Source organism: Priestia aryabhattai B8W22, assembly GCF_000956595.1.
GTDB lineage: Bacteria > Bacillota > Bacilli > Bacillales > Bacillaceae_H > Priestia > Priestia aryabhattai.
Genome location: NZ_JYOO01000005.1, coordinates 57,672 through 115,342, shown reverse-complemented (window position 1 = coordinate 115,342; position 57,671 = coordinate 57,672). Strand labels below are relative to the sequence as shown.

Sequence of the window (57,671 nt, the reverse complement as noted above, 5' to 3'; positions counted from 1 at the left end):
TTTTGTTTTTCACGTTTTACACAGAAAGGTATGGGGAATTTTTTCTGTAAAGGAGTGGAGATTTATGACAGCAACTCGAGGTCTAGAAGGGGTAGTCGCTACAACGTCAGCAGTAAGTTCAATTATTGATGACACTTTAACATATCAAGGCTACAATATTGATGATTTAGCGAATTATGCAACATTTGAAGAAGTGGTGTATTTACTATGGCACGGAAAATTACCTAACAAAGAAGAATTATCTGTGTTTTCTAGATTACTAGCAGAAAACGCTAAATTACCCCAAGAAGTCTTAGATCATTTCAAAACTTATCCAATTAAAGATGTTCATCCAATGGCAGCTTTAAGAACAGTCGTATCACTATTGGGGTTGTACGATCCTGAAGCTGATCTAATGGATGAAGAAGCAAATTATCGCAAAGCTGTTCGTTTGCAAGCACAATTACCAACGGTGGTAACGGCTTTTTCAAGAGTCCGTAACGGATTAGAGCCAATTGAACCAAACGAAAACTATAGCATTGCCGCTAACTTTTTATATATGTTAACTGGCGAAGAGCCAACTGATATCCAAGTAGAGGCATTTGATAAGGCACTTGTCTTACACGCTGACCATGAGCTAAATGCTTCAACTTTTACAGCTCGTGTCTGTGTGGCAACATTATCCGATATTTATTCAGGAATTACAGCCGCTATTGGAGCGTTAAAGGGTCCTCTTCACGGGGGAGCGAATGAAGCTGTTATGAAAATGTTGTCTGACATTCAAACAGTTGAAAACGCAGAACCTTATATTCGCGAAAAGCTCGCGAAAAAAGAAAAGATTATGGGATTTGGACATCGTGTGTATCAGCAGGGTGATCCTCGTGCCAAGCACTTGAAAGAAATGTCTGAAAAACTTACCAAACAAGCAGGAGATACAACGCTATACGATATGTCAGTGAAAATTGAAGAGATCGTAACAGGCGAGAAAAAGCTTCCGCCAAACGTTGATTTCTATTCAGCTTCTGTATACCACAGCTTAGGTATTGATCACGATCTATTTACTCCGATCTTTGCCGTAAGCCGCGTATCAGGATGGATTGCTCACATTTTAGAGCAGTATTCAAACAATCGTTTGATTCGTCCAAGAGCTGATTATATCGGTCCTGGAAAACAAACGTACATTCCGCTTGAAGAGCGCAGCTAAACAATGTGACGAAGGTGCTCACGTTCGTTGAGCACTTTTCCATAAGTGAAAGTAGACAAATTTTTTAAGGAGGTCATTCTCATGACAAAAGGTGAACAAATTTCTGTAGCAAACGGCGTGTTAAACGTACCAAATAATCCAATTATTCCATTTATCGAAGGTGACGGAATTGGTCCGGATATCTGGGCAGCAGCTTCCCGCGTATTAGAAGCAGCGGTTGCAAAAGCATACAATGGTGAAAAAGAAATCGTTTGGAAAGAAGTATTAGCAGGTGAAAAAGCATTTAATCAAACTGGCGAATGGTTACCGGAAGAAACGTTAGATGCAATTCGCGAATACATAATTGCAATCAAAGGACCATTAACAACACCAGTAGGCGGTGGAATTCGTTCTCTAAACGTGGCATTGCGTCAAGAATTAGACTTATTCACATGCTTACGTCCTGTTCGCTACTTTGACGGCGTACCTTCTCCAATTAAGCGCCCAGAAGATACAGATATGGTTATCTTCCGTGAAAACACTGAAGATATTTATGCTGGTATTGAATATGCAAAGGGTTCTGAAGAAGTACAAAAACTTGTTTCATTCCTACAAACGGAATTAGGCGTAAATAAAATCCGTTTCCCTGAAACTTCTGGATTAGGTATTAAGCCTATTTCTTCTGAAGGAACAGAGCGTCTTGTGCGTGCAGCAATCAACTATGCAATTGAACAGGGCCGCAAGTCTGTTACGCTTGTACACAAAGGTAACATTATGAAATATACAGAAGGCGCATTTAAAAATTGGGGCTATGAGCTAGCTGAAAAAGAATTCGGCGATAAAGTATTTACTTGGGCTCAATATGACCGCATCGTTGAAAAAGAAGGTGCACAAGCTGCAAACAAAGCTCAAGCAGAAGCGGAAGCAGCAGGGAAAATTATTGTAAAAGATTCAATTGCAGATATCTTCTTACAACAAATTTTAACTCGTCCACGTGAATTTGATGTAGTAGCAACAATGAATTTAAATGGAGATTACATTTCAGATGCATTAGCAGCACAAGTTGGCGGTATCGGAATTGCTCCAGGAGCAAACATCAACTATGAAACTGGACATGCTATCTTTGAAGCCACTCACGGTACAGCACCTAAATATGCTGGTTTAGATAAAGTAAACCCATCTTCTGTATTATTATCAGGTGTGTTAATGCTTGAACACCTTGGCTGGAATGAAGCAGCGGATTTAATCATGAAATCAATGGAAAAAACAATTGCTTCAAAAGTAGTAACATATGATTTCGCACGTTTAATGGACGGTGCAACAGAAGTGAAGTGTTCAGAGTTTGCTGATGAATTAATTAGCAATCTAGGAAAACAAGTAACAGTTTAATAGCTATTCATTTAGGGGAGGAATTATAATGGCAAATATGCGTAAAAAAGTATCTGTTATCGGAGCGGGCTTTACGGGAGCTACAACTGCTTTTTTAATTGGTCAAAAAGAATTAGCTGATGTTGTATTAGTTGATATTCCGCAATTAGAAAATCCAGCTAAAGGTAAAGCGCTGGATATGTTAGAAGCAAGTCCTGTACAAGGCTTTGACGCTAACATTACAGGAACAGCCAACTACGAAGACACAGCTGACTCTGACATTGTCATTATTACAGCTGGTATCGCGCGTAAGCCAGGTATGAGTCGCGATGATTTAGTCACAACAAACCAAAAAATTATGAAGTCTGTTACTCAAGAAGTTGTTAAATACTCGCCAAACTGTCACATTATCGTGTTAACAAACCCGGTAGATGCTATGACGTACACAGTATTTAAAGAATCTGGTTTTCCTAAAAACCGTGTAATCGGTCAATCAGGCGTGTTAGATTCTGCACGTTTCCGTACGTTCGTAGCGCAGGAGTTAAACATTTCAGTGAAAGATATCACAGGCTTTGTACTTGGTGGACATGGCGACGATATGGTACCTCTTGTACGCTACTCATATGCTGGCGGTATTCCTCTTGAAACGCTTATTCCCAAAGCGCGTCTTGAAGCAATTGTTGAAAGAACACGCAAAGGCGGCGGCGAGATCGTAAACTTATTAGGGAACGGAAGTGCGTACTACGCTCCTGCTGCTTCTTTAGTGGAAATGACAGAAGCGATCTTAAAAGATCAGCGTCGTATTTTACCAGCGATTGCTTACCTAGAAGGTGAATATGGTTATAACGGCATCTACTTAGGTGTTCCGACCGTATTAGGAGCTGCAGGAATTGAGCAAGTAATTGAATTAGAACTTACTGATTCTGAAAAAGCTGCGTTAGATCAATCAGCAAAATCAGTCAAAACTGTCATGGGTGTATTAGCTTAATACAATAAAGTAGGTTTGAGTATAGGTTTTTATCAATATTCAAACAATAGTCACAAGGAAAATTCGAGGGAAACCTCGAATTTTTCTTGTATATAAAGAAAAACTATTACTTTATACAAAAGGTGGAATGATGATGGTATTAGGTAAAAAACAAAAAATAGGTCGAAGTATTGAAGATATAAAAGTTGGAGAAAAATTAACGCTAACTGAACGAATTGAAGATAAAGATATCTTATTGTACTTAGGGCTAACAAATGATTCTAACCCTTTATACATTCAGCATGATTACGCATCTCAGACACCTTTTAAGAAACCTATTGTGCCAAGCATTATGATTACCGGTATTATGACAGCAGCCATTTCAAAGTACTTGCCTGGGCCTGGAAGTCATGTTGCAGAACATACGGTTGCCTTCCCCAAAAAAATTCATCATTATAGTACGATTGAATTTTTATTTGAAGTCACAGAGGTAGATGTTTCTTCTAAAACTGTTACGATTGAAGTGGAAGCGGTCAATGAGCAAAAAGAGAAAGTAGTAACGGCCCGGTTTCTTGTGTATCCGCCGTTTAGACTTCCATCAGTAGAGACACATGACTTTGAAAATTTTTAAAACCTCTTAAATATCTATAAATATAGAAGAAACTCTTTAGCCATATTTTCTGAAAATGTTGAAATGTATTGGAGAACCAGGCTAAAACATTGTATGATAAGAGAAGATAAATAGAAAATAATATCATTTGGATGAAGCTGCGGTTTAATTTAACTAGATGGAGGCTTATATCGTTAATATGAGTAAGAAATTATTAGTCGTAGATGATGAACAATCAATTTCAACATTATTACAATATAATTTACAACAAGCTGGCTTTACAGTAGAAACAGCTGAAGACGGGGAAGAAGGATACAACAAGGCACTAGGAGGAAAACCTGATTTAATTGTGTTAGACTTGATGCTTCCTAAGATGGATGGAATTGAAGTTTGTAAAAAGCTTCGTCAGCAAAAAGTGATGACGCCTATTTTAATGTTAACTGCAAAAGACGATGAGTTTGACAAGGTATTAGGGCTAGAACTTGGCGCAGATGACTACATGACGAAACCATTTAGCCCTCGAGAAGTAGTAGCGCGTGTAAAAGCCATTTTACGCAGAACACAAATTATTGCTCAGGAAAATGAACAAGAGGAAGATGGCGAGCGCATCATGATCGGTGATTTAAAAATTCTTCCAGATCATTATGAGGCCTACTTTAATCAAGAGCAGCTTGAGCTTACTCCAAAAGAATTTGAGTTATTATTATATTTGGCAAAGTACAAGGGGCGGGTATTAACTCGTGATCAGCTGCTAAGTGCAGTGTGGAATTATGATTTTGCCGGAGATACACGAATTGTAGATGTGCACATCAGCCATTTGCGTGAGAAAATTGAACACAACACGCGAAAACCTGTTTATATAAAAACGATTAGAGGATTAGGATATAAGCTGGAGGAACCAAAGGTAGATGAATAAATTTCGTTCAAGGCTACTTTTGGCTCTATTAGTACTTATCATTATTGTATTAGTAGGTCTTGGCCTGCTGCTGGGGCAGTTGTTTAAAAACTTTTATTTTCAGACGTTTCAAGAGCGAATGGAAAAAGAAGCAAAGCTTGTGGAAATGTACATTAGCGAAGAAGGCATCACAAGTCCTGCTTTAAAATCTAAAGTTGATCAAATCAGTCATTCGCTAAGTGTACGAACGACTGTCGTTCAAAAAGACGGAAAAATATTAGTTGACTCAAATCCAGGTAGCAAGCAGCAAAGAATCGAAAAAAGTATTGTAATCCAACAAGTATTGAAAAAGCAGTTAAACAGCAAAAAAAGCTTTGATCAAATTAAAGAAGATTACGACTTATATTACTATGGTATCCCGCTTATTATAGAAGGTAAGCAAGAGGGATTTGTTGTTCTGAGTACATCGTTTGATTCATTAAAACAAGTAAATCAGCAAATCTGGGGCCTTCTTATTGGAAGCTTAGGTCTAGCTTTGATTGTGATTTTACTCTTAGGTGTAAAGATTATGGGGCGCTATACCCGTCCTATTGAATCGGCAACCAAGGTGGCTATGGAACTTGCAAAAGGGAATTATAAAGCTCGTACATATGAAGATTATGTAGATGAAACAGGGATGCTGAGTCAGTCTATTAACGCACTTGCTCGTAATCTGCAAGAGTCTATCACTAATCAAGAAATGCAGCAGGACAGGCTGCGCACGCTAATTGAAAATATGGGAAGCGGCATGCTTCTTATCGATAGTCGAGGCTATATAAACTTAGTGAATCGAGCTTATAAAGAGCAGTTTCATATACATCCAGACGACTTCCTTTATCACTTGTATTATGAGGTATTTGAGCACAAAGAAATCATTAAACTTGTGGAAAAAATATTTATGACCGAAGTAAAGGTTCGAAAACAAGTGGTTCTGCCTTTAAATATTGAACGAAGATATTTTGATGTTTACGGAGCGCCGATTATTGGCTTAAACGATGAATGGAAAGGAATTGTGCTTGTTTTCCATGATATTACTGAGCTGAAAAAACTAGAACAAGTTCGCCGTGACTTTGTAGCGAATGTGTCTCATGAACTAAAAACTCCTATTACGTCTATAAAAGGATTTAGTGAGACATTACTAGACGGTGCCATGGAAGATCCGCAGCTGCGACAGCAGTTTCTATCTATTATTTTAACGGAAAGTCAGCGCATGGAGAGCTTGATTCAAGATCTTTTGGATTTATCTAAAGTTGAACAGCAAGGTTTTAAACTAAGCATTCATTCGGTAGATTTGAATACCCTTCTCTATGAGGTCATAACAGTGCTATCAAACCGAGCGAATGAAAAAGAAATCACGCTAACGTTAGATACGCTTCCTGAAGAAGCGTGGATTGATGGTGACAGTCAGCGCCTTATGCAAGTGTTCGTTAACTTAATTGGCAATGCGCTCATGTATACAATGTCTGGAGGAACCGTTCACGTTTCGCTTGAAGAGGAAGAAGAAACGATTACGGTTCATGTTCAAGATACAGGTATCGGTATTGATTCTGATGAAATTTCACGTATTTTTGAGCGTTTTTACAGAGTAGATAAAGCAAGAAGCCGTAATTCCGGAGGAACAGGTCTTGGATTAGCAATTGTTAAGCATCTTGTTGAAGCTCATAAAGGGGAAATTGAAGTGAAAAGTGAAGTCAATAAAGGGACAACTTTTTCGGTGAAGCTGCACAAGTATTTGCCGCAGATGTAAAATGTTTACGTTCCTTTTACAATTTATTTAATGTAGCTTAATAATTAATTGATACAATTTTTCATGGAAACCCCTTCATCCAAGGAGCCAATATGTAAGGCGAAAATAGCTTTAACCGTGCTATTTTCGCCGATTCTTTCTGACAATTTCTATCCATTCACATGCTACACCGCCTAAAATAACTAGGCGGTGTTTTTATTTTATGATGTACAAATCTTATGGCCGCATGAAAATAAAACGTTGAATTCAAGAGTACTTTTTGTCCTTAAAGCTTATTGTTTGCTAAAATAAAGGTAAGATAAGAAGAGAGCGAAATGGAGGAACATGAATGACACAAAAACTAGTATTAATTGACGGGAATAGTATTGCCTACCGTGCATTTTTTGCTTTGCCGCTTTTAAACAATGATAAAGGAATACATACAAATGCCATATACGGCTTTACTACAATGCTGACACGTATTTTAGAAGAAGAGAAGCCGACGCATTTACTCGTGGCTTTTGATGCAGGGAAAACAACGTTTCGTCACAAAACATTTACAGAATATAAAGGTGGCAGACAAAAGACGCCTCCTGAACTTTCAGAGCAGTTTCCCTTTATTCGTGAGTTGTTAGATGCATATGGGATTAAGCGCTATGAACTGCCTGATTATGAAGCAGATGATATTATCGGTACACTTTCAAAACAAGCTGAACAAAAAGGAATGGCCGTAAAAGTCATTTCTGGGGATAAAGATTTACTTCAGCTTGTGTCAGAGCATGTAACCGTAGATATTACGAGAAAAGGGATCACAGATGTCGATTCATATACGCCGGCAGCCATTGATGAAAAGTATGGTATTACGGCTGCACAAATCATTGATATGAAAGGCCTTATGGGAGACAGCTCGGATAATATCCCAGGCGTGCCCGGAGTCGGGGAAAAAACAGCCTTAAAGCTATTAAAAGAGTTTGAAACGGTTGAAAACGTATTGCAATCTATCGATCAAGTCAGCGGTAAAAAATTAAAAGAAAAGCTAGAAGATAATCGTGAATCAGCCATCATGAGTAAAAAGCTTGCAACTATTTATTGCGAAGCGCCTCTTAAAGTATCTGTAGAAGATGCAAAATATGACGGGTTTGAATCTTCAAAGGTCATCTCTTTATTTAAAGAGCTTGGGTTTAATTCTCTGCTTGCTAAATTCGGTGAAACAGCAGAAGAGGAAGCAGATTTTGAAGAACTGACGTTTGAGATAGCGGAAGAAATTCACGATGATATGTTAACAAGCGAAGCAGCTCTGATCGTAGAAGGGTATGAAGAAAACTATCATCACAATCAGCTGCTCGGTTTTGGAATCAGCAACAAAAATGGCCACTATTTTATTGATAAAGACACAGCTCTTTCATCTCCTAAATTTAAAGCATGGTTAGAAGACGAACGTGTAAAAAAGACGGTGTTTAATGGAAAACGTACAATTGTATCCTTAAAATGGGCGGGGCATGAAATTAAAGGAATTGAACATGATGTCATGATTGCTTCTTACATCTTGAATCCTGCTGAGGCAAATGATGATCTAGCGACAATTGCAAAATTAAAAGGATATCATCAAGTACAATCAGATGAAGCTGTGTATGGAAAGGGAGCTAAGCGAAGCATTGCAGAAGACGATCAGCTAGCTGAGCATGTTATAAGAAAAGCAGCCGCCGTAGCGTATTTAAAAGAAGTGTTAGAAAAAGAATTGGTTGAGAATGAACAGTTTGAGCTGTTTGAAAAGCTTGAAATGCCTCTTGCCATTGTCCTTGCTGATATGGAATATCAAGGGGTGAAAATTGACCGGGCGCGTTTGGATGAAATGGGCGAAGATCTTCGAGAACAGCTTGAAAAAATTGAAGCGAAAATCTACGAATACGCGGGGCAAGAATTCAATATTAATTCACCAAAGCAGCTAGGAGTTGTTCTTTTTGAAAAAATGCAGCTTCCAGTCATAAAGAAAACAAAAACAGGCTATTCCACATCAGCTGATGTATTAGAGCAATTAGCTAGCGCCCATGATATTATCCCAGAGATTTTACAATACCGTCAGCTAGGAAAATTACAGTCTACGTATATTGAAGGATTAAAAAAGGTTATTCATGAAAGCGATGGGAAAGTTCATACCCGCTTTAATCAAACGTTAACTCAAACGGGAAGATTAAGCTCAGTAGATCCTAACTTGCAAAACATCCCGATTCGTCTTGAAGAAGGTAAAAAAATAAGAGGTGCATTCGTGCCTTCACAGCCTGATTGGTTAATATTTGCGGCAGATTATTCACAAATTGAGCTGCGCGTACTGGCTCATATTGCAGATGATGAAAAGCTAATTGATGCGTTTAAGCATGACTTAGATATTCATACTAAAACAGCGATGGATGTGTTCCATGTCGAAAGAGAAGAAGTAACGTCCAATATGCGCCGTCAGGCTAAAGCAGTTAATTTTGGAATCGTCTACGGCATCAGTGATTACGGTTTATCGCAAAGTTTAGGAATTACAAGAAAAGCAGCGGCTACTTTTATTGAACGCTATTTAAAAAGCTTCCCGGGTGTACAGGAGTATATGGATACGATTGTGCGCGATGCAAAAGAAAAGGGATATGTAACAACGCTCTTGCACCGCCGACGTTACTTGCCTGAAATCACGAGCCGAAACTTTAATCTCCGCAGCTTCGCTGAGCGTACAGCTATGAATACGCCTATTCAAGGGACAGCAGCTGATATTATTAAAAAAGCAATGATTGAAATGGCTAAGCGCTTAAAAGATGAAAATCTTCAGGCTAAGCTACTGCTTCAAGTACACGATGAGCTGATTTTTGAAGCTCCAGAAGAAGAAATTAAAATTTTAGAGAAAATCGTACCAGAAGTAATGGAGCATGCTTTAGAGCTAGAAGTTCCGTTGAAAGTAGATTATTCTTACGGAAAGACTTGGTACGAAGCAAAGTAGTGGAAAAAGGATGTGACAAACGTGCCAGAATTACCAGAAGTTGAAACCGTCAGACGTACGTTGATTGAATTAGCCAGTGGTAAGACCATTGAGCGTGTAACCGTTAAATGGCCTAATATTATCAAACGTCCTGAGCAAGTTGAGCAGTTTTGTGACGCGCTTGTTGGGCAAACCATTCAAGATGTTGAACGCAGAGGTAAGTTTTTGAAAATTGTACTCGATGATTATACGATGGTTTCTCATCTGCGTATGGAAGGAAAATATGCTCTCCATGAAAATGCAGAAGAACCAGATAAGCATGTACACGTCTTTTTTCACTTCACCGATGGAACAGAATTGCGATACCGGGATGTAAGGAAGTTTGGTACCATGCACTTATTTAAAAAGGGAGAGGAAGACCTGTTTCCTCCTCTTATTGGCCTTGGACCTGAACCGTTTGACGAAACATTTAATCCAAGTCAATTAAAAATGCGAATCGGCAAAACCTCTCGAAAAATCAAGCCGGTTTTACTCGATCAAAATGTTGTGGTTGGGCTCGGGAATATTTATGTAGATGAAGCACTATTTCGCGCAGGGATTCACCCTGAACGAGTAGCCAGCCAATTAACAGACGAAGAGTATGAAAAATTGTACGAAGAAATTGTAGCGACTCTTCAAGAAGCGGTGAAACAAGGGGGCAGCACAATTCGCACGTATGTAAACACACAGGGGCAAATAGGCATGTTTCAGCAGCAGCTGTACGTGTACGGAAGAAAAGGCGAATCCTGTAAAATGTGCGGTACCCCAATTGAAAAATTTGTTGTAGGCGGCAGAGGAACACACATCTGCCCAAATTGTCAGCCGGCTAAAAAATAACAATGGATGGGCTCCTTTCATATACTACGTATAGACAGAAAGGAAAGGAGTCCTCTCATCATGATAACATTTTCTTTACTTATTCTTGCTTTTGCCGTAAGTCTTGACAGCTTTAGCGTTGGCCTGACATACGGACTTCGAAAGGTGAAAATCCCGCTGAAATCCATTTTTATTATTTCATGTTGCTCAGCATTTTCTTTAATGTTTTCTATGTTTTTAGGAAAGGTACTTACGCATCTATTTTCAGTGGATGTACTAAATAAAGTAGGCGGAGGTATTCTTGTTCTACTTGGAATGTGGATTTTATACCAGTTTTTTTGTCCGGCAGATTCATCGCGGGTGAAAGAAGAAAAAACATTAGTGAAGATTGAAATTAAGTCGATTGGCTTAGTCATTAACGTATTGAAAAAACCGACGGCAGCAGATTTAGATAATTCAGGTTCCATCACTGGGATTGAAGCATTTATACTTGGAATTGCATTATCTCTTGATGCATTTGGAGCAGGATTTGGAGCAGCTTTATTAGGTTATTCGCCGTATGCTTTAGCAATTGCTGTAGCTCTTATGAGTTCACTTTTTTTAAGTGCTGGCATACAGTTTGGCAAAGTTTTTTCACGTTTATCATGGATGAAAATGTTTTCCTTTTTACCGGGAGTTCTGCTTATTATTTTAGGTATTTTTAGATTTTAAATAAAGCGATAAAGGAGAGGCCAATGTCAATTGTAATTGGATTAACGGGCGGAATTGCTAGTGGAAAAAGCACGGTAACTGGAATGCTGAGAGATATTAATATTCCGGTAATCGATGCTGACCACATTGCAAAAGAAGTCGTCGAACCAGGAAAAGAAGCATACAACAAAATTGTAGAGACGTTCGGCCGTGCCATTCTTCACGAAAATGCGGAGATCAATCGAGCGGCTTTAGGGGAAATTGTGTTTTATCAAGAGGAAGAACGTAAAAAGTTGAATGCAATTGTACATCCTGCGGTAAGAAAAGAAATGCTTTCTCAAAAGGAAAGGTATATCGAGGGAGGATACGATGCTGTGGTATTAGATATTCCGCTGCTGTTTGAAAGTGATTTAACACACTTAGTCGATAAAGTAGTGGTTGTATATGTCGATGAGCCCGTGCAGCTAGAAAGGTTAAAGTCTCGTAATGATCTTTCGACGGAGGATGCCTATGCACGTATCCACGCACAGCTGCCTTTAATTCAAAAAGTAGCCTTAGCCGATGCGGTGATCAATAACAACGGACCTGTAGAGGAAACAAAACAACAGCTTTTAAGTATATTAGCCCTGTGGCTAGACTAAAGAGGCTGGGACAAAAGTATGTTAGCTGAAGGAAAATCCGAACGAGCTTGATTCTTGAGGGAGAATCAAGCTCGTTCGGATTTTTTATTGCGAATATTTAAGGACTGCTAAAAAAGAATGTGTTAAATATCTGTTCTCGCTATATACATATAGTAAAACTTAATTAAAATAATTTATTAAAAAAAATTAATATTATTCACTTTTTAAATATTTATGTTATACTATTCAATATAAAAAGTTAAATAGTATAACACATATGGAGAGGGGTATAGCCATGAAAGCACGTATTGCCATTAATGGTTTTGGGAGAATAGGAAGAATGGTGTTTCGCACAGCGATTATAGAGGAGAATTTAGATATTATTGCAATAAATGCATCTTATCCAGCCGAAACATTAGCACATTTAATCAAGTATGACTCTATACACGGACCATTTAATGGAGATGTTAAATGTGATGATGATGCGCTAATTGTTAACGGTAAAAGAATCCAGCTATTAAATTCACGTGATCCGCTGAATTTGCCTTGGAAAGAGCTTGGGATTGATCTAGTTGTTGAAGCAACGGGGAAATTTAATTCAAGAGAAAAAGCGCAGTTACATATTGAAGCAGGTGCGAAAAAAGTTGTCTTAACGGCACCGGGTAAACAAGAAGATATTACCATTGTGATGGGCGTAAACGAACGAGAGTTTGATGTGAATCAGCATAACATTATCTCTAATGCTTCTTGTACGACAAATTGTCTAGCTCCAGTTGTCAAGGTGTTAGACGAAGCGTTCACAATTGAAAACGGTTTAATGACGACCGTTCACGCATATACAAATGATCAAAAGAATATTGATAACCCGCATAAAGATTTGCGAAGAGCCCGTGCGTGTGCTCAATCAATTATTCCTACAACAACTGGAGCAGCCAAGGCGCTTTCATTAGTTCTTCCTCACTTAAAAGGAAAGCTTCATGGAATGGCGCTGCGCGTTCCTACGCCGAACGTATCGCTTGTCGATTTAGTTGTGGATGTAAGGAAACCTGTGACGATGGAAGATGTTAATTTAGCGTTTATTAAAGCTGCTGAAGGACCATTAAAGAATATTTTAAATTTAACAATGGAACCACTCGTATCAATTGACTTTAATACAAATCCTCATTCAGCTATTGTAGATGGACTATCCACGATCGTAATGGAGGATCATAAAATTAAAGTGTTAGCTTGGTACGATAACGAGTGGGGCTACTCTCAGCGCGTAGTCGATTTGGTAAGATATATTGCTGCAGAAATGCGTAATGGATCAAAAATAAGAGTAAGCTAAGAAAGCTATAGATTGCTTTTTAAAAAAACAGGGAGCTATCGCCCTGTTTTTTTTTGTTTTTATTCAAAAGAATAGGGAAAAGCAATAAGATAAGCATGCAAAGGGGTGTTTCTTTTTCTCAATTTTAATAAAAAATTAATAGTCGTTTAGCAGCTTTTACACACTGTCTCACGAGAATACAGGGGTAATTTGTATAGGTCTATCTGCAGGAACAATCTTTAATAAAATCAAAACACGTATTGCAAAATAAATGTAAACAAAGTATACTATGTTTCGTGAACTTCTTGTGTACCTTTCGGTGATGTGGCTACTTAAAGGGTTAGGACCTCTTTGGACTAACTTTCCCCCGTGGTAGTTAACATGCTATATGGCGAAAGAACTTCATGTTTAACGATTAAAAATTGTTAAAGGGGGAAATATCATTATGGAAACAATGGGTCGTCATGTCATCTCAGAATTATGGGGATGCGATTTCGATAAGTTAAATGATATTGATTATATTGAAAAAACGTTTGTTGATGCAGCTTTAAAATCTGGTGCGGAAGTTCGCGAAGTAGCGTTCCATAAATTTGCACCTCAAGGTGTAAGTGGCGTTGTTATTATTTCAGAATCACATTTAACGATTCACAGCTTCCCAGAGCATGGTTATGCAAGTATCGATGTTTATACTTGTGGTCATTTAGATCCTACAATCGCAGCAGATTATATTGCAGATGCTCTAAGTGCACAGACACGTGAAACAATTGAATTACCACGTGGAATGGGTCCTGTTCAGGTAAAACAAACTAAAGCGAATGCACTTTAATAGTGTCGATTGATTACGTAAGTTAAGAGGTGTATTACACACCTCTTTTTAGTATATAAATTTTTAATACGCAAAAACAAAGGGGATAACAACATGGGGGTAGTACAAGCAGTTAAATCTTTATTTTCTAATCATGTAGAAACAAGCGATCGCCATTCAGATCCGACTCTAAAAACGCACTATTACAAAACAACGGCTGGGAATGCATTTAAGCAAGTTCATGAAATGTTGAAGCACATGCAAGGGATAGAGATAATTGCTGCATATGAAGAGCGAGGAGAAATTAGCTTAAACGTTGTAAAAGGAAGAAAAGCTTTTGTTGTGATTACCATTATTAGCGTACGTCCTCTTGAAACCGCTATCGATTTTTCTGCTACAACAGAGTCAAAAGTGGTGCCAGTTGATTTTGGTTTTAGTAAAGAACTTGTACGTACGCTTTATAAGAGCTTTGATCAAAAACTTATTCCTCTTTCTTCGTAAGTTCCTTATTATTTTTGAATTTCAGGGAATAAAATGGGGAAATTCCTTTTCCTTTACTTGTATTCAAGCCTTGTTTTCTATAAGATGGAATAAAGCAAATCCTTTAATATAGCATCGTGTTTGATAAAGGAAATGATGATGACAATCATAATAAATGGCGAATAGCCGGCTAACATAGATGGAAATTAACTTATATGAGAGAAAATAAAAAGAAAAACAAGGTTTATTATTGGAGCTGAGAATATGAAGTGCCCATCCTGTCATTACAATGGAACGAGAGTGCTGGACTCGCGCCCTGTAGAAGAAGGCCGCTCTATTCGTAGAAGACGTGAATGCGAAGAGTGTCACTATCGTTTTACAACTTTTGAGAAAGTAGAAGAACTTCCGTTAATTGTTGTAAAAAAAGATGGAGCGAGAGAAGAGTTCAGCAAAGACAAAATCCTTCGAGGGTTAATTAAGGCGTGTGAAAAACGCCAAGTAAGCTTAAAGCAACTGGAAGATACCGTACACGATATTGAAACAGAGCTGCGCAGTCAGGGTACATCAGAGGTGCAGTCAGATGTGGTAGGAGAAATGGTGATGGAGCGATTAGCTGCTATCGATGAAGTCTCTTATGTTCGATTTGCTTCGGTATACCGACAATTTAAAGACATCAATGTATTTATTGATGAATTAAAAGATTTAATTAAGAAGGAACGACTGTAAAAGAGCTATTGAAGTATTCTTTAGGCTCTTTTTTTGTCATTTCTATTACTTTAAAAGTAGGTAGGGAACGACATGAAAGAACAACATTGGAAAGAAATGATACCGGTCGATCGTTATGTTGTTCGTTCGAGCGGCATACTGCAGGAATACGACCGAAAGATTTTAACAATGCTCTATCAGCCGTTGGTGGGTACGACGTGTTTTGGTTTGTATATGACGCTATGGAGCGAGCTGGAACAAGATCGTTTATGGGGAAAAGAGTCTACGCATCATCACCTAATGTCAATGATGCAAATTAATTTGAAAGCTATTTACCATGAACGGTTAAAATTAGAAGGCATCGGTTTGTTAAAAACATATATTAAGGAAGAAGATGATGTTCGTGTGTTCATTTATGAGCTCATTCCTCCTCTTACGCCCCATCAGTTCTTTAACGATGGCGTGTTAAATGTATATTTATATAACCGACTAGGAAAATCCATCTTTCAAAAAGTAAAAAATTATTTTTCGGATTCACTCGTGGATGATCAATCGTTCAAAGATGTGACGCATTCATTTAACGATGTATTTAAATCAGTTAAAGCAACGGAGCTGGCTCCAAGTTTTCAGTCTGAAAGCAAGGATGTATTTTCTCCTGATGCTCAAACGGACTTTATAGATTCTTCAAACCGTGCTTCTATTGAGATGAGCCCGGATTCCTTTGATTTTGATTTATTTTTAGCAGGCCTAACAGATTCAATGATTTCGAAAAGGTCCATTACATCTAAAGTAAAACAAGCGATTGAAAAGTTAGCTTTTTTATACGGCATCGATCCTCTTCAAATGAAAAATGTAGTGCTCGATTCGCTAAATGAGAATGATCAAGTTGATATTGAATTACTTAGAAAAGCAGCACAGTCCTTTTACCAATTTGAAAATGGAGAAGCACTTCCAAATCTAAGCGAACAAATTCAGCCTCCTATGCTTCGTACCATGCAGGAAAAGCAGCCTCAGACAAAAGAAGAGCAGCTCATTCAACAGCTTGAAGTCACCTCTCCTCGACAGCTATTGATCGAGTTTTCAGGGGGAGCAGAGCCATCAAAAGCAGATTTGCAAATGATTGAAGAAGTGATGTTTAATCAAAAGCTTTCACCAGGGGTAGTAAATGTTCTGATTTACTATGTTATGCTAAGATCCGATATGAAACTATCTAAGAGCTATGTAGAGAAAATCGCTGGACACTGGGCGCGGAAAAAGGTACAAACTGTTCAAGAAGCGATGAATTTAGCTAAAAATGAACAGAAAGAATATCAAAACTGGACGGAAGCCAAGCAAAATAAAAAAACGGCCGGACGAAAAATTGTGCGTGAAGAAATGGTGCCAAACTGGTTAAAAAATAAAGAGCAGGTAGAGAAAAAAGCAGAGCCAGCATATGATGCAGAGTTTGAAGAACGAAAACGTAAACTAGAAGAAAAGTTAAAAAAGCTTGACCCAAAGCATAAAGAATAAAAAATTGTTATGATAGAAGTGGGGTGAAATAATGAAACCTATTAACGACTCATTAAATCAGTTGATTAATAAAAAAGATTTTAAAGCGCGATTAGAAGCAATTAAAAAAGAATATTATGTCAAACCAAGATGTGAGAGCATTCATCCAAGAGCATCGCTATGAGTTAGATGAGCAAATGGTTGACCGGGGCTTGATGAAGATGCATGAATTTATCGACCAAAGCAAATGCTGCGATAAATGTCCTTCTCTGCAAAGCTGTGTCAATATGGTGAAGGGATATCACCCTCAGCTGGTTGTAAAAGGCCGTAATATTGATGTGCAGTATGAACGCTGCCCTAGAAAAGTCCAAGAAGATGAGCGAAAAGAACAAGAATCTCTTATTCAATGTATGTACATTCCCAAAGAAATTTTGCAAGCAACGATGTCTAAGATTACACTTGAACGTGAACGATTTGAAGCTGTTACTTTAGCAGAAGAGTTTGTTAGTGAATATGAGCCAGGCAAAAAGATGAAGGCACTATACTTGTACGGAGAGTTCGGGGTTGGTAAAACTTTTATCCTTGGAGCGATTGCTAATTCGTTAGCTGAAAAGAAAGTGAAGTCCACAATTTTATACGTCCCAGAGTTTTTGCGTGAGTTAAAAGGTTCATTTCAAGATCAAAGCTTTAATGAGAAAATAGAGTATGTTAAAAAAGTACCGGTTCTTATGCTTGATGATCTCGGAGCTGAATCCGTAACGAGCTGGATGCGAGACGATGTGCTCGGAACCATTTTACAATTCCGCATGCTTGAAAATTTGCCGACATTTTTCAGCTCGAATTTAAATTTTAAAGAGCTTGAACATCATTTGACATATACCCAAAGAGGCGAGAAGGAAGAACTCAAAGCCGCTCGTGTCATGGAGCGAATTAAGTCTCTAGCCACTCCTGTTGAAATAACTGGAGATAATAGAAGAGATAGATGAGCAGGTCGTTTTACATTTCTTGTAACGACTTGCTCATTTTTTTGCATGTTGCCCCATATACATTAATAAAGCGTGTCCAAAGGGGGGCTATGAGGAATGAAAATATTCTTTAAATATGTAGAAGACGCAGTCATTGTATATGAGTCTTTATGCGCGAAGCGAAGCGCTTTATCATATGGTTCACAGTGCTTGAAGCTGGTGAATAATCAGCTTTTAGTCATTGATGAGACATACAATAGAGAGGCCATTTTACAAGACATGGTGATACCGGTATTAACGCACGTAATTTTAAAAAAGAAAGAGAAAAAGATGATGGTAAACATATTAAAAGAACAATTTTTCTATTCAGAAGAGGAAGAGCAAGATTTGCTGCTTCAAATTATGGGGGGGATTATGGAAGGAGAGAGAGGCGAAATTCCGCAAAAAACATTTTCTCTTCCAAGAGAATTACTTATCCGCCAGGCTCTTCAAGACTTCTTCATTCATAATGTAACATTCACTTTTGAGTCTTTTCTCCAATTCCGTTTAAAAGAATATCAAGAGCGGCTGCGCTATTATGCTGAGCTGGCGATTGATGAATATAAGCTTGAACAAGACTATCAAATTCTTATTCATCAGCTGCGTCAAGCAGCTAATGAAAGACAGTCATCTACAGGCGATGTGTATGTAATGCACTTGAATAAAAACAAGTTTGTATTGTACGACCAAAGCAGTAGATATGTTCCGGAACGTGAATGTACAGCCCTAGCAGAGGCCTTTCTATCTGAACAAGAATCAGTATACATAGACTCAACTATTATCGCGCCTTTGCTGAGTTTATCTCCAGCTGCTATTCATCTGTATAGCGACCAGCATGATCATGATTTTGTTTATACCATTCAAAATATTTTTCAAGAAAAAGTTATGTTATACGATAAAAATGAATTTCCGTTTGATCAAAAGCAAAATATAACGTGAAAGGTTGATTTCTATTTTGAAAATGAATATAATAAATGCATATTGAAAAACAGCTATATGTCACAAGTTATGATGAGGACATGAGTGTATATTTACGGTTTATAGAGAGGGAGATCCAGGCTGAAAATCTCCTAACACGGAATATATTCTTACCACCTCTAAACTTCAGTAGTAAACGAGCAGCGTCTCTAGTAATTACTGACGGAATTTCCGTTATAAAACCTCGAGCCGCTTCGGGTTCTTTGGGTTATCCAAGATACGAAGAGGAAACAAGGGTGGTACCGCGTGTATACACAACTCGTCCCTTTTTATAAGGGACGAGTTTTTTGTTTTTACAAAAAGTTTATTAGTTATGTTAAAGGAGTGGAAAGTTGTGTCAGAAGTAATCAAAATGACATTTCCTGATGGAGCTGTTAAAGAGTATCCAAAAGGATCATCAACAGAAGATATTGCGGCTTCTATTAGCCCGGGATTAAAGAAAAAAGCGTTGGCAGGTAAAGTAAACGGCGAGCTGCTGGATTTGCGTACGCCAATCGAACAAGATGGCAGTCTTGAAATCATTACACAAGATGCTCCTGAAGCGCTTGAAATTATGCGTCATAGTACAGCGCATTTAATGGCTCAAGCAATCAAACGTTTATACAAAGATACAAAAGTACAGCTAGGTGTAGGACCGGTTATCGAAAATGGTTTTTACTATGACATCGATATGGAAGAATCAATTACTCCTGAAGATTTAGGTAAAATTGAAAAAGAAATGAAAAAAATCGTTAATGCAAATATTGAAATTGAACGAAAAGAAGTTTCTCGTGAAGAAGCCATTCAACTTTTTAAAGAAGTTGGCGATGAACTAAAACTTGAATTGATTGATGCGATTCCAGCAGGTGAAACGGTTACGATTTACCAACAAGGCGAATTCTTTGATCTTTGCCGAGGCGTGCACGTGCCGTCAACAGGCAAAATTAAAGAATTTAAACTATTAAGCGTAGCAGGTGCTTATTGGCGCGGAGACAGCGACAATCAAATGCTGCAGCGTATTTACGGTACAGCATTTTTTACAAAAGCAGATTTAGACGAGCATCTTCGTCTTCTTGAAGAAGCAAAAGAGCGTGACCACCGTAAACTTGGCAAAGAGTTAAACTTATTTACAAATTCTCAAAAAGTAGGACAAGGTCTGCCTTTATGGCTTCCAAAAGGTGCAACGATTCGCCGTATTATCGAGCGTTATATCGTAGATAAAGAAGTAAGCCTTGGTTATCAGCACGTTTACACGCCAGTGCTTGGAAGTGTAGAACTTTACAAAACGTCTGGTCACTGGGAGCACTACCAAGATGACATGTTCCCTGCAATGGAAATGGATAACGAAGACCTGGTTCTTCGTCCAATGAACTGTCCTCATCACATGATGGTTTACAAACAAGGTATTCACAGCTATCGTGAGCTTCCAATCCGTATTGCTGAACTTGGAACGATGCACCGCTACGAAATGTCAGGAGCATTATCAGGACTTCAGCGCGTTCGAGGCATGACGTTAAATGATGCACATATCTTTGTACGTCCGGATCAAATCAAAGAAGAATTTATTCGTGTGGTTCGCTTAGTTGAAGCGGTTTATAAAGATTTTGGATTTGAAAATTATTCATTCCGTCTCTCTTACCGTGACCCTGAAGATACAGAAAAATACTTCGATGATGATGCAATGTGGGAAAAAGCACAAAGCATGTTAAAAGACGCAATGGATGAACTTGACCTTGATTATTATGAAGCTGAAGGCGAAGCGGCATTCTACGGTCCAAAGCTAGATGTTCAAGTTAAAACAGCTCTTGGCAAAGAAGAGACGCTATCTACGGTTCAATTGGATTTCTTACTTCCTGAACGCTTTGACTTAACGTATGTAGGGGAAGACGGAAAACAACATCGACCTGTTGTTATTCACCGCGGCGTGGTGTCAACAATGGAACGTTTTGTAGCTTTCTTAATCGAAGAATACAAAGGAGCTTTCCCAACGTGGTTAGCACCTGTACAAGTTCAAGTGATTCCGGTATCACCTACGGTTCACCTTGAGTATGCAAAAGAAGTGCAAGAACAGCTTCAACTTGCGGGTATTCGCGTGGAACTTGATTCTCGCGATGAGAAAATTGGCTATAAAATCCGTGAGGCTCAAATGCAAAAAATTCCTTACATGCTTGTTGTAGGGGATAAAGAAGTAGAGGATAAAGCAGTAAACGTACGTAAATATGGTGAGCAGAATTCAGAAACGGTGGATTTCCAAGCCTTTTTACAAAATGTAAAAGCAGAAGCATCTCGTTAATAGAAAAAGCAGAGAATTGAAATTCTCTGCTTTTTTATACAACATTTATAAAAAACTGTTGCATAAATGTTTTTCCTTTGATACAATAACTTTTGTTGTTAAAAAAGAACGAAATCATTGACTTTTGTCTTTGTTGATACTATAATAGCTTAAGTAATTGAATACTTGTTTATACAGAAGAAGAAGCACCCGCTTCTCACCTGAGTGACGCATAGAGCAGTTAGCAGGTACATCGTATCTTAATTAAAACGATAGAAGTGTGGGTGCAGTATGTACTCACACTTTTTTGTGTGAGTTAATAATCGGTCTAAGCAAGCGTATTCGCTCATTAAACCTTGGAGGTGGCTACTTATTAGCAAGGACATGATGGTAAACGAGGGCATTCGAGCTCGCGAAGTTCGTCTAATTGATCAAAATGGTGAACAATTAGGAATTAAATCAAAAAATGAAGCATTAGAAATTGCTTCACGAGTAAATCTTGACTTAGTAATGGTTGCTGCAAATGCGAAACCGCCGGTATGTCGTATTATGGACTACGGTAAATTCCGCTATGAGCAACAACGTAAAGAAAGAGAAGCTCGTAAAAACCAAAAAGTTGTAAACTTAAAAGAAGTTCGTTTAAGTCCAACAATTGATGAACATGATTTTAACACTAAACTTCGTAACGCACGCAAGTTCCTTGAAAAAGGTGACAAAGTGAAAGCGTCTATTCGCTTTAAAGGTCGTGCCATTACTCATAAAGGGATTGGCCAAAAAGTACTTGAACGTTTTTCACAAGCTTGCGAAGATGTAAGTTCAGTTGAATCGGCTCCTAAAATGGAAGGCCGCAGCATGTTCTTAGTCTTGGCACCTAAAAACGAAAAGTAATAGAACGAGGAGGAACACCCCATGCCAAAAATGAAAACACATCGTGGCGCTGCAAAGCGTTTCAAAAAGACTGGAAGCGGTAAATTAAAACGTGCTCGTGCTTACACAAGCCATTTATTCGCTAACAAATCTACAAAACAAAAGCGTAAATTACGTAAAGGTTCTTTAGTAAGCAAAGGTGACTTCAAACGTATCCGTCACTTATTAGATAACATTAAGTAATTTGGGTTGAGATAGAAACAATACAGGAGGTAAACAATTATGCCACGCGTAAAAGGCGGTACAGTAACACGCAAACGTCGTAAAAAAGTTTTAAAATTAGCTAAAGGTTTCTTCGGTTCGAAGCATAGATTATATAAAGTTGCTAATCAGCAAGTTATGAAATCTCACATGTATGCTTATCGTGACCGTCGTCAGAAAAAACGTGACTTCCGTAAATTATGGATCACACGTATTAATGCAGCTGCTCGTATGAACGGTCTTTCTTACAGCCGTTTAATGCACGGTTTAAAATTAGCAGGTATTGAAGTTAACCGCAAAATGCTTGCTGACTTAGCTGTAGCTGATGAAAAAGCATTTGCTGAATTAGCAACTGCTGCTAAAAAAGGCTTAGATAAGTAATGAATATAAAGTCTCGTCATCTTTAGATGATGAGGCTTTTTTGCTATCGGAGGAGATATCATGAATGAACTGCTGCTTACCTATTTTATTGTTATTAATATAGTAGGGATAGGAATGATGTATAGAGATAAACAAAAAGCAAAAAGACATGAGTGGAGAATTGCCGAAAGTACGCTGTGGACGGTAGCTGCTGTCGGAGGAGCCATTGGAGGACTGATTGGTATGTATTGCTATCGTCATAAAACGAAGCACACATCGTTTACAGTAGGCTTTCCTATTCTTGCCGCTCTTGATTTACTTTTCTTTTTTGTTATCAGCTGAGCACAAATGATTTTGTGCTCAGTGTAAAAATTCTCGAACGGGGCTTTTCCAGCGAATAGGAGCATTTGGGTACATGTCGTGTACGTGATTTTCCAGCAGCTTGAAATCTTGTTTTTGCAGTTCATGTAATCGAGATGGATCGGTTAACACCATTGTAATTGATAAAGATTCTGGTTCATTGGGATTGCTGTATTTTTCTCCTTCAAATAAAATACCTTTATACGTTAATAGAAAATTTTTGCGGATATTCGTTTTTTCGTCGACGACAAAAAATTGCTGATGTTCCTGAGCTGCTACAAGCTTCCGCTTTGGACTGCGAAAATGCTGAACCAGCTTTAATAGTGTGTAAGCAACAAGCGCGAAAATGAACACGCGAACGATAACAATAACAAACATAACGCTCCCTCCTTTACAAGGCACAGTTTTCTTACTTTACGTTTCAGTCTCTAAAAAGTTTCATGATTTTTGATATAATTTCTTTATTGGTTTACAAAGAAGAAGATATACATAATTACAGGAGTGATTACATTGAATTTACAACAGCTATTTACCATGCAGCGTCAGCTGGATCAGCATATAGAAGATAAGCATCAGCTTCATAAGGAAGACTTGGTTCCGAGAAAACTTTTAGCTCTGCTTGTTGAAATGGGAGAGCTGGCAAACGAAACGCGCTGCTTCAAATTTTGGAGCGTCAAACCTCCGGCTGAAGATGCTGTTATTTTAGAAGAATTTGTGGACGGCGTACATTTTATTCTGTCTTTAGGGATTGAAAAAGGATACGATGATTTAACTGAGTTACCAAATGCAAAAGCAGGTGATTCAAAAACAGCACAATTTTTACAGTTGTTTGCACAAGTTGCTGCTTTCGAGCAGGATCTGTCGAAAGAAAACTATGTGAACATGTTTGTATCTTACATGACGCTTGGCGATATGTTTGGTTTTTCCGCTGAACATATTGAAGAGGCGTACATCTCAAAAAATGAAGTGAATTTTAAACGCCAAGAACAAGGATACTAGAAATAAAGGGATGGGAAATTTTACTTCAACCTCTTTTTAGCTATAATAGAGGTATACATATGAAAGGGGTAATCCATATGACAAAGTTAGATGAAACATTAATGATGCTTAAAGCACTAACAGATGCAAAAGGAATTCCTGGAAATGAACGTGAACCGCGTGAGGTTATGAAGAAATATATTGCACCTTATGCAGATGAAGTAACGACGGATGGGCTAGGCAGTTTGATTGCGAAAAAGGTGGGCAACGAACAAGGGCCTAAAATTATGGTAGCCGGCCACTTAGATGAAGTAGGTTTTATGGTGACTCAAATTGATGAACGCGGCTTTATTCGTTTTCAAACGGTAGGCGGATGGTGGTCTCAAGTCATGCTTGCTCAACGAGTAACCATCGTTACATCTAAAGGAGAGGTAACGGGGATTATTGGCTCAAAGCCTCCTCATATCCTGCCTCCAGAAGTTCGCAAAAAGCCAGTTGACATTAAAGATATGTTCATCGATATCGGCGCTTCTAGCAGAGAAGAAGTAGCGGAGTGGGGAGTGAAACCTGGTGATCAGGTTGTACCTTATTTCGAATTTACGGTTATGAACAACGAAAAGATGCTGCTAGCGAAAGCCTGGGATAACCGTATAGGCTGTGCAATCGCTATCGATGTATTAAAAGCTTTAAAAAATGAAGCGCATGAAAATGTTGTGTATGGTGTGGGAACAGTGCAAGAAGAAGTTGGACTTCGAGGTGCAAAAACATCCGCTAACTTTATTGAACCGGATATTGCATTTGCTGTTGATGTGGGCATCGCGGGAGATACACCTGGCGTTTCTGATAAAGAAGCTTCTTCTAAAATGGGAGATGGTCCGCAAATCATTTTATATGATGCTTCCATGGTCTCTCATAAAGGACTTCGAGATACAGTGGTAGATGTGGCAGATGAATTAAATATTCCGTATCAATTTGATGCAATCGCTGGAGGCGGTACGGACTCAGGTTCTATTCATATTTCAGCTAACGGGGTGCCAGCACTTTCGATTACAATTGCAACTCGTTATATCCATTCTCATGCAGCGATGCTTCATCGTGATGATTATGAAAATGCAGTTAAATTAATTGCGGAAGTGATTAAACGCTTAGACCGAGAAACGGTTAACGCAATTACGTACAATTAAAAAAAGCTCATTCTCCTAGGAGAATGAGCTTTTTGTTGTACATAGGAAAAGGTTATTTATTTTAAACCGTTTTCAAGCGTTGTCAGAATTTCTTCTTTTTCTGATTCCGGAGACTTTTCCCAAAGCACCTCAAATAAAACACCAAGTCCAGGGAGCATTTTTTCTTCACCGCTTTGAATAGCGTCAGAAATTGTAGCCTCAAGCTCTTCTTTTGAGTTTCCTGAAACGTTTGCAATAACAGCATTTCGTAAATTAAGATCCATCATTTTCACCTCAGCTATCGTAAAGTTACCAATAGTTTTTGTTTTCTTTGCGATTTCTATGTACAATAAAGTGAAACTTATCTAATGATTATTGAACAAAATGTAATCGAACTATTTATTTTTGTATAGATAAAGGAGTTATGTTTGTGAAACAAATTGATTCAGTTAAAAATCCGCAGGTAAAAGCGTGGAAAAAGCTGCATAATAAAAAAGACCGTGATAAGCAGGGCCTTTTTATGGTAGAAGGCTTTCATTTAGTAGAAGAGGCTATCAAAAATAACGATTGCGTAAAGGAACTAATTATACGCGAATCGACCGAAGTGCCCGCACAGTGGAATATAGACGGTATCGAAATAACCGTTGTAAACGAAGCAATTATTAAATTATTATCTGACACAGAAACACCTCAAGGAATTATTGCCGTGTGTGTTCAAACAAAGCATGCAGAAATCATTCATACAGCACAGAAAGTATTGCTTTTAGATGCAGTGCAAGATCCAGGTAACCTAGGTACGATTATTCGAACCGCTGATGCTGCCGGAGTGGACGCTATTATCGTTGGAGAGGGCAGCGTGGATGTGTACAACCCAAAAGTCGTTCGTTCAACGCAAGGAGCTATTTTTCACCTTCCAATTGTAAAAGGTGATTTACTCGAAATGATTTCACTGTTAAAAGAAAGAGGCATCGCAGTTTACGGCACGTCGTTACAAAATGGAAAGGTCTACACACACGTAAAACCTTCAAACGAATTTGCGCTGATTGTGGGAAATGAAGGAAAAGGCGTAAGCGAGAAAGTGTTGGAACAAACGGATCAGAATCTGTACATTCCCATCTATGGAAAGAGCGAGTCGCTAAATGTTGCCATCGCTTCTGGAATCTTACTTTATTATTTACGCGGAATGTAGTTGCATCGAGAACGTGTTTTCACTATAATAATACAATAGTTACATATGTAAAAAACGATGAAAGAGAGCAGTAGCTTATGTCCGTTTATGCAGGGAGAAAATGCCGTGACTGAAAGCATTTTTATAAGTGTAATAAGTGAATTCACCTCTTGAGTTGACACTTAGACCATCTTACATAGATGTAAAGGTGTTCCGGAGATTCCGTTAACTTGAATGAAGTGAACTGTATACGTCTGTGTATATAGTTAACAAGGGTGGTAACGCGACTAATCCTCGTCCCTTTTTTGGGAGGAGGTTTTTTTATTTGTCATTTTTTACGTTAAAAGGAGGAATAAGTGATGAAAGAACGTTTACAAGAACTTCAACAAGAAGCAATTGCAAAAGTCGAAGCGGCAAGTGCTTTAAAAGAATTAAACGACGTACGCGTAGCTTATTTAGGAAAGAAAGGCCCTATCACAGAAGTACTTCGCGGTATGGGAAAACTTTCAGCTGAAGAGCGTCCTGTAATGGGAGCACTTGCAAATGAAGTACGTGAAGCGATTGCATCTAAAATTGAAGAAAAACAAACGGCGTTAGAAGCAGCCGAGGTAGAGCGTAAACTTGCTTCAGAAACAATCGACGTAACGCTGCCGGGACGACCTGTTAAAGCAGGTACGCATCACCCGCTAACAAGCGTGGTTGAAGAAGTAGAAGATTTATTCTTAGGAATGGGCTATGAAGTAGCAGAAGGACCGGAAGTAGAGCAGGACTACTATAATTTCGAAGCGCTGAACTTGCCAAAAGGTCACCCAGCACGTGATATGCAAGATACGTTCTATATTACGGAAGAAACGCTTCTTCGTACGCATACATCAACTGTTCAAGCTCGTGTTATGAACAAGAATGAAGGCAAAGGACCTGTTAAAATTATTTGCCCGGGTAAAGTGTACCGCCGCGATGACGATGACGCTACGCATTCTCATCAATTCATGCAAATTGAAGGTCTTGTAGTAGACGAAAACATTCGTATGAGCGATTTAAAAGGCACGCTTGAAGTATTTGTGAAAAAGATGTTCGGTGCAGACCGTGAAATTCGTCTTCGTCCAAGTTTCTTCCCATTCACTGAGCCGTCTGTAGAAGTAGACGTATCGTGTGCAAAATGTGGAGGTAAAGGCTGTAATGTATGTAAACAAACAGGCTGGATTGAAATTTTAGGAGCAGGCATGGTTCATCCAAATGTCCTTGAAATGGCTGGATACGATTCAACTAAATATCGTGGATTTGCTTTTGGAATCGGTGTAGAGCGTATTGCTATGTTAAAACACGGCGTGGATGATATTCGTCATTTCTATACAAATGATGTTCGTTTCTTAGATCAATTTAAACAAGTATAAAGGAGGGACTACGATGTTTGTATCTTATCGTTGGTTACAAGAGTATGTTGACTTATCAGGCATAACGGCAGAAGAGTTAGCTGATAAAATCACAAAAAGTGGAATTGAAGTTGAAGGTGTAGAAAACTTAAATAAAGGCATCAGCGGAGTAGTAATTGGTCACGTTGTCGAACGTGAACAGCATCCAAATGCGGATAAATTAAGCCGCTGTCAAGTAGATCTTGGCGGAGGAGAGATCGTTCAAATCGTGTGCGGAGCACCGAACGTGGCACAAGGTCAAAAAGTAGCGGTTGCAAAAGTGGGAGCTGTACTTCCAGGTAACTTTAAAATCAAGCGTGCTAAGCTTCGCGGTGAAGAATCGAACGGTATGATTTGTTCTCTTCAAGAGCTTGGCATTGAAAGCAAGCTTGTAGCAAAAGATTACCAAGAAGGAATCTTCGTCTTCCCAAGCGATGCTGAAGTAGGAGCGGATGCACTAGATGCACTAAACTTAAACGATGAAGTATTAGAACTAGGGCTAACACCAAATCGTTCAGACTGCTTAAGTATGTTAGGCGTAGCGCATGAAGTAGCGGCTATTTTACGTCGCGAAGTGAAGTATCCGTCAGTAAACGTGCAAACGTCTGATGAGCAAGCGTCTGATTATATTTCCGTTGAAGTAAAGGCAAAAGAAGACAATCCGCTTTACGTAGCGCGCGTTGTGAAAAACGTAAAAATTGCTCCGTCACCACTATGGATGCAAACGCGTTTAATGGCAGCTGGCATTCGACCTCATAACAACGTAGTTGATATTACTAACTATATTTTGCTTGAATACGGTCAGCCGCTGCATGCTTTTGACTACGATCGTCTTGGTTCAAAGGAAATTGTTGTGCGTCACGCGTCAGAAGGCGAGAAGTTTGTAACGCTTGATGACCAAGAGCGCGTATTAAAAGGCAATCAGCTTGTCATTACAAACGGAAGTGAGCCGGTAGCACTTGCAGGTGTAATGGGCGGAGCAAACTCTGAAGTAAAAGACGATACGGTAAATGTTCTCATTGAATCAGCTTACTTCAAAGGCTTAACGGTTCGCCAAGCTTCAAAAGACCACGGTCTTCGCAGTGAGGCAAGCGCTCGTTTTGAAAAAGGAATTGATCCTAACCGTACGCGTGTAGCCGCTGACCGCGCAGCAGAATTAATGGCTGAATACGCTTCAGGTGAAGTGGTAAGCGGTACTGTGGAAGTAGATACACTAACTGTGGAACCTGCTGTTGTAGCTGTGTCACTTGGACGTATTAACGATGTGCTTGGTACAGAGCTATCAATGGAAGAAGTACAAGACATTATGAACCGTCTTCAATTTAAAAACAAAGTGGAAGACGAAACCATTGTTGTAACAGTGCCAACCCGTCGAGGCGATATTACAATTGAAGAAGATATCGTCGAGGAAGTAGCGCGCATGTATGGTTATGACAACCTTCCTACAACGCTTCCTGTAACAGTGGCAACTCCAGGGAAATTAACGGAGTATCAGCTTGGACGCCGCAAAGTTCGCCGTTTCTTAGAAGGAGCGGGACTAGCACAAACAACAACATATTCGTTAACGAGCACTGAAAAAGCTACTCAGTTCGCACTAAATGCAACAAGTACGATTGGTTTAGCAATGCCGATGAGTGAAGATCGCAGCATCCTTCGTCAAAGCTTAGTGCCTCATTTGCTTGAAGCAGTGAAGCATAACAACGCTCGTCAGTCGGATTCTATTGCGCTATACGAAACAGGCTCAGTGTTCTTATCTAAAGGTGAAGGAGAATTACCGGATGAGCAGGAGCGCGTAGCTGGTGCAATCACGGGTCTATGGCATGCTCACGGCTGGCAAGGTGAAAAGAAAGCCGTTGATTTCTATGTGATTAAAGGTGTACTAGAAGGGTTATTTGCACAGCTTGGTTTGGAGAAACGAATCTCATATGCTCCCGTTAAAAAAGACGGTATGCACCCTGGACGTACAGCGGCTGTATGGTTAGATGAAAAAGAAATTGGATACGTAGGTCAAGTTCATCCTGTTGCTCAGAAACAGTATGGTCTTCGTGAAACATACGTATTTGAATTACACCTTCAAGAGCTATTAGCTGCAGATGTCGAAGAAGTTCGTTATGCAGCTATTCCACGATTCCCATCTATTACGCGTGATATTGCACTTGTTGTAGATAAAAACGTTCTTGCAGGAGAAGTTCAGCGCGTCATCTATGCAGCGGGCGGAGAACTTTTAAAAGATGTAACGGTGTTTGACCTATATGAAGGAGAGCGTATGGAAGAAGGCAAGAAATCTGTAGCTTTCTCTTTACGTTACTTAGATCCTGAACGTACGTTAACGGATGAAGAAGTAGCAAAAGCACATGGTGCAGTGTTAGAAGCTGTTGAAAAAGAATTTGGTGCAACGCTTCGTTCATAAGAATAAAAAAAGAGATGTGGATTTCCACATCTCTTATTTTTTAGCTAATTTTAAAGCTTTTTCTGTATTAGCAAAATGAATTTTAGCTAAAGAGTTCAGCGCACTGACGCCATGTTTTTTAATGATTTTAGCAGCGGCGATATCAACTTGTGCCCCAGCTCCGCGAGGAATGACCATCCCGGTCTTTTCCGTCAGTAAATCCATTTGTTTTAAAAATGCGTATCTGGCAATAATGGAAGCAGCAGCTACAGACAAATGAACGCTTTCTCCTTTTGTACTGAAAAAGACGTTTTCTTTGATAATCTCTTTTTCCTTTACGACGTGTTTATAATAGGTGTTTTTTTCAACAAACTGGTCAATTAAAATGGCATCGGGTTTTTCAGGGTCCAATTTTTTTAACACGTTGGATAAAGCTTTGTTGTGCAACAGAGCTTTCATTTTACCTTGTGACATGCCTTTTTCTTGAAATGCATTATACTTTTCGTTATGTAAAACAAGCAAACTATAGGGAATAAACGAAACAAGCTGCTTGGCAATTTCAATGATCTTAGCATCCGTTAACTCTTTTGAATCTCGTACTCCTAATTCTTTTAAAAAAGGAAGCTGCTCTTTTTGAACATAGGCAGCAACTACGGTCATAGGGCCAAAATAATCTCCCGTCCCTACCTCGTCAGAACCGATGACCGATAGTGAGCTGAAGTTTGATGGGAGATGTGAGACAGGAGCCTTTTTCGCAGCATCTAAAGGGCCCCCCCACTTAGCCGCTTCTGTTTCAGCTTCTTTTCCTTGAAAAAGTACTTTTCCAGAGCGGTACGCAGTGATAGAACAGCCGGGGGTTTTAGCTGCAAAAATACTTCCCTGCGGAAGTTTGGGCTGTAAATAGGATGTGTAATGAAGCTTCATTTTAGCTATTTGATCAGCTGATACCTTAATAACAGCATGTGACATAATGCTTCACTCCTTTCGGGGTATTTTAGTTTACTTTATAAGCACTATCCCTTATGATAGCTTAAATATAGATATGTTTCCATTGAAGTCTTCTTCGTGGTATGATAGGGATTAGGATTTTTCGTGGAACGGAGGATTTTCTCGTGTCAAGACAAGATAAAACACGTGCGACAGTTGACATCTTTGGTCAGCAGTACAGCATCGTCGGTAGCGAAAGTACAAGCCATATTCGACTTGTCGCCTCTATAGTGGATGAAAAAATGCGTGAAATCAGTACTAAAAACCCTTCTTTAGATATCAATAAATTAGCAGTATTAACAGCTGTGAATGCTGTACACGAATATATAAAACTGAAAGAAGATTATGAGAGACTTGAACAAAAACTTTATGGAAAAGAGGAATGACTGAGTCAATGCTTAATATCATTTTAATTATATTGCTTCTTTTAGGCTTTGTAACAGGTCTTAAAAGAGGGTTTATTTTGCAGCTCATTCATATTGTCAGTTTTGCGGTTTCGTTTATCGTCGCTTATATGTTTAGTGGAGATTTGGCAAGCCGACTTCGCTTGCTGATTCCGTTTCCGGACAATATTCAGCAGCAAAGTGTCGCATCGTTTGTATTTGATTCTGGAACGATAGAAGACGCTTTTTATCGAATGATTGCATTTGCGATTTTATTTTTTGCTACTCACATTGTACTTCGCCTTGCAGGCTCTGTTTTAACGGCTTTAACCGAACTGCCAATTCTGCGCCAGTTAAATAAATGGGGCGGAGGTGCACTTGGATTCGTTGAAGTGTATATCATCGTTTTTATTTTGTTATACATTGGAGCCGTGATTCCGGTAAGTGAAATTCAAACGCCAATTCAACAGTCTTCAATTGCAATCAATATCGTACAAAATACTCCATATTTATCGTCTGCGATTCAAGATTTGTGGACACAGTATGGTGTAATGTAATGAAATTACAATAGCTTGTTGAGAGGGTGTGTCGAAAGTGTCATAATACTTTTGAGATACCCTCTTTTTTTATCGCAGTCTGTTCTGCGGTTTTCACGGAGATAAAAGTATGTCTAGATAAACATTTGAGAGAGTAGATATGTCACTCATCATGTTTTTGAAAGGTTCGTTATTATGATAATAGGCTGGTGAAAAGAGATGAATAAAAAGGATATTATTAAATTGTTAGAAACAATTGCTACATATATGGAATTAAAGGGAGATAACCCTTTTAAAATTTCTGCTTTTCGAAAAGCAGCTGCAGCGCTAGAAACAGACGAGAGAACGCTGACAGAGATTGAGGATTTTACAAAGCTCCAAGGAATTGGAAAAGGAACGGCTGCAGTCATTACAGAGTATATGGAAACAAATGAATCAAGCGTACTAGAAGAACTAAAGCAAGAAGTTCCTGAAGGACTTATTCCTCTGCTTAAGCTGCCGGGGCTTGGAGGTAAAAAAATTGCTAAATTATATAAAGAGCTAGATATTCGAGATATGGAATCACTGCATCAGGCGTGTATGGAAAATCGAGTGCAGGGACTAAGCGGTTTTGGTAAAAAGACGGAAGAGAAAATTATCGCTGCTATTGAAGAGTTTGGGAAGCGTCCTGATCGTTTGCCTCTTGCTTTTATGCTTCCAATAGCGGAAGAAATTTTAGAAGCCCTTAAACAGATGCATAGCATTGAGCGTTTTTCTCAAGCAGGGAGCATCCGCCGCATGAGAGAAACCGTAAAAGATCTTGATTTTATTATTTCAACAGCTGAGCCTCATGCTGTCCGTGAACAGCTAGTATCGCTGCCAAATGTGAAGGATGTCATTGCAAATGGAGATACAAAAGTATCGGTAACGTTAGCTTATGAGTACGATGTATCTGTGGATTTTCGTCTTGTAGAAGATAAAGCGTTTGCCACGACGCTTCATCATTTTACAGGATCAAAAGATCATAACGTGCGCATGCGTCAATTAGCAAAAGAACGCGGTGAAAAAATTAGCGAGTATGGCGTTGAAAATGCGGAGACAGGCGAAGTCATGACATTTGAGTCTGAACAAGCATTCTATGAACATTTTGGGCTGTCTTTTATTCCGCCGGAACTTCGTGAAGATGGAACGGAAGTAGACGCATTTATAAAGCCACAAACGCTCGTGACCTACGGTGCCGTAAAAGGTGATTTGCATATGCACTCTACGTGGAGCGACGGGGCGTATTCAATTGAAGAAATGGCGGAAGCATGTCGCGCGCGAGGCTATGAATACATGGCGATTACAGACCATTCTCAGTATTTAAAAGTAGCTAACGGTCTAACGCCTGAACGCATTCGCAAACAGCGTGAAGAAATTAATCGTTTAAACGCACAGTTCGATGATTTTACAATACTAGCAGGAATTGAAATGGATATTTTGCCCGATGCAACACTTGATTATGATGATGAAATGCTAGCTGAGCTAGATTTTGTTATTGCGTCCATTCACTCTAGTTTTTCACAATCACGCGAAGAAATTATGAATCGCTTAAAGCGAGCGTTAAATAATGTTCATGTAGATTTAATCGCTCATCCGACCGGTCGTTTGATTGGTCGCCGCAACGGATATGATGTAGATATTGATATGCTAATTGAATTAGCTAAAGAAACAAAAACGGCTCTTGAGCTAAATGCGAATCCAAACCGTTTAGATTTAGCCGCTGAGCACATAAAAAAAGCACAAGAGGCAGGAGTTAAAATTGCGATTAATACAGATGCTCACAATCTAGACATGTTAGAGCATATGGAAATTGGAATATCTACGGGAATTAAAGGCTGGCTTAAACCAGAAACGGTATTAAATACGTATAGCCTCAAAGAATTAACCGCCTTTTTAAATCGACATAAATAAGCAACAGGAGGAATCAGTTTTGCAATCACGTATTTTCCATGTACTAGAGTTTAATAAAGTTAAGGAACAGCTTCAGAAAAAAGTAGCTTCTTCTTTAGGCCGAGAAAAAGTAGCGAATTTGATTCCCTCGACTCAGTATGAAGAAGTAGTCAAATGGCAGGAAGCAACAGATGAAGCTACAACCGTGCTGCGATTGCGTGGCAACGTACCGCTAGGAGGCATCTTTGACGTTCGACCTAGCGTAAAGCGCGCTGAAATTGGAGGAACGCTAAGCTCTAATGAACTTCTTGATGTAGCAAGCACTATTTATGCTGCAAGACAAGTTAAGCAATTTATCGAGCAAGTAGTAGAAGACGAAGATTTACAGCTTCCTATTATAACTGAACATATCGAAAAACTAATGCCTCTTCCTGAGGTAGAACAAACAATTAAAATGAGCATTGACGAGAATGGTACAGTGCTAGACGGTGCAAGCGACCAGCTAAGAGGCATTCGTCAAAAACTTCGTTCAACGGAGTCTCGTATTCGCGAAAAGCTAGAAAGTCTTATTCGCTCCTCGTCTGCTCAAAAAATGTTGTCAGATGCGATTGTTACCATTCGAAACGAACGTTTTGTTATTCCTGTTAAGCAAGAGTATCGCAGTGCGTATGGAGGCATTGTGCACGATCAGTCTTCATCTGGAGCAACGTTATTTATTGAGCCACAGGCGATTGTGACGTTAAACAATGAGCTTCAAGAAGCAAAAGTAAAAGAAAAACAAGAAATTGAGCGTATTCTCATTGCTCTAACCGTTCAGGTAGCGGAAGTGGCAAATGAACTCCGTCAAAACGTTTATCTGTTAGGTGAGCTGGACTTCATGTTTGCTAAAGGGCGCTATAGCCATGAGCTAAAAGCTTCAAAACCTAAAATGAACGACCGAGGCTATATTAAGTTAGTGAAGGCAAAACATCCTCTTATTGCACAGGAAGATGTCGTTGCGAATGATATTGAGCTAGGTGATCAATATACGTCTATCGTTATTACAGGACCAAATACCGGCGGTAAAACCGTCACGTTAAAAACACTTGGATTATTTACGTTAATGGCTCAAGCAGGTTTGCAGATTCCTGCGCTGGATGGATCGGAAATGGCTGTGTTTAAACACGTATTTGCTGATATTGGAGATGAGCAGTCCATTGAACAAAGTCTGAGTACCTTTTCATCTCATATGGTCAACATTGTAGATATTTTACAAAAAGTAGATCATGAAAGTCTGGTCTTGTTCGATGAATTGGGAGCAGGAACAGATCCTCAAGAGGGTGCAGCGCTTGCGATTTCGATTTTAGATCAAGTATATGAAAGAGGCGCTCGCGTAGTTGCGACTACTCACTACCCTGAATTAAAAGCGTACGGCTATAACCGTGAAGGAGTGGTCAATGCTAGCGTAGAGTTCGATATTGAAACATTGAGTCCTACTTACAAGCTGCTGATTGGTGTACCGGGCCGAAGCAATGCTTTTGAAATTTCAAAGCGTTTAGGTTTAAGTGCAGAAGTAATTGAACGTGCCAAAGGCTATATTGGCTCAGAAACAAATAAAGTAGAAAATATGATCGCTTCTCTTGAAGATAGCCGCCGTCAATCTGAACACGAGCTAGAAGAAGCTGAAGAGCTAAGAAAAGAGGCTCAGAAGCTTCATAAAGAACTACAGAGTCAGATTATTGAGTTTAATGAAAAACGAGACAAGCTGTACGAAAAAGCTGAAGAAAAAGCTCAAGCCACAGTTCAAGCAGCATCTGAAGAAGCGGAGAAAATCATTAGCGATTTGCGTAAAATGAGTCAAAAAAATCATGCGCTTGTAAAAGAGCATGAATTGATTGAAGCGCGTAAGCGTCTAGAAGATGCGGTTCCAACTCTTGAAAAAAGTAAAAAGAAACCGGCTGTGCCGAAAAAACAAGAGCGCACTCTTCAAGCTGGAGATGAAGTGAAAGTCTTAAGCTGGGGACAAAAAGGAACGCTTGTGGAACAAGTAAGCAATAATGAATGGCAAGTACAAATGGGAATCATGAAAATGAAGGTGAAAGAAAAAGACCTCCAATATATCAGTTCCCCAAAACCAGTAGAAACAAAGCCGCTTGCTATGGTAAAAGGAAAAGATTATCATGTAAATCTAGAACTGGATTTAAGAGGAGAGCGCTATGAAAATGCGCTGATTCGAGTTGAAAAATATATTGATGATGCTTTGTTAGCCAACTATCCGCGCGTTTCGATTATCCACGGTAAAGGAACTGGAGCTCTTCGTAAAGGTGTACAGGAATATTTGAAAAATCATCGTTCTGTTAAAAATATTCGTTTTGGAGAAGCTTCTGAAGGAGGTTCTGGCGTTACGGTTGTGGAATTTAAATAAAAGAATGTTGAAATAAAGGTGTCAGTTGATGCGCTGAACAAGCATATATGAAGATAGAAAATCCGACATGGCTTATGGACTATGCTGGATTTTCTATCTCTTTTAAGAACGATACAAGTATAGGAAAGAGACCTGTCAGTTCATTGCGTGGAGTGTAATATAAATTAGGAGTGATGCAAAAATGAGGGATTTTTGGAAAGACCCGTATATTGAATCCGCCGCTTATTACAGCGTGGTTGTCTTGAGCATTGTCGTCTTTCTTGTTGTGTTTGAGCTCGTTACCAAGTATAAGAACTGGGAAGAGATTCAAAAAGGAAATATGGCTGTTGCGATGGCAACAGGTGGGAAAATATTTGGATTAGCTAATATTTTTCGCTATTCGATTGAGCATAACGACAATTTGTTACGAATGCTCGGATGGGGAATATATGGGTTCGTTCTTTTACTAGTCAGCTATTTTATTTTCGAATTTTTGACGCCGAAATTTCGAATCGATGATGAAATTGAACAAGATAACAGAGCCGTTGGGTTTATTTCACTTGTTATTTCAATCGGTATGTCCTATGTAATAGGAGCAGGGATAGGATAGGAGAGAGTCATGGAGAAGTTAGCGAAAATTTTACTCGTTTTATGCGGAGTGTTTATGCTTATTGGTCTTATCTATTTATCTATATAGCTTTTCCTAACATGGTGATGACAGCAAAAAAGCTGGCCTTAAAGCAGGTCAGCTTTTTTAATGATTACTTCCATACGTCTTCAGCAATTGAAATCACGTGCTTTACTTTATCCCACTGCTGCTCTTCAGTTAGTAAATTTCCTTCTTCTGTAGAAGCAAATCCGCACTGGGGACTCAAACAAATTTGATCAAGAGAAACAAATTCTGCCGCTTCAGCAATTCGTTTTTTCACTGCTTCAGGATCTTCTAAATCTCCAAATTTTGATGTAATAAGACCAAGGACAATCTGAAGATCATTTCGCTTTACATGTCGAAGAGGTTCGAATCCTCCTGAGCGTTCATCATCAAATTCTAAAAATAGTCCATCTACGTTTAACTGACTGAAAATAGCTTTTGACGCATTTTCATATCCGCCGCTTGCTGTATAAGTAGACTGGAAATTTCCTCTGCAAATATGCATTGTGATAACCATATCATCTGGTTTATGCGCAATGGATTCATTGATCGCATCCGTAAAACGTTTCAGTAATTCTTGGGGCGTAAATCCTTTTGACGCGATTTGTTCTTGTCCTTTTTTTGAGAAAAAGACCGCCCACGCAGTATCATCTAACTGTAAATAGCGGCATCCGGCATCATAAAATGCTTGAATGGCTTTTTGATATGTTTTAACTAAATCAGCAAAAAATACATCCGTATCCGAGTAAGCAGACTTTTCAATATGACCTCTGAAAAACAGCATATTGGGACTTGGAATGGTGAACTTAGCCACGTGTTCTTTTCCAGCCGCTTGATGAAGAAATTTATAATCTTCAATCATAGGGTGTTGATTAAAATCTAGTTTTCCAGTCACTCTTATACCGTGAGCTTTTGTTTGGACCCCGTGAAACTGAATTCCCGACTCTGCTTCGTAAAGTTCTACGCCAACAAGTTCTGATAGAAAGTCAAAGTGCCACCACGCACGGCGAAACTCACCGTCTGTGACGGCTTTTAATCCAATTTGTTTTTGCTTTTCTACGAGCTTACTAATTTCTTCATCTTCAATTGCTCGAAGCTGTTTCTTTGTCATTTCCCCGTTTTCCACTTGTAATCGTGCTTGCTTGATACGCTCGGGACGCAAAAAGCTTCCAACGTGATCTGCTTTGAACGGTCCTTTAGTCAATGTTGTTATCAATTTATACAGCTCCTTAAAAAAATCTAATTTTTATTATATACAAAAAATTCGGATAATGTACAGGGGTAAATCCAATTTTTTATTTATTACGCTGCAGGATGAAAGAGTGATTAGGCAGGAAAGAGAACATTCAATAACGATTGCATCTAAAAAAAGAATGAACTATAATTTTAATTAGAAAATTCTAATTTTTTATTTTTTTGAGGGAGAGGATACGTGTGGAATCCACCGAAAAGATATGGCTTTCTCAATATCCAGAGGAAATATCTGCTACGCTTCATTATGAACAAAAAAATTTAGCACAGCTTTTTGAAGAAGCAGTTCAAAAAGATCCTAAAAAAAACGCAATCTATTTTCTAGGGAAAAAAATGACGTTTTCCCAGCTGCATCAAGATTCTTTGAAACTGTCATCTTACCTTATTGAATTGGGATTAAAAAAAGGGGATAGAGTAGCCATTATGCTTCCAAATTGCCCTCAAGCTGTCATTTCCTTTTATGCTGTTCTTCTTGCCGGAGGAGTAGTCGTTCAAACAAACCCTTTGTATACGGAAAGAGAGTTAGAGTATCAGCTGAATGATTCAGAAGCGACTATGATTATTGCACTTGATTTGCTATATCCGCGTGTAGTAAAAATGAAAGCGTTAACAAGTATAGAACACGTAGTCATTACCCCTATTCAAGATTATCTCCCATTTCCCAAAAACGTACTCTATCCATTTATTCAGCGCAAACAGCAGAAGATAAGCGTGGATGTGAGTCATACGGAGACTACGCATTTATTTAAACGCATTATAAATGAATCCTCTCCAGCAGTATGTAATGCCGAGGGAATTTCAGACGAAGATATCGCGATTTTACAATACACTGGGGGAACAACAGGTTTTCCAAAAGGAGTTATGCTTACTCATAAAAACTTGGTAGCCAATGCAACGATGTGTTCACATTGGTTATACCGCTGCAAGCATGGAGAAGAAAAAGTGCTTGGAATTATCCCGTTTTTTCACGTGTATGGTTTAACAACGGTTCTTGTTCTATCGGTTTTGCAAAACTACGAGATGGTGCTTCTGCCTAAATTTGATGCAAAAACGACGCTCAAAACCATTCATAAGCAGCAGCCTACTTTATTTCCAGGTGCTCCAACAATTTACATCGCTTTATTAAACCATCCTGATTTAGCAAAATACAACCTATCTTCTATTGATTCATGTATGAGCGGTTCGGCTCCTCTTCCTGTGGAAGTACAGGAGCAGTTTGAAAAGCTCACTGGAGGTAAACTAGTGGAAGGATACGGTTTAACAGAAACTTCTCCTGTTACTCATGCTAATTTTCTTTGGAAAGAGAGAATACCAGGAAGCATAGGAGTGCCTTGGCCAGACACGGAGGCCAAAATTCTCTCGTTTGAAACAGGTAAAGAAGCTGCTGTAAGCGAAGTAGGAGAAATTGCGGTTAAAGGTCCTCAGGTAATGAAAGGATATTGGAAACAGCCTGAAGAAACGGAGGCTGTTATGCGAGACGGATGGTTGCTAACAGGTGATGTTGGCTATATGGATGATAAAGGTTATTTTTATGTAGTAGATCGAAAGAAAGATATTATTATTGCCGGGGGATATAATATCTATCCTCGAGAAGTTGAAGAAGTATTATATGAGCATGAAAAAATTCAAGAAGCTGTAGTGGTAGGTGTTCCTGATCCATATAGAGGAGAAACAGTGAAGGCTTACATTGTATTGAAAAATGGTGTAAGATGTACTGAAGAAGAGTTAAATGAGTTTTCTAGAAAGTATTTAGCCGCTTATAAAGTTCCGCGCCTCTATGAATTTCGAAATGAGCTTCCAAAAACAGCGGTCGGTAAGATTTTGCGACGAGCGCTGATTGAAGAAGAAAATGAAAAGCATAAAAAGGCGACGTAGTCGATCGTCGCCTTTGATTTTTTTTGTTGAAACATAATTGACAGATACTTGCGGTTTCTTTATTATAAAGATATGAATGAATAATCATTCATATTTTAAAGGAGCGTATAAGATTGAGAAGAAATAAGCCAAAGTATAAGCAGATTATCGATGCAGCTGTAGTAGTAATAGCAGAAAACGGATACCACAATGCTCAGGTTTCTAAAATTGCTAAGCAGGCTGGAGTTGCAGACGGTACGATATATTTATATTTTAAAAACAAAGAAGATGTCTTAATTTCCTTATTTCAAGAGAAGATGGGACAATTTGTAGAAAAGATTTATGAAGAACTGGCGGGGATTGAAACCGCGGCAGAAAAACTTCATGTACTAATTGACAAGCATTTTTCGTTTTTAGCGGAGGATCATCATTTAGCTACAGTGACACAGCTCGAACTGCGTCAATCAAACAAAGATTTAAGATTGAAAATTAACGATGTATTAAAAGATTATCTGACTCTCATTGATTCTATTTTACAGACAGGAATCGAAACGGGTGAGTTTTCTGAAAATATAGATGTTCGCCTTGCGCGACAGATGATTTTTGGAACGATTGATGAAACTGTCACAACATGGGTAATGAACGATCATCGATATGGTCTAATAGAATCGGTGGATAAAGTCCATTCCCTGCTGTTAAACGGCTGCAGCGGCTCATAATCGTAAGTGAGCCTGCTGTCCCTTGCGAGGGGAGAAGCGCAAGGTAATGAAAATAGAAAGAAAGGGTGGGGGAAACAAATGGAGATTATACAGGTTGAAACTGTTGATGCCATAAGCTTCATTACGTTGAATAGACAACCTGCTAACGCTTTGTCTCAAGATTTATTAAAAGATCTTTCAAGTGTTTTAAAACATTTAGAAGATAGCAAAGAGACAAGAGTTATCGTCATTAAAGGCGAAGGGAAATTCTTTTGTGCTGGAGCTGATATAAAAGAGTTTACATCACTTCAGCAGGAAAAAGAATACGAGAAGCTTGCTGTTAACGGTCAAGAGCTCTTTGAGTATATTGAAAATTACCCAAAACCAGTTATTGCAGCGATTCATGGAGCTGCCTTAGGCGGAGGATTGGAGCTTGCTATGAGCTGCCATATCCGTTTGGTAACGGAAAATGCTAAGCTGGGCTTGCCTGAGCTTCAGTTAGGAATTATACCAGGGTTTGGAGGTACTCAGCGATTGCCTCGTTATGTAGGAGTTCATAAGGCTTGTGAGATGATGCTGACAAGCGATCCAATATCCGGAATCGAGGCAGTGGAGTTAGGATTGGCAAACGCAGCTTTTGAAGAAAGTCAGCTTATTAATGAAACATTTTTACTTGCTAGAAAAATTGCCAAAAAAAGCCCAATCTCTGTTAAAGCTACCTTGCAGCTGCTTCAGCATGTAAAAACAGATGCTTATTACAGCGGCATCAAAAAAGAAGCGCAGCTTTTTGGAAGCGTATTCAAAAGCCGGGATGCTCAAGAAGGCGTAGCTGCTTTTATTGAAAAGCGCCAGCCTAAATTTTTAGGAAAATAAGCTTAGGAGGGGAATTGAATGAATATTTATGTGTTAGTAAAAAGAACATTCGATACAGAGGAGAAACTTTCTTTAAAAAATGGTCAAATTGTTGAAGATGGAGCTGAATTTATTATTAATCCTTACGATGAGTATGCAGTTGAAGAAGCTATTCAGCTAAAGGAAAAGCATGGCGGGGAGATTACGGTCGTGAGTGTAGGAGGGGAAGAATCAGAAAAAGAACTCCGAACTGCTTTGGCTATGGGAGCAGATAAAGCGGTTTTAATCAACACAGAAGATGACATAGAAGATGGCGATCAGTACACGACTTCTAGGCTGCTGGCACAGTACTTAAAAGAACAATCTCCTGATTTAATCTTGGCAGGAAACGTAGCGATTGATGGAGGTTCGGGCCAAGTGGGACCGCGCGTAGCAGAACAGTTAGAAATTCCTTATATTACGACCATTACAAAATTGGATATCGAAGGTGAAAAAGTGACGGTTGTACGCGATGTGGAAGGTGATTCGGAGGTTATTGAAACGTCGCTTCCTCTTTTAGTAACAGCTCAGCAGGGACTTAATGAGCCTCGCTATCCATCTCTTCCAGGGATTATGAAAGCGAAGAAGAAACCGTTGGTTGAAGTGGAACTGGATGATTTAGATTTAGATGAAGATGATGTAGAAGCAAAAACAAAGACAATTGAAATTTATTTGCCTCCGAAAAAAGATGCAGGACGCGTATTACAAGGAGATATAAAAGATCAAGTAACAGAACTGGTCAATTTACTGCATAAGGAAGCAAAAGTCATTTAATAAGTCAAAAGTCAAAACAATGGGGGTATTGTAATGGGACGCAAAGTGTTAGTTCTAGGAGAAGCACGTGATGGGGGATTACGAAACGTATCGTTTGAAGCGATTTCCGCAGCGTCTACTGTAGCTGACGGAGGAGAAATTGTTGCAGCGTTAGTAGGCAAGGACGTAAAAGCTTTAAGTGAAGAGCTTATTGCGTACGGAGCGAATAAAGTTGTTGTGACGGAGCACGAAGATTTAGCTGCTTACACATCGGATGGTTACGCTCAGGCGTTATTAGCCATCATTGAAAGTGAACAGCCTGAAGCTATCGTATTTGGCCATACGGCTCTTGGCAAAGATTTAGCGCCAAAGCTGGCAGCCCGCTTAGACAAAGGACTTATCTCCGATGTGACGGATGTAGAAGTGGGAGGGGATCAAGTAGTCTTCACTCGCCCAATTTATTCTGGTAAAGCATTTGAAAAGAAAATCATGACCGATGCTTTTACGTTTGTCACGATTCGTCCAAATAATATTTCACCGCTTGCAAAAGATGAGGGACGTACAGGCGATGTAGAGGATTTAAATGTTGAAATTAAAAACCTGCGTACCGTTGTAAAAGAAGTTGTACGCAAAGCAACGCAAGGAGTTGATTTATCCGAAGCAAAAGTCGTGATTGCAGGTGGTCGAGGTGTAAAAAGCACGGAAGGTTTTGGACCTCTCCAAGAACTAGCGGACGTGTTAAATGGAGCTGTTGGAGCGTCTCGAGGAGCGTGCGATGCAGATTACTGCGACTATTCTCTTCAAATCGGTCAGACGGGCAAAGTAGTCACACCAGATTTATATATTGCCTGCGGAATTTCAGGTGCTATTCAGCATTTGGCCGGCATGTCAAATTCAAAAATTATTGTTGCAATCAATAAAGATCCTGAAGCGAACATTTTTAAAGTAGCTGACTACGGAATCGTTGGAGATTTATTTGAAGTAGTGCCTCTGCTAACGGAAGAATTTAAAAAGCTGAAAGTACAGTCTGCGTAAATAGTAAAAGAGGCTAGGACAAACGTATTTTTGTTGAAGGAAGATCCGAACGATTAATCGTTCGGATTTTTTCATGGACGTAGTTGCTTTTAGCTGGTGATTGGAGGGCAAGGCGAAGAAGTCTTGCACGGAAATCAACAGCGGTGGAACAAGTGATTTGTACGAGCTTATTTATCCAATCTTATTTATCCAATCTGTTCGCTTTTAGATTCGGTTGATTTAGTTAGGTCTCAATCTCTTTTATTACGTGGAAAACGAAATTTTCTACGCATATTTTTAGGCAAATTGTACAAACTAGAGCGGAGAATAAACAGTATAAATGTAAGCAAAAAGTTAGCAAACCTTATTTGAAGGTGATATACTGTGAGTAGAATTTGGATATTGCATATATTTAGGAGGAATTAAAATGGCTATTGCACATGCTACAGATAAAAACTTTACAGATGAAATTAAATCAGGCCTAGTGCTTGTTGACTTTTGGGCACCATGGTGCGGACCTTGTAAAATGATCGCTCCAGTTCTTGAAGAAATTGATGGCGAACTTAACGATAAAGTTAAAATCGTAAAAGTAGACGTTGATGAAAACCAAGAAACAGCTGGAAAATTTGGTGTTATGAGTATCCCAACTTTAGTATTGTTCAAAGATGGAGAGAAAGTTGATCAAGTAGTTGGTTTCCAACCGAAAGAAGCATTAACAGAATTAATTAATAAACACGCGTAAGTCAAAACCTAACCTAGCTCAGGCTAGGTTTTTTTCTTTTTCTCCACTTTTTCTCTTTTGGGAATACTTTTATTTAGCGAATATGCGTTCGTTTGTTTTATACTAGATGTAAGGAACACTGCCATAAATCCGGCTTATGTACATGTATTAAGACAGGAAAGAATGTAGGTTACGCTTCATAAGCGATTGTATAGATGGACAGAGTAAGAGAAGAGGAAGGGGAAAAGTATGAACGATTATTTAAAAGAAAAGCTGGCTATTTTACCGGATCAGCCCGGCTGTTACTTGATGAAAGATAAATATGGAACGGTCATTTACGTAGGAAAAGCAAAAGTATTAAAAAATCGAGTACGCTCCTACTTTACCGGATCTCATGACGGAAAGACGCTTCGACTTGTAAACGACATTGTCGATTTTGAATATATCGTCACATCTTCTAATTTAGAAGCGCTTATTTTAGAAATGAATTTAATCAAAAAGCATGATCCAAAATACAATATCATGCTTAAAGATGATAAGGGCTATCCTTTTATTAAGATTACAGCTGAAAAACAGCCCCGACTTGTTATTACAAGAAAAATAAAAAAAGATAAAGGAAAATACTTTGGTCCTTATCCTAACGTTCAAGCTGCAAATGAAACAAAGCGGCTTCTTGATCGCATTTATCCGTTAAGAAAGTGCTCCACTATGCCAGACAGGCCTTGTTTGTATTACCATATCGGGCAATGTCTAGCTCCTTGCGTAAAAGAAGTAAAAGAAGAGCAAAACAAACAAATTATTGAAAATATCACGCGGTTTTTGAATGGTGGATATGAGCATGTCAAAACAGAGTTAACTGAAAAAATGCTAAAAGCTTCAGAAGAGCTCGACTTTGAGCGGGCTAAAGAATACCGAGATCAAATTGCTCATATCGAAGCGACAATGGAAAAGCAAAAAGTAACGTTTAATGATTTTGTTAATCGAGATGTGTTTGGCTATTCTTATGATAAAGGCTGGATGTGTGTTCAAGTTTTCTTTATTCGCCAAGGGAAATTAATTGAACGAGAAGTTTCTATGTTTCCTTTTTATAAAGAGCCAGAAGAAGATTTCTTAACTTTTATCGGTCAGTTTTATGCCAAAAATATTAAGCCAAAAGAAGTGATGGTTCCAGCAACGATTGATGCAGAGTTAGCTGAGAAATTAGTAGAAGTAGAGGTTCAGCATCCAAAGCGAGGCAAAAAGAAAGAATTAGTGGAACTTGCGTGTAAAAATGCAAAAATTGCGCTCGGTGAAAAATTCTATTTAATTGAACGAGATGAAGAGCGCACGGTTGGCGCAGTTGAACGGTTAGGAGAAGAGCTTGGAATTGCCGCTCCTTATCGGATTGAAGCATTTGATAACTCAAATATTCAAGGAACAGACCCCGTTTCTGCGATGATTGTTTTTGTTGATGGGAAACCGGAAAAGAAAGAATATCGCAAATATAAAATTAAGACCGTAAAGGGACCAGATGATTACAGTTCCATGAGAGAAGTCGTTCGCAGACGGTATTCCAGAGCGTTAAAAGAAGGTCTTCCGCTTCCGGATTTAATTGTTGTAGATGGAGGCAAAGGGCATTTAGCTGCAGTACAGGACGTTCTCGAAAATGAATTGGGACTTTTAGTGCCTACAGCAGGTCTTGTCAAAGATGATAAGCACAGAACCTCCAACCTGATGATTGGTGAGCCTCCTCAAATCATACCGCTTGAACGCAATAGTCAAGAATTTTATTTGCTTCAGCGAATTCAAGATGAAGTTCACCGCTTTGCGATTACCTTCCACCGTCAAGTGCGGTCTAAGTCCGCTTTTCAGTCAGTTCTGGACGACATTCCGGGAGTGGGAGAAAAGCGTAAAAAAGCTTTGTTAAAGCATTTTGGTTCGGTGAAAAAATTGAAAGAAGCAACGGTTGAAGATATTCGAAATTCAGGTGTTCCTCAAAACATTGCTGAAAAAATTTATGAAACATTGCAAAAATAGTCTTGAAATAATAGAAAATATTTGATAAGCTATTAACTAATTTCATACGACACTTCATCAAATGAAGTGAAGATAGAGGTGCAAATTTAATCAGTACGTATCAGGAAGGGTATGAGCCCTTATGAATGATGCGGAAAGGGAAATTTGCCGAAGTGAACATTACCTCATAGTAATGATTGCTGGTTCTGCGTTGAATAAACGTAGGATTGTCAAGATGTAGATTCTTGGAGAGCTATCTCACGGCAGTGGACGGTTATGTTTATAATTTTCGTTCGTTAAGCAATGAGAGCTCATCTCATTGCTTTTTTTATTGTCTGAGTAAAAAAATTTAGCTTCTCATCATCCTGCATATGCAAATTTATTGAAAAGGAATGAACAAAATTATGGCATTAATCGTTCAAAAATTTGGTGGAACATCTGTTGGTTCTGTTGAACGTATTCAACATGTAGCAAACCGTGTTATTCAAGAAGCAGAGCGCGGTAACCAAGTAGTTGTTGTTGTATCGGCAATGGGCAAAACCACAGATGCACTGGTGAAATTAGCAAGTGATATTACGGACAGTCCAAGTAAACGCGAAATGGATATGCTTCTTACAACTGGAGAACAAGTAACGATTTCCCTGTTAACCATGGCTCTTCAATGCAAAGGTCATGAAGCAACTTCGCTAACAGGCTGGCAAGCTGGTATCCAGACGGAAGCAGTTCACAGCAATGCACGAATCCAGCGCATTGACACGACTCGTATTCAAAGCCAATTAGATAGAGGGCGAATCGTAGTAGTAGCTGGATTCCAAGGCTGTTCAGAAAATGGGAGCATTACGACATTAGGTCGAGGCGGCTCTGACACGACGGCAGTAGCTCTTGCTGCAGCATTAAAAGCTGCAAAATGTGATATTTATACAGACGTAACAGGAGTGTTTACGACAGATCCGCGCTACGTAGAAGATGCTCGTAAACTTTACTCTATTTCATATGATGAAATGTTAGAATTAGCCAATTTAGGAGCAGGGGTGCTGCATCCGCGCGCTGTTGAGTTTGCAAAAAATTATCAGGTACCGCTAGAAGTGCGTTCAAGCTTAGAAAACGAGAATGGAACGATTGTTGAGGAGGAAGTTTCAATGGAACAAAACTTAGTCGTAAGAGGAATTGCGTTTGAAGATAATATTTCACGGGTGACAATTGAAGGGTTGAACAACGAGTTACAAACTCTTTCTACTATTTTTACAGCATTAGCAAAAGAACAGTTAAATGTGGATATTATTATTCAAAACGTAACGGCTAATAATCGTTTATCCATCTCGTTTTCTATTAAAACCGTAGATGTAGAAGCTGCTCTTGCTGTCTTAAAGGAGTATAAATCTACTTTAGGATATACGCGTATTGAACATGAAAGCGGGCTGGCTAAAGTATCGATTGTTGGATCTGGCATGATTTCTAATCCAGGTGTTGCAGCCGAAATGTTTGAAGTGCTGGCAGGAGAGAAAATTGAAGTGAAGATGGTCAGCACGTCTGAAATTAAAGTATCTACAGTTGTACCGCATGCTGATATGGTAAAAGCTGTTGAGACGCTTCACGTAGCATTTGAACTAGAAGAGCAGCAGGCAGTGCAAGTATAAAGAAAAGAAAAAGACGTGGTATCTCCACGTCTTTTATATATACGTATTTTTTACTTTTTATAACGCTCCGCACGTGTTTCGGTAGGTAAGATATCTTTTCGGTCCCACTGCACGGAAATCAGCACTTTTCCGTTCTTTTCTTTAGGTGTTAAGTAGGCTTCTGTTAGGCAGTTGTTTTGACGCTGAATCTGTTCAGCCACAAATCCTGACTCAAGATGAAACGAACAAGTTTCCTGCTGAAATCTTTTGCTGACCACATCACCTGATAATTCAAGCTCTAGTGAATATTTATCTTTTTTGGCAAGCGTCAGTGTTCCCCAGGAAGCGGCTTTAAAAAAAGCGACGATTTCATCCATTGTATTTAATGGATATTTACGCGCAAGGTGTTTTCCTGCCCAGTATGAGATGGTATTCGTTTCGTCTCCAAGAAGCTCTGGAATTAACACATCACGCAAAAGGCTGTATCCGAAATATGGAACGTGATCAAGAGCTCTCTCTGTTTCAGCTGCGACATTAGGTTCTGATGTTTCCATCGTCTCTTCAAGTTCTTGCTGTGATTCTGTTTGTAAATTGCTCATGCTTTCCCCTCTTTCTTTACTACTATTATATACAAATCTAAAAAACCTCTCACGCATTTTTTTAATAAAATGTAAGAGGAACTTTATTATGGTAAAAAGAGTTAGATGTAAAGATGTAAAAACCATAAAATACCTTTTAAAAGGGTACTTTTACCTGTGTAAATGTTTTGTGAACTTGTTTACAATAAAAGTACAAAGTAAACGCTTACTTAATTGTGGCAAGCGATACTATAATAGAAAGAAAAAATCTTTAACATCAATTCAGTAAGCGTTAACAAATATAAAATTTTATAAATTTATATTTTATAGAAGATTTAAACATCTTGCCTTGACGCTCTTAATCGATGGGAGTAAAATTAACCTGTCACATACTTTATTAGGAAATGCAAAGGTTTTCATTTCCTGTATTCACGATTAATCTATTTGTCTAGTGGGAGTAAGAAAGTTCTTCACAAACTATGTTCATTTAACTAAGGGGGGTCTACGCAGATGGCGGCAAACAGAGAGTTTCAATATCGGAGAATCCATTCACTACTTGGAGTAATACCAATCGGGATTTTCTTAACACAGCATTTAGTTGTGAATCATTTCGCGACAAAGGGAGAAGAATCATTTAATCAAGCAGCTCACTTCATGGAGAGCTTACCTTTCCGCTATGCTCTAGAAATTTTCATTATTTTCTTACCAATTGTTTTTCACGCAATATACGGTCTTTACATCGCATTCACTGCTAAAACAAACGTTAACAACTATGGATTTTTCCGTAACTGGATGTTTATCCTTCAGCGTGTTTCAGGTGTAATCACACTTATCTTCATCACATGGCACGTATGGGAAACCAGAATACAAGCTGCGCTTGGAAAAGAAGTAGATTTTCAAATGATGGAACGAATTTTAAGCAACCCAGCAATGCTTGCATTCTACATAGTTGGTGTTGTATCTACAATCTTCCACTTTGCAAACGGTCTATGGTCATTTGGAGTTAGCTGGGGGTTAACTGTAACACCACGTTCTCAAAGAATTTCAACTTATGTGACATTAGCAATCTTCTTAGCACTTACATTCGTAGGTGTTCGTACATTATTCGCATTTGCATAAAATTAAGGTTTTGAAGGAGTGGGGTTCCGATGAGTAACGGAAAAATCATCGTAGTCGGTGGCGGTTTAGCTGGCTTGATGGCAACAATAAAAATTGCTGAGTCTGGCAAGCAAGTAGATTTATTTTCACTAGTTCCGGTAAAAAGATCTCACTCAGTTTGCGCTCAAGGTGGAATCAACGGAGCCGTAAATACAAAAGGTGAAGGAGATTCACCATGGGAACACTTTGATGACACAGTGTATGGCGGAGACTTTTTAGCCAACCAGCCACCTGTAAAAGCAATGTGTGAAGCAGCTCCTGGTATTATTCACTTACTTGACCGTATGGGTGTAATGTTTAACCGTACTCCTGAGGGTTTGTTAGACTTCAGACGATTTGGCGGTACCCAGCATCACCGTACGGCTTTTGCTGGAGCAACAACTGGTCAACAATTATTGTACGCATTAGATGAGCAGGTTCGTCGCTATGAAGTTGCCGGACTTGTGACAAAGTACGAAGGATGGGAATTCTTAGGTGCTGTTCTTGACGATGAGCGCAGCTGTCGCGGAATTTCTGCACAAAATTTAAAATCAATGGAAATTAAAACATTCCCAGCTGACGCGGTTATTATGGCTACAGGTGGACCTGGGATTGTCTTTGGAAAATCGACGAACTCAGTTATTAATACAGGTTCAGCGGCATCTATCGTGTATCAGCAAGGTGCATACTATTCAAACGGAGAGTTTATTCAAATTCATCCAACTGCTATCCCGGGAGATGACAAGCTTCGTCTTATGAGTGAATCTGCTCGTGGAGAAGGCGGACGCGTTTGGACATATAAAGACGGTAAGCCTTGGTATTTCTTAGAGGAAAAATATCCTGCATACGGTAACTTAGTACCTCGTGATATTGCAACTCGTGAAATTTTCGACGTCTGCGTAGCGCAGAAGTTAGGAATTAACGGAGAGAACATGGTTTATCTGGACCTTTCACATAAAGATCCAAAAGAGCTAGACATTAAACTTGGAGGTATCATTGAAATCTATGAAAAATTCATGGGTGATGATCCGCGCAAGGTACCAATGAAAATTTTCCCAGCCGTACACTATTCAATGGGCGGTTTATGGGTAGATTACGATCAAATGACAAATATTCCTGGCTTATTTGCAGCTGGTGAGTGCGATTATTCACAGCACGGAGCGAACCGTTTAGGAGCAAACTCATTATTATCAGCTATTTATGGTGGTATGGTTGCCGGTCCTAAAGCCGTTGAATACATCAATGGCTTAGAAAAGAGCGCAGATGCTATTTCTTCAAGCGTATATGATCGTCATGTGAAAGAAGAAGAAGAGAAATGGAACAACATCATGAATCTTCAAGGTACAGAAAATGCATACGTTCTTCATAAAGAGCTAGGGGAATGGATGACTGACAACGTGACAGTCGTACGATACAATGACAAACTGTTAAAAACAGATGAAAAGATTCAAGAATTAATTGAACGCTATGATCGTATCAACATTAATGACACGGCTAAATGGAGTAATCAAGCCGCAACATTTACTCGTCAGCTGCAAAACATGCTTCAGCTTTCACGTGTTGTAACGCTAGGAGCTTACAACCGTAACGAAAGTCGCGGTGCTCATTATAAGCCGGATTTCCCAGATCGTAATGATGAAGAATTCTTAAAAACAACAATGGCATCTTTCGTTGATAAGAAAACGGCTCCTTCTTTCCATTATGAAGAGGTAGACGTATCGTTAATCAAACCGCGTAAGCGCGACTACACAAAGAAAAAAGATGAAAAACCAAAAAAACAACAAGAGGGGGTTCGTTAATCAATGAGTGAACAACAAACAGTCCAAAAGACAGTGCGCTTCATTATTACACGTCAAGATTCAGCTGAATCTGCTCCTTACAATCAGGAGTTTGAAATTCCGTATCGTCCGAATATGAACGTTATTTCAGCACTGATGGAAATCAGACGTAACCCTGTTGATGCTTCAGGTAAAGAGGTTGCTCCGATAAACTGGGAAATGAACTGTTTAGAGGAAGTATGCGGAGCCTGTTCAATGGTTATCAACGGTAAACCTCGTCAGTCATGTACAGCTCTTGTTGATAAACTAGAACAGCCAATTCGCTTACAGCCAATGAAAACATTCCCTGTTGTTCGTGACTTGCAGGTAGACCGCAGCCGTATGTTTGATTCACTAAAAAAAGTAAAAGCCTGGGTTCCAATCGATGGCACATACGATTTAGGGCCAGGACCGCGTATGCCAGAAAAGAAACGTCAGTGGGCGTATGAGTTATCCAAGTGTATGACATGCGGCGTTTGCTTAGAAGCTTGTCCAAACGTAAACGACAAGTCAAACTTCATCGGTCCAGCACCGCTTTCTCAAGTTCGCTTGTTTAATGCCCATCCAACCGGTGCGTTAAATAAAGGAGAACGTTTAGAGACGATTATGGGTGATGGAGGGCTAGCGAACTGCGGAAACTCTCAAAACTGCGTTCAATCATGTCCAAAAGGAATTCCATTGACTACTTCAATCGCAGCTTTGAACCGCGACACAACCATTCAAGCATTCAGAAGTTTCTTTGGTAGCGATCAAGTATAATCACTCAAAACCTCTCCAAGCGGAGAGGTTTTATTTTGTCTATGACGAATGGAGGAATTACAGATGAATAATATTTCGTATATTGAAGACATGGATCACTGGAAAGAGTCATTTTCGTTTAAGCAGAAAATTAAGGTAAGATTTTCGGAAACAGATATGTTTGGACATTTAAATAATACGGTTCCTTTTGTTTATTTTGAACAAATACGTACGGAATTCTTTCATCATATTGGCTTTATGCAAAAGTGGACGAGTGAGCATGAAGGAACAATACCGGTGGTGGCTGATTTGCAGTGCGACTATATCAAACAAGTGTATTTCGGCGATATGCTAGCTGTTTTTGTAAAGGCCCATAAAATCGGACGTTCGTCGGTTGATTTACACTATATGATTCAAAATGAGCAAAGGGAGGTTGTACTCACGGGGAGAGGAACAATGGTGCAAATTTCTAAAGAAACAGGAAAAAGCGTGCCTTGGAATGAAGAGATGAAAAGGTGTTTATCGAATATATGAAAATGGCTTGAAGGCTCTTTCTTCAGGCTTTTTTTCTTTTTAAAGGTAAAAAGAGTTTTTTGCATATTTTTTCTAAAACTAGTAACCGCGTAGGCATAACGCACATAAGATATGTTGACTAAATTTACACCCATCCGATAGTTCAACTCAGGATCAGGCAAGGAGGGTTACATTGAAAGAAAAAGAGTTTCAACCTAAACCGCTACTTACAAAGCGTGAACGAGAAGTATTCGAGCTTTTAGTACAGGACAAAACAACAAAAGAAATCGCGAGTGAACTATTCATTAGCGAAAAAACAGTTCGAAATCATATTTCTAATGCGATGCAAAAGCTTGGAGTCAAGGGGCGTTCTCAAGCAGTCGTAGAACTCCTTCGAATGGGAGAACTTGAACTATAACATGAGCTGGCTTTCTTCTTAGAAAGCCAGCTTTTTGTATATTTCTTTAAGTGGCGCATATGTATCTAGAAAGAATGACGTTAAGAAAATATTATAAAAAAGGTAAATCTTTATAAAAAAAACTTATTGCTTGAAATTGAATTTCAGAGTACGTATACTTTTAAGTAAGGAGATACTACTTCAAAAGAAAGAGAGGTGAGATGATGAAAAATGTATGGTTAGGCGTATTATTATGCATGATATTCTGTTTGCCTTTTGCGAGTTTGCCAGATAAATTTATTGATAACGACTTTGAAAAAGTAAAGGTCACAAAAAGTTCGGTTCAGCATTACACGGATATCGTGCACATGTCTCCAGGAGCTAAGCACAGCGTCAAACAAATAGGATCTCTCATACAAAGTGTGATAGTAACTTTTGCTTTAGTATGGGTGAGTGCCAAACTCATCATTCCGACGCATCAAATTGCGTATTTTATCCTCAAAAAAACACTTTTTTATCCAAAAATCTTTCAATCAAGTTACCTCAATTAAATAAAAAAGGTTGAAATTTCCACAGCCTTTTCTTCGAACCTAAAATTACCAACTATTCTTAGGCTTATTTGCTATGCAAATAACGCGACAAAATTAAAAAATTCTTCTTAAAAACTTTATAGGAGTGATCATTCAATGATGATTAAAGAAACGGAATTGCCAGGAATCGGCCGTAAATTTGAAATTGAGACAAGCGGAGAAAACCGCGTAGTCGTTATCATTCATGATGATGGACGACGTGAAATCTATCATTTCGATCAAAAAGATTTAGAAGAAAGCATTTTTGATATTACGTTAACAGATACGGAATCAAGACAGCTAGCTGCAATTTTAGGCGGCATGATTTACAAGCCAAAAGCAATGGAAACCATTGAAGTGGCATTCAATGACTTAGTTATTGAATGGTATAAAGTTGAAAAACAGGCGAAAGCTCACAGTAAAACAATTGGTGAAATTGACGTTCGCAGCAACTATGATGTCACTATCATCGCCGTCATTAAAAACACGCAAAAAAAATTATCAACTCCAGGACCAGATACGTTGATAGAAGAAGGAGATACGCTTGTTATCTCTGGAGAACGAGGGAATTTAAAAACGCTCATTAAAGAATTGCTTTCACAAGGAGGTAGTTCATAATTGGATCATTTAGTATTTGAAGTTGGGACAGCTTTGTTACTAGTCGCTTTAGCGGCTATACTAGCACATAAATTTAAATTTACGATTATTCCATTCCTCATTCTGCTGGGCATGGCGGTTGGTCCCCATGCTCCTGAGGTTGGCTCATTCAGTTTAAAGTTTATTGAAAGCCAAGAGATTATTGAATTTATGGGGAGAATTGGAGTTCTCTTTTTACTATTTTATTTAGGATTAGAATTTTCAGTCGGAAAGTTAATTAAATCAGGCAGGTCCATAGCAGTGGGAGGATCTATTTATATTTTAATTAACTTCACTTTAGGATTATTGTATGGATACCTGACAGGAAATCCTCTTCTTGAAGTGCTGATTATCGCAGGAATTATTACGATTTCGTCCAGTGCAATTGTCGCAAAAGTATTGGTTGATTTAAAACGAACAGCGAATCCAGAAACGGAACTGATATTAGGGATCATTATGTTTGAAGATATTTTCTTAGCCGTTTATCTTTCTGTCGTTTCAGGATTAGTGCTTGGAGACCACGGATCGCTTGCTGGGTCTTTAACGTCTATTTTAATTGCATTTGGCTATATGATGCTGTTCTTTATCATTGCTCGAAAAGCCACGCCGATATTAAATAAACTTTTAAATATTTCATCAAATGAAATCTTTATAATCGTCGTTTTTGCGGTATTATTTTTTGTAGCAGGCTTCTCAGAAACGATCCATGTGGCAGAAGCAATTGGTGCATTATTGCTTGGACTTGTATTTTCTGAAACAGAACATCGCGATCGGATTGAACATCTTGTCGTACCATTTCGTGATTTCTTTGGAGCCATCTTTTTCTTCAGCTTCGGACTAAGTATTGATCCTCTTACGCTATGGGATGCAGGCTGGCTTGCACTTGGAGCAGTTGCGCTTACGATTATTGGTAACTTTACAGCCGGTATGATCTCAGGAAGAAAAAGCGGGCTGTCACACAAGGCTTCTACCAACATTGGATTAACAATCATGTCACGAGGCGAGTTTTCAATCATTATGGCTAACATCGGAATTGAAGGAGGATTATCCGCTATCCTTCAGCCGTTCGCTGCGCTTTATGTATTGATTTTAGCTATTATTGGTCCTTTGTTAACGAAGGAGTCTAAGCATATATACGGATTTTTAAACTCAATATTTAAATGGAAAAAACCAAATCCTCAAGAATCTAATGGATAAAATATATAAAACACAGTTGACAAATCGGATTAATATGATAAAATTCAAAATAATCCAATAACAAATCAGTTAAATATAGCAACGGGCTGATCGGTCAACCGAAAGCTCCTACCTTTTTTAGGTAGGAGCTTTTATGTTTTTAAGTGAAATAGCTTTTGATTTAAACATTCTAGGAGGAGGAACTGCTGTGAGTGTTGTCATTCAATCTGTTAACCGCTCATTTCAAAAAGGAGAACAAGTAACTCAAGCATTGCGAAATGTAAATCTTACGATTAATAAAGGTGAATTTATTACTATCATTGGTCCGAGCGGATGCGGAAAAAGTACACTGCTTAAAATGATTGCAGGACTTGATATGGATTATGAAGGGCGCATTGAAATCAACGGGAAGCACATAGCCGGACCAAGCATTAAACAAGGAATGATCTTTCAAGAACACCGCTTGTTCCCGTGGCTTAATGTGGAGCAAAATATAGCGGCTGACTTATCGCTAAAAGATTCGAACGTTCGGCGCCGCGTAGATGAGCTAATTGATGTTGTCAGGCTGAAAGGATTTGAAAAAGCTTATCCTCGAGAACTATCTGGTGGGATGTCTCAACGAGTTGCTATTGCGCGTGCTCTTTTAAGAAATCCAGAGGTTTTATTGTTAGATGAACCGTTTGGCGCGTTAGATGCTTTCACTCGAACCCATTTGCAAGATGTGCTGCTAGACATATGGAAAAAAGAAAAAACAACCATGATTTTTGTTACCCACGATTTAGATGAATCCATTTACTTGGGAACTAAAATTGTGATTATGAGTGCCAGACCAGGAGAAATTAGCCGGGTCGTTCCAGTAGAAATTAGTCATCCGCGAAAAAAGACAGAGTTACCTTTTCAGCAGCTAAGGCAGCAAGTGCTGAAAGAATTTGAAGAAGCAGGAGAACATTAAAGGTTCAATAAGACAGAGAAGGAGACAGAACAGATGAAAAAGCTACTTTTAACTGCAGCTATTGTACTTGTTCTCGCATTGGCTGGGTGCGGGACGAAAGAAAAAGCGAGCGGAGAAGGTTCAAAAAACGTTACAGTCAATATTGGTATCCAACAAAGCTTAGGCCCTTTAATGCTGGCACAAAACCAAAAATGGTTTGAAAAAGAATTTAAAAAAATAGGTGTAAATGTTAAATGGACAGAGTTTCAAAGCGGTCCTCCGCAATTTGAAGGTTTAGCATCTGGAAACTTGGATTTCGGTCAAGTTGGAAATTCACCGGTTATTTCTGGCCAAGGCGCAGACATTCCATTTTTAGAAATTGCTAATTCGAGCGATGGATTAAAAGGAAATGCTATTTTAGTAGGAAAAAACAGCAAGATTAAAAACATAAAAGATTTAAAAGGTAAAAAGATTGCGGTCGCGAAAGGAAGCAGCGGTTTTAATTTATTGTACAGAGCTCTTGACCAGAATGGTTTGAAGCCAAGTGATGTAAAAATCATTCAGCTTCAGCCAGACGAAGCTCAGCCAGCATTTGAAAATGGGTCAGTTGATGCATGGTCAATTTGGGAACCGTTTATCTCACTGCAAACTTAAAAAATGATGCTCGTATTTTAGCAGACGGCGATTCGTTAAAGGTTGCTTCACCAGGTTTTACTATTGTAAGAGAAGGCTTTGCAAAAGATCATCCAGAGTTAGTCGTTAAGTTTTTACAAGTTTATCAAAAAGCACTTGAATGGCAAAATGAACATTTTGAAGAATCTGTGGATATTTTAGCAAAACAAAAAAATCTAGATAAAGACGTAGTAAGACAAGTGTTAAAAAATAATCCTGCCTATAATCGCCCAACCTCTAAAGAAATTATTGCAGAACAACAGCGAACAGCTGATTTTCAACAATCTTTAGGCGTTATTAAAAAGAAAATTGATACGGGAGATGTCGTTGATAATTCATTTATTGAAAAAGCATTAAAAGAAAAATGAGGTGATGAAAATGAGTAAAACATCTGTGGTTTCAGGACATGTCCAGTCTTCAGCAGCTCACTTGCAAAAAGTGAAAAAAAGAAAGGAAGAAGCGAAAAATAAGCAGGGGATTTTCCTTCGTTCTCTTATCGTGCCAATTCTGCTTATTGTCGTGTGGCAAATCATTGGTTCTGCGGGCTATGTATCCAAAACTGTTCTTCCTACACCTGTTGATATTGTACGTTCTTTTAAACAGCTCATCGTATCGGGAGAACTCGGAGCTAACCTTCAAATCAGTATTTTGCGTGCTGCCATAGGTTTTGCCGTTGGAGCTGGTCTAGGTTTACTATTTGGTGTTGTTGTCGGTTTCTCAAAAAAAACGGAGCACTATATGGATCCATCCATTCAAATGCTTAGAACTGTTCCTCACCTTGCCTTGGCGCCTTTATTTATCTTATGGTTTGGCTTTGGGGAAATCTCAAAGATATTGTTAATTGCAAACGGTGCATTTTTTCCAATCTATGTTAATACGTATTTAGGCATTCGCGGCGTTGATTCGAAATTATTTGATGTTGCTCGTGTTCTTCAATTTAGTAAATGGAAACAAATCACAAAACTTATTTTACCAGCTGCTCTTCCTAATATTTTACTT

At 38.9% G+C, this 57,671-nt stretch carries 54 protein-coding genes, 2 pseudogenes, 1 riboswitch and 3 other annotated features (1 of these 60 only partly in view); of the genes and pseudogenes, 51 read left to right on the top strand and 5 right to left on the bottom strand.

What is annotated here, in order from left to right:
- The first annotated feature begins 64 nt into the window (after positions 1-64).
- The 22 genes and pseudogenes from citZ to N178_RS05670 all read left to right on the top strand — a co-directional run bounded on the left by citZ (position 65) and on the right by N178_RS05670 (position 22,735).
- Entirely contained in the window at positions 65-1,183 is a 1,119-nt protein-coding gene (gene citZ, locus N178_RS05775; RefSeq protein WP_016765709.1) for a citrate synthase, read from the top strand.
- A 75-nt stretch (positions 1,184-1,258) separates the two neighbouring features.
- A complete protein-coding gene (gene icd, locus N178_RS05770; protein ID WP_255255780.1) occupies positions 1,259-2,551 on the top strand; it encodes an NADP-dependent isocitrate dehydrogenase in 1,293 nt (430 codons plus the stop codon).
- Positions 2,552-2,579: 28 nt separating this feature from the next.
- Positions 2,580-3,518: a malate dehydrogenase gene (gene mdh / locus N178_RS05765; protein WP_013059443.1), complete on the top strand. Its 939-nt coding sequence runs from the start codon at positions 2,580-2,582 to the stop codon at positions 3,516-3,518.
- Between the two features lie 133 nt (positions 3,519-3,651).
- A complete protein-coding gene (locus N178_RS05760) occupies positions 3,652-4,128 on the top strand; it encodes a MaoC family dehydratase (RefSeq protein ID WP_045291177.1) in 477 nt (158 codons plus the stop codon).
- 178 nt (positions 4,129-4,306) lie between these two features.
- Positions 4,307-5,023: a response regulator transcription factor gene (locus N178_RS05755; protein WP_045291175.1), complete on the top strand. Its 717-nt coding sequence runs from the start codon at positions 4,307-4,309 to the stop codon at positions 5,021-5,023.
- A complete protein-coding gene (gene pnpS, locus N178_RS05750) occupies positions 5,016-6,788 on the top strand; it encodes a two-component system histidine kinase PnpS (RefSeq protein ID WP_045291173.1) in 1,773 nt (590 codons plus the stop codon). The genes N178_RS05755 and pnpS overlap by 8 nt, the downstream gene beginning before the upstream one ends.
- Before the next feature lie 328 nt (positions 6,789-7,116).
- Positions 7,117-9,744, top strand: coding sequence for a DNA polymerase I (gene polA / locus N178_RS05745; RefSeq protein ID WP_045291172.1), 2,628 nt, complete (start codon positions 7,117-7,119; stop codon positions 9,742-9,744).
- Positions 9,745-9,765: 21 nt separating this feature from the next.
- Positions 9,766-10,599 (top strand): DNA-formamidopyrimidine glycosylase, encoded by an 834-nt coding sequence (gene mutM, locus N178_RS05740; RefSeq protein WP_045291171.1) that lies wholly within the window; start codon positions 9,766-9,768, stop codon positions 10,597-10,599.
- Between the two features lie 60 nt (positions 10,600-10,659).
- Entirely contained in the window at positions 10,660-11,289 is a 630-nt protein-coding gene (ytaF, locus tag N178_RS05735; protein ID WP_033579623.1) for a sporulation membrane protein YtaF, read from the top strand.
- Positions 11,290-11,312: 23 nt separating this feature from the next.
- The gene (gene coaE, locus N178_RS05730) at positions 11,313-11,909 is read left to right on the top strand and encodes a dephospho-CoA kinase (RefSeq protein ID WP_045291169.1); all 597 of its coding nucleotides are present in this window, start codon (positions 11,313-11,315) and stop codon (positions 11,907-11,909) included.
- 274 nt (positions 11,910-12,183) lie between these two features.
- Positions 12,184-13,215 carry a glyceraldehyde-3-phosphate dehydrogenase gene (locus N178_RS05725; protein ID WP_013059435.1) on the top strand — a complete coding sequence of 344 codons (1,032 nt, stop codon included), beginning with the start codon at positions 12,184-12,186 and terminating at the stop codon, positions 13,213-13,215.
- 424 nt (positions 13,216-13,639) lie between these two features.
- The gene (gene speD, locus N178_RS05720) at positions 13,640-14,020 is read left to right on the top strand and encodes an adenosylmethionine decarboxylase (protein ID WP_013059434.1); all 381 of its coding nucleotides are present in this window, start codon (positions 13,640-13,642) and stop codon (positions 14,018-14,020) included.
- 93 nt (positions 14,021-14,113) lie between these two features.
- Complete coding sequence (locus tag N178_RS05715) at positions 14,114-14,500, top strand: hypothetical protein (protein WP_045291167.1); 387 nt, start codon at positions 14,114-14,116, stop codon at positions 14,498-14,500.
- 243 nt (positions 14,501-14,743) lie between these two features.
- A complete protein-coding gene (gene nrdR / locus N178_RS05710; protein WP_013059432.1) occupies positions 14,744-15,205 on the top strand; it encodes a transcriptional regulator NrdR in 462 nt (153 codons plus the stop codon).
- A 72-nt stretch (positions 15,206-15,277) separates the two neighbouring features.
- Positions 15,278-16,693 carry a replication initiation and membrane attachment family protein gene (locus N178_RS05705; protein WP_045291165.1) on the top strand — a complete coding sequence of 472 codons (1,416 nt, stop codon included), beginning with the start codon at positions 15,278-15,280 and terminating at the stop codon, positions 16,691-16,693.
- A gap of 31 nt (positions 16,694-16,724) precedes the next feature.
- A pseudogene (gene dnaI, locus N178_RS05700) lies at positions 16,725-17,658 on the top strand (primosomal protein DnaI).
- A gap of 96 nt (positions 17,659-17,754) precedes the next feature.
- A complete protein-coding gene (ytxC, locus tag N178_RS05695; protein WP_045291163.1) occupies positions 17,755-18,615 on the top strand; it encodes a sporulation protein YtxC in 861 nt (286 codons plus the stop codon).
- Between the two features lie 60 nt (positions 18,616-18,675).
- Positions 18,676-18,924, top strand: a binding site (T-box leader).
- A 43-nt stretch (positions 18,925-18,967) separates the two neighbouring features.
- Positions 18,968-20,926: a threonine--tRNA ligase gene (thrS, locus tag N178_RS05690; RefSeq protein ID WP_253202932.1), complete on the top strand. Its 1,959-nt coding sequence runs from the start codon at positions 18,968-18,970 to the stop codon at positions 20,924-20,926.
- A 171-nt stretch (positions 20,927-21,097) separates the two neighbouring features.
- Positions 21,098-21,220 (top strand) — a sequence feature (ribosomal protein L20 leader region).
- Between the two features lie 69 nt (positions 21,221-21,289).
- Positions 21,290-21,793 (top strand): translation initiation factor IF-3, encoded by a 504-nt coding sequence (infC, locus tag N178_RS05685; RefSeq protein WP_013059427.1) that lies wholly within the window; start codon positions 21,290-21,292, stop codon positions 21,791-21,793.
- Positions 21,794-21,814: 21 nt separating this feature from the next.
- Positions 21,815-22,015 (top strand): 50S ribosomal protein L35, encoded by a 201-nt coding sequence (rpmI, locus tag N178_RS05680; protein ID WP_013059426.1) that lies wholly within the window; start codon positions 21,815-21,817, stop codon positions 22,013-22,015.
- Between the two features lie 39 nt (positions 22,016-22,054).
- Entirely contained in the window at positions 22,055-22,414 is a 360-nt protein-coding gene (gene rplT, locus N178_RS05675; RefSeq protein WP_013059425.1) for a 50S ribosomal protein L20, read from the top strand.
- Positions 22,415-22,474: 60 nt separating this feature from the next.
- Positions 22,475-22,735 carry a DUF1294 domain-containing protein gene (locus tag N178_RS05670; RefSeq protein ID WP_045291160.1) on the top strand — a complete coding sequence of 87 codons (261 nt, stop codon included), beginning with the start codon at positions 22,475-22,477 and terminating at the stop codon, positions 22,733-22,735.
- A gap of 18 nt (positions 22,736-22,753) precedes the next feature.
- Here N178_RS05670 and N178_RS05665 read toward each other — a convergent pair whose 3' ends face one another.
- The gene (locus tag N178_RS05665) at positions 22,754-23,131 is read right to left on the bottom strand and encodes a hypothetical protein (RefSeq protein WP_045291158.1); all 378 of its coding nucleotides are present in this window, start codon (positions 23,129-23,131) and stop codon (positions 22,754-22,756) included.
- A gap of 132 nt (positions 23,132-23,263) precedes the next feature.
- Between N178_RS05665 and N178_RS05660 the strand changes: the two genes are divergently transcribed.
- Entirely contained in the window at positions 23,264-23,752 is a 489-nt protein-coding gene (locus N178_RS05660; protein WP_045291156.1) for a dUTP diphosphatase, read from the top strand.
- Between the two features lie 77 nt (positions 23,753-23,829).
- The gene (locus N178_RS05655; protein ID WP_045291154.1) at positions 23,830-24,915 is read left to right on the top strand and encodes a M42 family metallopeptidase; all 1,086 of its coding nucleotides are present in this window, start codon (positions 23,830-23,832) and stop codon (positions 24,913-24,915) included.
- A gap of 56 nt (positions 24,916-24,971) precedes the next feature.
- Here the strand turns inward: N178_RS05655 and sspI are convergent, their stop codons facing one another.
- Positions 24,972-25,178: a small acid-soluble spore protein SspI gene (gene sspI / locus N178_RS05650; RefSeq protein ID WP_013059420.1), complete on the bottom strand. Its 207-nt coding sequence runs from the start codon at positions 25,176-25,178 to the stop codon at positions 24,972-24,974.
- A gap of 140 nt (positions 25,179-25,318) precedes the next feature.
- On the opposite strand from sspI, the gene N178_RS05645 reads away from it, so the two are divergent.
- The 3 genes from N178_RS05645 to pheT all read left to right on the top strand — a co-directional run bounded on the left by N178_RS05645 (position 25,319) and on the right by pheT (position 29,884).
- Entirely contained in the window at positions 25,319-26,083 is a 765-nt protein-coding gene (locus tag N178_RS05645; RefSeq protein ID WP_193377145.1) for a TrmH family RNA methyltransferase, read from the top strand.
- Between the two features lie 48 nt (positions 26,084-26,131).
- Positions 26,132-26,367 (top strand) — a binding site (T-box leader).
- A gap of 54 nt (positions 26,368-26,421) precedes the next feature.
- Positions 26,422-27,456 carry a phenylalanine--tRNA ligase subunit alpha gene (pheS, locus tag N178_RS05640; RefSeq protein ID WP_014458064.1) on the top strand — a complete coding sequence of 345 codons (1,035 nt, stop codon included), beginning with the start codon at positions 26,422-26,424 and terminating at the stop codon, positions 27,454-27,456.
- Positions 27,457-27,469: 13 nt separating this feature from the next.
- On the top strand, positions 27,470-29,884 hold the full coding sequence (gene pheT / locus N178_RS05635) for a phenylalanine--tRNA ligase subunit beta (protein ID WP_045291149.1): 2,415 nt from the start codon (positions 27,470-27,472) through the stop codon (positions 29,882-29,884).
- 33 nt (positions 29,885-29,917) lie between these two features.
- On the opposite strand, the gene rnhC is transcribed toward pheT, so the two are convergent.
- Entirely contained in the window at positions 29,918-30,832 is a 915-nt protein-coding gene (rnhC, locus tag N178_RS05630) for a ribonuclease HIII (RefSeq protein WP_045291147.1), read from the bottom strand.
- Between the two features lie 143 nt (positions 30,833-30,975).
- Here rnhC and zapA point away from each other — a divergent pair, with 143 nt between their 5' ends.
- The 5 genes from zapA (at position 30,976) to N178_RS05605 (ending at position 36,673) form a co-directional block, all read left to right on the top strand.
- A complete protein-coding gene (zapA, locus tag N178_RS05625; RefSeq protein WP_013059415.1) occupies positions 30,976-31,236 on the top strand; it encodes a cell division protein ZapA in 261 nt (86 codons plus the stop codon).
- Positions 31,233-31,790 carry a CvpA family protein gene (locus N178_RS05620; protein WP_014458067.1) on the top strand — a complete coding sequence of 186 codons (558 nt, stop codon included), beginning with the start codon at positions 31,233-31,235 and terminating at the stop codon, positions 31,788-31,790. The genes zapA and N178_RS05620 overlap by 4 nt, the downstream gene beginning before the upstream one ends.
- A 198-nt stretch (positions 31,791-31,988) precedes the next feature.
- Positions 31,989-33,701 carry a DNA polymerase/3'-5' exonuclease PolX gene (gene polX / locus N178_RS05615; RefSeq protein WP_045291145.1) on the top strand — a complete coding sequence of 571 codons (1,713 nt, stop codon included), beginning with the start codon at positions 31,989-31,991 and terminating at the stop codon, positions 33,699-33,701.
- A 19-nt stretch (positions 33,702-33,720) separates the two neighbouring features.
- Positions 33,721-36,084 carry an endonuclease MutS2 gene (locus N178_RS05610; protein WP_045291142.1) on the top strand — a complete coding sequence of 788 codons (2,364 nt, stop codon included), beginning with the start codon at positions 33,721-33,723 and terminating at the stop codon, positions 36,082-36,084.
- Between the two features lie 181 nt (positions 36,085-36,265).
- Entirely contained in the window at positions 36,266-36,673 is a 408-nt protein-coding gene (locus N178_RS05605; RefSeq protein WP_013059411.1) for a DUF350 domain-containing protein, read from the top strand.
- 151 nt (positions 36,674-36,824) lie between these two features.
- Here the strand turns inward: N178_RS05605 and N178_RS05600 are convergent, their stop codons facing one another.
- Positions 36,825-37,931 (bottom strand): 5-methyltetrahydropteroyltriglutamate--homocysteine S-methyltransferase, encoded by a 1,107-nt coding sequence (locus N178_RS05600; RefSeq protein ID WP_045291141.1) that lies wholly within the window; start codon positions 37,929-37,931, stop codon positions 36,825-36,827.
- A 218-nt stretch (positions 37,932-38,149) separates the two neighbouring features.
- Here N178_RS05600 and N178_RS05595 point away from each other — a divergent pair, with 218 nt between their 5' ends.
- From N178_RS05595 to N178_RS05560, 8 genes are all read left to right on the top strand, one after another.
- Complete coding sequence (locus N178_RS05595) at positions 38,150-39,841, top strand: AMP-binding protein (RefSeq protein ID WP_045291139.1); 1,692 nt, start codon at positions 38,150-38,152, stop codon at positions 39,839-39,841.
- A 113-nt stretch (positions 39,842-39,954) separates the two neighbouring features.
- The gene (locus N178_RS05590; protein WP_045291137.1) at positions 39,955-40,539 is read left to right on the top strand and encodes a TetR/AcrR family transcriptional regulator; all 585 of its coding nucleotides are present in this window, start codon (positions 39,955-39,957) and stop codon (positions 40,537-40,539) included.
- A gap of 78 nt (positions 40,540-40,617) precedes the next feature.
- Positions 40,618-41,391, top strand: a complete 774-nt coding sequence (locus tag N178_RS05585; RefSeq protein ID WP_045291135.1) for an enoyl-CoA hydratase — start codon at positions 40,618-40,620, stop codon at positions 41,389-41,391.
- An 18-nt stretch (positions 41,392-41,409) separates the two neighbouring features.
- The gene (locus tag N178_RS05580) at positions 41,410-42,183 is read left to right on the top strand and encodes an electron transfer flavoprotein subunit beta/FixA family protein (RefSeq protein WP_016765685.1); all 774 of its coding nucleotides are present in this window, start codon (positions 41,410-41,412) and stop codon (positions 42,181-42,183) included.
- Positions 42,184-42,216: 33 nt separating this feature from the next.
- Positions 42,217-43,197: an electron transfer flavoprotein subunit alpha/FixB family protein gene (locus tag N178_RS05575; RefSeq protein ID WP_013085165.1), complete on the top strand. Its 981-nt coding sequence runs from the start codon at positions 42,217-42,219 to the stop codon at positions 43,195-43,197.
- A 406-nt stretch (positions 43,198-43,603) separates the two neighbouring features.
- Positions 43,604-43,918, top strand: coding sequence for a thioredoxin (gene trxA, locus N178_RS05570; RefSeq protein ID WP_013059404.1), 315 nt, complete (start codon positions 43,604-43,606; stop codon positions 43,916-43,918).
- 228 nt (positions 43,919-44,146) lie between these two features.
- On the top strand, positions 44,147-45,913 hold the full coding sequence (uvrC, locus tag N178_RS05565) for an excinuclease ABC subunit UvrC (RefSeq protein ID WP_014458075.1): 1,767 nt from the start codon (positions 44,147-44,149) through the stop codon (positions 45,911-45,913).
- Positions 45,914-45,978: 65 nt separating this feature from the next.
- Positions 45,979-46,156: riboswitch (Lysine riboswitch) on the top strand.
- A 140-nt stretch (positions 46,157-46,296) separates the two neighbouring features.
- Positions 46,297-47,529 (top strand): aspartate kinase, encoded by a 1,233-nt coding sequence (locus tag N178_RS05560; protein WP_045291133.1) that lies wholly within the window; start codon positions 46,297-46,299, stop codon positions 47,527-47,529.
- Positions 47,530-47,579: 50 nt separating this feature from the next.
- Here the strand turns inward: N178_RS05560 and N178_RS05555 are convergent, their stop codons facing one another.
- The gene (locus N178_RS05555; protein WP_045291131.1) at positions 47,580-48,107 is read right to left on the bottom strand and encodes a YslB family protein; all 528 of its coding nucleotides are present in this window, start codon (positions 48,105-48,107) and stop codon (positions 47,580-47,582) included.
- 489 nt (positions 48,108-48,596) lie between these two features.
- Between N178_RS05555 and N178_RS05550 the strand changes: the two genes are divergently transcribed.
- The 11 genes and pseudogenes from N178_RS05550 to N178_RS05500 all read left to right on the top strand — a co-directional run.
- Entirely contained in the window at positions 48,597-49,205 is a 609-nt protein-coding gene (locus N178_RS05550; protein ID WP_013059400.1) for a succinate dehydrogenase cytochrome b558 subunit, read from the top strand.
- Positions 49,206-49,234: 29 nt separating this feature from the next.
- Entirely contained in the window at positions 49,235-51,022 is a 1,788-nt protein-coding gene (gene sdhA / locus N178_RS05545) for a succinate dehydrogenase flavoprotein subunit (RefSeq protein WP_013059399.1), read from the top strand.
- Positions 51,023-51,025: 3 nt separating this feature from the next.
- Complete coding sequence (gene sdhB / locus N178_RS05540) at positions 51,026-51,799, top strand: succinate dehydrogenase iron-sulfur subunit (protein ID WP_013059398.1); 774 nt, start codon at positions 51,026-51,028, stop codon at positions 51,797-51,799.
- A gap of 63 nt (positions 51,800-51,862) precedes the next feature.
- Positions 51,863-52,312, top strand: coding sequence for an acyl-CoA thioesterase (locus tag N178_RS05535; RefSeq protein ID WP_045291129.1), 450 nt, complete (start codon positions 51,863-51,865; stop codon positions 52,310-52,312).
- A gap of 172 nt (positions 52,313-52,484) precedes the next feature.
- The gene (gerE, locus tag N178_RS05530; RefSeq protein WP_013059396.1) at positions 52,485-52,709 is read left to right on the top strand and encodes a spore germination transcription factor GerE; all 225 of its coding nucleotides are present in this window, start codon (positions 52,485-52,487) and stop codon (positions 52,707-52,709) included.
- Positions 52,710-52,909: 200 nt separating this feature from the next.
- Positions 52,910-53,239 (top strand): hypothetical protein, encoded by a 330-nt coding sequence (locus N178_RS05525; RefSeq protein ID WP_237758410.1) that lies wholly within the window; start codon positions 52,910-52,912, stop codon positions 53,237-53,239.
- Between the two features lie 135 nt (positions 53,240-53,374).
- Positions 53,375-53,875, top strand: coding sequence for a cation:proton antiporter regulatory subunit (locus N178_RS05520; protein ID WP_045291127.1), 501 nt, complete (start codon positions 53,375-53,377; stop codon positions 53,873-53,875).
- Entirely contained in the window at positions 53,876-55,090 is a 1,215-nt protein-coding gene (locus N178_RS05515) for a cation:proton antiporter (protein ID WP_045291125.1), read from the top strand.
- Positions 55,091-55,223: 133 nt separating this feature from the next.
- A complete protein-coding gene (locus tag N178_RS05510) occupies positions 55,224-56,021 on the top strand; it encodes an ABC transporter ATP-binding protein (RefSeq protein WP_080890145.1) in 798 nt (265 codons plus the stop codon).
- A 33-nt stretch (positions 56,022-56,054) separates the two neighbouring features.
- Positions 56,055-57,040 (top strand): annotated as a pseudogene (locus tag N178_RS05505) (aliphatic sulfonate ABC transporter substrate-binding protein).
- 10 nt (positions 57,041-57,050) lie between these two features.
- Positions 57,051-57,671, top strand: the 5' portion of a protein-coding gene (locus N178_RS05500) for an ABC transporter permease (protein ID WP_045291123.1). Its footprint extends 234 nt past the window's final position; only the first 621 of its 855 coding nucleotides appear in the window; the start codon lies at positions 57,051-57,053; its stop codon lies beyond the right edge, outside the window.

Coding starts and splice junctions, on each gene's coding strand:
- N178_RS05760 (WP_045291177.1), top strand. CDS start 3,652: ATGGTATTAGGTAAAAAACAAAAAATAGGTCGAAGTATTGAAGATATA.
- N178_RS05670 (WP_045291160.1), top strand. CDS start 22,475: ATGAATGAACTGCTGCTTACCTATTTTATTGTTATTAATATAGTAGGG.
- coaE (WP_045291169.1), top strand. CDS start 11,313: ATGTCAATTGTAATTGGATTAACGGGCGGAATTGCTAGTGGAAAAAGC.
- sdhA (WP_013059399.1), top strand. CDS start 49,235: ATGAGTAACGGAAAAATCATCGTAGTCGGTGGCGGTTTAGCTGGCTTG.
- trxA (WP_013059404.1), top strand. CDS start 43,604: ATGGCTATTGCACATGCTACAGATAAAAACTTTACAGATGAAATTAAA.
- sdhB (WP_013059398.1), top strand. CDS start 51,026: ATGAGTGAACAACAAACAGTCCAAAAGACAGTGCGCTTCATTATTACA.
- N178_RS05715 (WP_045291167.1), top strand. CDS start 14,114: ATGGGGGTAGTACAAGCAGTTAAATCTTTATTTTCTAATCATGTAGAA.
- pnpS (WP_045291173.1), top strand. CDS start 5,016: ATGAATAAATTTCGTTCAAGGCTACTTTTGGCTCTATTAGTACTTATC.
- uvrC (WP_014458075.1), top strand. CDS start 44,147: ATGAACGATTATTTAAAAGAAAAGCTGGCTATTTTACCGGATCAGCCC.
- N178_RS05705 (WP_045291165.1), top strand. CDS start 15,278: ATGAAAGAACAACATTGGAAAGAAATGATACCGGTCGATCGTTATGTT.
- citZ (WP_016765709.1), top strand. CDS start 65: ATGACAGCAACTCGAGGTCTAGAAGGGGTAGTCGCTACAACGTCAGCA.
- thrS (WP_253202932.1), top strand. CDS start 18,968: ATGTTAAAGGAGTGGAAAGTTGTGTCAGAAGTAATCAAAATGACATTT.
- ytxC (WP_045291163.1), top strand. CDS start 17,755: ATGAAAATATTCTTTAAATATGTAGAAGACGCAGTCATTGTATATGAG.
- N178_RS05525 (WP_237758410.1), top strand. CDS start 52,910: ATGATGAAAAATGTATGGTTAGGCGTATTATTATGCATGATATTCTGT.
- N178_RS05585 (WP_045291135.1), top strand. CDS start 40,618: ATGGAGATTATACAGGTTGAAACTGTTGATGCCATAAGCTTCATTACG.
- N178_RS05560 (WP_045291133.1), top strand. CDS start 46,297: ATGGCATTAATCGTTCAAAAATTTGGTGGAACATCTGTTGGTTCTGTT.
- mdh (WP_013059443.1), top strand. CDS start 2,580: ATGGCAAATATGCGTAAAAAAGTATCTGTTATCGGAGCGGGCTTTACG.
- N178_RS05665 (WP_045291158.1), bottom strand. CDS start 23,131: ATGTTTGTTATTGTTATCGTTCGCGTGTTCATTTTCGCGCTTGTTGCT.
- N178_RS05655 (WP_045291154.1), top strand. CDS start 23,830: ATGACAAAGTTAGATGAAACATTAATGATGCTTAAAGCACTAACAGAT.
- rplT (WP_013059425.1), top strand. CDS start 22,055: ATGCCACGCGTAAAAGGCGGTACAGTAACACGCAAACGTCGTAAAAAA.
- nrdR (WP_013059432.1), top strand. CDS start 14,744: ATGAAGTGCCCATCCTGTCATTACAATGGAACGAGAGTGCTGGACTCG.
- sspI (WP_013059420.1), bottom strand. CDS start 25,178: ATGGATCTTAATTTACGAAATGCTGTTATTGCAAACGTTTCAGGAAAC.
- speD (WP_013059434.1), top strand. CDS start 13,640: ATGGAAACAATGGGTCGTCATGTCATCTCAGAATTATGGGGATGCGAT.
- rpmI (WP_013059426.1), top strand. CDS start 21,815: ATGCCAAAAATGAAAACACATCGTGGCGCTGCAAAGCGTTTCAAAAAG.
- N178_RS05575 (WP_013085165.1), top strand. CDS start 42,217: ATGGGACGCAAAGTGTTAGTTCTAGGAGAAGCACGTGATGGGGGATTA.
- N178_RS05510 (WP_080890145.1), top strand. CDS start 55,224: ATGTTTTTAAGTGAAATAGCTTTTGATTTAAACATTCTAGGAGGAGGA.
- N178_RS05550 (WP_013059400.1), top strand. CDS start 48,597: ATGGCGGCAAACAGAGAGTTTCAATATCGGAGAATCCATTCACTACTT.
- N178_RS05755 (WP_045291175.1), top strand. CDS start 4,307: ATGAGTAAGAAATTATTAGTCGTAGATGATGAACAATCAATTTCAACA.
- N178_RS05645 (WP_193377145.1), top strand. CDS start 25,319: ATGTTTGTGAAACAAATTGATTCAGTTAAAAATCCGCAGGTAAAAGCG.
- N178_RS05725 (WP_013059435.1), top strand. CDS start 12,184: ATGAAAGCACGTATTGCCATTAATGGTTTTGGGAGAATAGGAAGAATG.
- N178_RS05535 (WP_045291129.1), top strand. CDS start 51,863: ATGAATAATATTTCGTATATTGAAGACATGGATCACTGGAAAGAGTCA.
- rnhC (WP_045291147.1), bottom strand. CDS start 30,832: ATGTCACATGCTGTTATTAAGGTATCAGCTGATCAAATAGCTAAAATG.
- N178_RS05555 (WP_045291131.1), bottom strand. CDS start 48,107: ATGAGCAATTTACAAACAGAATCACAGCAAGAACTTGAAGAGACGATG.
- polA (WP_045291172.1), top strand. CDS start 7,117: ATGACACAAAAACTAGTATTAATTGACGGGAATAGTATTGCCTACCGT.
- pheS (WP_014458064.1), top strand. CDS start 26,422: ATGAAAGAACGTTTACAAGAACTTCAACAAGAAGCAATTGCAAAAGTC.
- infC (WP_013059427.1), top strand. CDS start 21,290: ATGATGGTAAACGAGGGCATTCGAGCTCGCGAAGTTCGTCTAATTGAT.
- ytaF (WP_033579623.1), top strand. CDS start 10,660: ATGATAACATTTTCTTTACTTATTCTTGCTTTTGCCGTAAGTCTTGAC.
- N178_RS05620 (WP_014458067.1), top strand. CDS start 31,233: ATGACTGAGTCAATGCTTAATATCATTTTAATTATATTGCTTCTTTTA.
- pheT (WP_045291149.1), top strand. CDS start 27,470: ATGTTTGTATCTTATCGTTGGTTACAAGAGTATGTTGACTTATCAGGC.
- N178_RS05580 (WP_016765685.1), top strand. CDS start 41,410: ATGAATATTTATGTGTTAGTAAAAAGAACATTCGATACAGAGGAGAAA.
- N178_RS05520 (WP_045291127.1), top strand. CDS start 53,375: ATGATGATTAAAGAAACGGAATTGCCAGGAATCGGCCGTAAATTTGAA.
- polX (WP_045291145.1), top strand. CDS start 31,989: ATGAATAAAAAGGATATTATTAAATTGTTAGAAACAATTGCTACATAT.
- N178_RS05605 (WP_013059411.1), top strand. CDS start 36,266: ATGAGGGATTTTTGGAAAGACCCGTATATTGAATCCGCCGCTTATTAC.